We start from the raw sequence: 56,415 nt of genomic DNA on the forward strand, positions 1-56,415 counted from the left end.
AGGCCACCTCGCACCCGCTGACAAGGGCGCGGCCGCCCAGTTCGTGGATGGCGGTGGCGTAGAGCGTGGCGAGATCGCCATCGGCGACGAGGTGGACGTCGCGCCCATCCCCGATCCGCGCGGCGACGTCGCTGCCGATCAGCACGCCGCTGGCATAGGACGCAGCATCCGTATCGTCGCGCAGGCCCAGTACATGGGCCGCGCGGATGCCGAACAGACTGGCGGCGAGGTCGCGTTTCGCCCCTTCGCGCACACCCTCTCGGAACGCATCGCCGGCGGCGACCGGCGCGGCGAGTTGCGGGGCGAGGACACCGTTCGCGCGCAGCAGCGCGAACAACTCCCCGGTCATCGCGGTGGTGAAGCCGGTGATGCGGTGGCCGGTCAGCTCGACCCATTTGCAATGGGTGCCCGGCTGGCACAGCAGCGCGTCCGCCGGCACCTGTCCGGCGAGCGCGGCGCCGAGCAACTGCACCTCCTCGCCGCGCATCACGTCGCCGTGGCTGCCTTGCGTGAACGACAGGCCGGGCACGATCGCGGTGCGGTCGTCGATCCACGTCAGCGCGGCGGCGATGTCGTGGATCCCCGCCGGCACCGCGATATAGGGGGCGACGCGCCAGCCGATGGTCGATCCGACCATGCCCGCCATCAGGACGGGCAGGTCGCCCAGCTCCGCCCGGATCGCCGCCAGTTCGGTCGGATAGGCATCGGCCGGCGTCGTCGAAACCCCCTGCGGGCTGCGCAGCGTCGCCGCGATCCGCCCGTCCTCGATCCGGTATGCGCGCCGATTGGTCGTGCCCCAGTCGAGGGCGATGAACGGGCTTACCACCATGTCGCGTACAGTGCGATCAGGATCAGGATGACGCCGACGCCGGCGATGTTGAAGCCGGTCGAGGTGCCGAAGCGCACGCCGTCCATGGTGATGCGATTGGCGTCACCGCGCCCCTTCATCGCCAGCGACAGCACGACCGCCAGCGCGAGGCTGAGCAGGAACACGATCCCCATCCGGTCCATGAACGGGATGCCGGGCGCGACGGTGCGAAGCAGCCACGACAGCAATACCGACGAAATCGCCGCGCCGATTGCCCCGGCTTCGGTCGCGCGCTTCCAGAACAGGCCCAACAGGAAGATGACGGTGATGCCCGGCGTGAAGAAGCCCGAGAATTCCTGGATGAACTGGAACGCCTGATCCGCGCCGCCCAGCAGCGGCCGGGCAGCGAGAATCGCGATAAGGATCGCGACGCTGGCGGCGATGCGACCGATGCGGACCAGCTTGCGTTCCTGCACGGCGTCCATCGCCCCGCTCTCGCTGGTGCGCTTGGCGTACAGGTCGAGGGTGAAGATGGTGGCGATCGAATTGATCTTCGACGCGGTCGACGCGATGATCGCGGCGATCAGCGCGGCGAAGACGAGGCCGAGCAGCCCCGAGGGCAGCAGCCGCATCATCGTGGGGTATGCTTCATCGGGCTTGGCGAGGTCGGGGGCCAGCACGACGGCGGCGATGCCCGGCACGACGATCACCAGCGGCATCAGCAGCTTGAGGAACGCGGCGAAGACGATGCCCTTCTGCGCCTCGGGCAGCGACTTGGCGGCCAGCGCGCGCTGGATGATATATTGGTTGAAGCCCCAATAGCTCAGATTCGCGATCCACATGCCGCCGATCAACACCGACAGGCCGGGCAGATCCTTGTAGAAGGGATTGTCGGCCGACAGGATCATGTCGAACTTTTCGGGCGCGCGCCGGGTCAGTTCGTGGAAGCCGCCAAGGACACCCGCGTCGCCGCCGATCTGCGACAAAGTGAGGTACGAGATAGTGAGGCCGCCGAACACCAGCAGCGTGACCTGCACGATGTCGGTCAGCGCCACCGCCTTCAGCCCGCCGCGGATCTGGTAGAGGAGCGCGAACAGGCCAAGGCCGACCAGCGCCACCGTCTGGTCCACGCCCGCGACCTGCGTCACCGCGATCGAGCCGAGCCAGATGATGCTGGTCAGGTTCACGAACACGTACAGCGCCAGCCAGAATACCGCCATCAGCGTGCGGATCGACGGGCCGTACCGCTGCTCGAGGAACTGCGGCATCGTGTAGATTTCGTTGCGCAGGAAGATCGGCAGGAAGAACTTGCCGACGATCAGCAGCGTCAGCGCCGCCATCCATTCATAAGACGCGATGGCGAGGCCGATGGCATAGCCCGATCCCGCCATGCCGACGATCTGTTCGGCCGAGATGTTGGCGGCGATCAGCGACGCGCCGATCGCCCACCATGGCAGCGACTTGGATGCCAGGAAATAATCGGAGCTGTCCTTTTCACGGCCCCCCTTGTCCCGGCTGACCCATTGGGCAAGGCCGAAGATGCCGATCGCATAGATTACGACCACGACCAGATCGATCGTCGACAACCGCATGGTAATTCCTCCCCGCCCACTGGCGCTTTGGCGAGGACAATTATACGACGAATAGCGACTGTCCAGCACGAAGCTGGTTGGGCGAGGGGAGAGAGGCGGATCATGGCGGCGCGGATGACCGGGATGCCCGGCGGCAATCTGACGCGGACGATGCTCGATACGCTCGGGCGTGCGATCGTCACCGGCGAATATGACGACCGTCCATTCCCGACCGAGGCGGAGATCGGCAAGGCGCACGGCATCAGCCGCTCGGTCACGCGCGAGGCAGTGAAGATGCTGACCGCCAAGGGCCTGGTCAGCGCGCGGCCGCGGCAGGGCACGGTGGTCCGTCCGGCATCGGCATGGAACCTGTTCGACCCCGACGTGCTGCACTGGCTGCTCGACCGGAAGTTCTCGGTCGAACTCCTGCGCCAGTTCAACCAGCTGCGTGTCGCGATCGAGCCGGAGGCGGCGGCGCTGGCGGCGGTCGCGGCCGACGACGACGACCTGGCGCGCATCGCCCAAGGGCTGGCGCGGATGGCGGCGGCGGACCGGGGCGAAGACGACACGCTCGACGCCGACATCGATTTCCACGTTGCGATCCTGCTGGCGGCGAAGAACCCGTTCTACGCCCAGTTCCGCGAAATGGTGACGACCGCGCTCAACACCTCGATCCGCTTCACCAACACCATCGTCGGCCGCTCGGCCAGCGTCGAACAGCATGGCGCGGTGGCAAAGGCCATCGCCGCGCGCGACCCGCACGCCGCCCGCGCCGCGATGCGCGCGCTAATCGGCGACGTGCTGGATTTGATCGAGGATCGCGGGGAGGGGTAACCCCTCCGATGATCGTCATTCCCGCGCAGGCGGGAATGACGAAGGGTTACTGATCCGCCTTCAACCGCGCGCCATGCCAGCGCACATGGTCGGCCATGAAGGTCGAGATGAAATGATAGCTGTGGTCGTACCCCGGCTGCATCCTGAGGGTACAGTCGATCCCGGCATCGGCACAGGCCTTGGCCAGCAGCTCCGGCCGCAATTGTTCGGCCAGGAAATTGTCCGCATCGCCCTGATCGATCAGCAATTCCGGCACCCGCGCGCCATCCTCGATCATCGCCACCGCATCTGCCCCGCGCCACGTCGACCGGTCGCTGCCCAGATAGCCGCCCAGCGCCTTCTCGCCCCACGCCACCTGCGATGGGGCGACGATCGGCGCGAAGGCGGAGACCGAGCGGAAACGGTCGGAATTGCGCAGCGCAATGGTCAACGCACCATGCCCGCCCATCGAATGGCCGCTGATCGACTGGCGGCCACAGTCGAGCATCGGAAACTCGGCGGTAATCAGCGCGGGCAGTTCATCCTCGATATAGGAGCGCATCCGATAGTGTTTCGCCCACGGCTCCTCGGTCGCATCGACATAGAAGCCCGCGCCCAGCCCGAAATCCCACGCACCCTCCGGGTCGTCCGGCACGCCCTCGCCCCGTGGCGAGGTGTCGGGCGCGATGAAGGCGATGCCCTGTTCGGCGCAGGCCGCGCGGAACTCGCCCTTGTCGGTCACATTGGCATGGGTGCAGGTCAGCCCGGAGAGATACCACAATACCGGCGCGCGCTGGCCCGGTTCCAGCGGCGGGACGAACACGGAAAAGGTCATGGTCGTGCCGGTGGCGGTCGATTCGTGGGCATAGACGCCCTGCGTGCCGCCATGGGCGCGGGCGGTCGAAACGGTCTTCATGGACGCTCTCCATTGATGGGCTGACCGGGCTATAGGCGAGGGACGGTTTGGCGGGATAGTCGGTTCCCTCCCCCTCGACAGCGCGAGGCGGATCGCCGACAGGACGGGCATGGCGCGGCTGATCCTCCTCAACAAACCGTACGGCGTGCTGTCGCAATTCACCGATCGCGGGACGGAGGGCGCACGCGCCACGCTGTCGGACCATGTCGCGGTCCCTGGCGTCTATCCCGCCGGGCGGCTGGACCGCGACAGCGAGGGGCTGTTGCTGCTGACCGACGATGGCCGCTTGCAGGCACGGATCGCCGATCCCCGGTTCAAACTGCCCAAGACCTACCTGGTGCAGGTGGAGGGCGCACCCGACGCCGACGCGCTCGACCGGTTGCGGCGGGGCGTCGTGCTGAACGACGGCCCGACCCGCCCGGCGGAGGTGTCGGCGATCGACCCGCCCGAATTATGGGAGCGGGTGCCGCCGGTGCGGTTTCGCAAGTCGGTCCCCGATCACTGGCTGTCGATCACTCTCCGCGAAGGCCGCAACCGGCAGGTGCGGCGGATGACGGCGGCGGTCGGCCTGCCGACGCTGCGGCTGGTGCGCTGGCGCATCGGGGGGTGGGACGTCGAGGGGCTGGCGCCTGGCGAGTGGCGCGAGGTGGTCGGGTAAGTCTCCCAATCCCACGACACGATCGTCATCCCAGCGAAGGCTGGGATCTCCCGGTTATGGCGCGCAGCAGGAGCCGCGAGAGGCCCCAGCCTTCGCTGGGGCGACGTTTTGGTGGGAAGGGATCAGAGGCCGAATCCCCGCCTGCGCGAGGATATGTCCTTTCGTGAATCGAAACCGCTCCCATCCGTCACCCCGGATCAAGTCCGGGGTGACGATGCCGAAGGGGCTACTTCCCCCTCACGCCGCGTTCTGGTCGATCCCCAGTTCGCCCAGCTTGCGGTACAGCGTCGATCGCCCGATCCCCAGCCGCCGGGCGACCTCGGTCATGCGCCCGCGATAATGACCGATGGCGAGGCGGATGACGTCGGCCTCGATCTCCTCCAGCGCGCGCAGGTTGCCGTCGGGGCGGAACAGGGTGACGCCGCCCGCGACATCGTGGCGACGGATCGGCAGCATGGGTTGCGGCGCGCCGCCCTCGGCGATCTGCGCGATTTCGGGGAAATCGGCACGGGTCAGCGCGTCGCCGTCGCACAGCACCGCCGCGCGGAACAGCGCGTTCTGCAACTGGCGGACATTGCCCGGCCAAGCAAAGGTGCCGAGCAGCGCGATCGCATCGTCGGTGATGCCCAGCGGGCGCAGCCCCGGCTGCTGCGCGATCCGCGCCATCAGGTGCCGCGCCAGTGCCGGAATGTCGCCGATCCGGTCGCGCAAGGGGGGGATGGTCACCTGCACGACGTTCAGGCGGTAATACAGGTCTTCGCGGAACCGCCCGGCCTCCACCTCCTGCGTCAGCGTCTTGTTGGTCGCGGCGACGACGCGGACGTCGACCTCGCGCGGATGACGCGCACCGACCGCGTGGACCTCGCCCGATTGCAGCACGCGCAGCAGCTTCACCTGCGTTTCGAACGGCATCTCGCCGATCTCATCGAGGAAGATGGTGCCGCCGTCCGCTTCCTGAAACCGGCCGATCTTGCGTTCGAACGCGCCGGTGAACGCACCCTTTTCATGGCCGAACAGCTCGCTTTCGACCAGATTGGCGGGAATCGCGCCGCAATTGACGCGCACCATCGGCTTGCGGGCGCGAGGGGACGCGGCGTGGATCGCCTCGGCCACCACTTCCTTGCCGACGCCGCTTTCGCCTTCGATCAGGACGGCCACGCGCGCGCGCGCCGCCTTGGCCGCGATGGCCAGCGCGGCGCGGAATTGCGGGGCGGAACCCACGATCTCGTCGAACGCCAGCGTCATCGACAGCTTTTCGGTCAGCGGGCGCAACTCGCCGCGCGTCGCGCCGCCGGCGGCGGCCTCCAGCGCGGTCAGCAGCCGTTCGGCGGCGATCGGCTTGACCAGGAAATCGCTCGCCCCCGCGCGCATCGCCGCCACCGCGCCCGCGACCGATTCATTGGCGGTCAGCAGCAGGATCGGCAGCGCCGGGCGGTTGCGGCGCAGCTCCGCGATCAGCGCGGTCGCATCGGCATCCGGCGACCAATGGTCGAGCAGTACCGCGTCCAGCGCCATCCCGTCGGGCGTACCGAGCATCGCCAGCGCAGCGTCCCCGTCGCGCGCGAACAGCGTGCGCCACCCGCGCCGCCCCGCGATCGCAGCGACCAGCCGCCGCTGTGCCGGTTCGTCGTCGATCACCATCAACAGCCTTTGCCCGTCGCGCGTCATATGCTGTCGTGTGTCCCTATCGTCCCGTAACGGTGCAACCATGCGCCATCGTTCGTAAAATTCGGCTTAAGCGGATCGCCGACTGCCGTTTTCGCGTCCGCATTGGCGACAAACCGCGCGGGGGTTGGCGCGCCGGTGCAGCCGCGCTACGCTTGCGTCCAAGAATAACGGATCGAGAGGACATCCGATGGCAGCCGAAGGCCACACGCCCGCCCATGCCGGGACGTACACCAGCTTCCTGCGCTGGTTCACCTGGGGCGCGGTGGTCTGTGCCGCGCTGGCCGCACTGGTCATCTATCTGATCGCAGGCTGACGTGAAGGTCGCGCTGCTCGCCGAACAGGCCGCCGGCGAACGCCGGGTCGCCGCGACACCCGAAACGGTGAAGAAGCTGATCGGCCTGGGGGCCGAGGTGGCGGTGGAAGCGGGGGCGGGGACCGGCGCGTCGATCGACGATGCCGCCTATGCTGCGGCTGGCGCGACGGTGGGTGATCGTGCGCAGGCGCTGGCCGATGCCGACATCCTGCTGGGCGTCGCCGCGCCCGCACCCGACAGCCTGGCCGGTGCGAAGCAGGGCGCGTGGCTGGTGGGGGCGCTCAACCCGTTCGGCGACCGGGCGCGGATCGGCGGCTATGCCGCGCTGGGGCTGGAGGCGCTGGCGATGGAATGGATGCCACGCATCACCCGTGCCCAGTCGATGGACATATTGTCGTCGCAGGCGAATCTGGCGGGGTATAAGGCGGTGCTGGACGCAGCGGCCGAATATGGCCGCGCCTTCCCGATGATGATGACGGCGGCCGGCACGATCAGCGCCGCGCGGGTGTTCGTAATGGGCGTCGGCGTCGCGGGGTTGCAGGCGATCGCGACCGCCCGGCGGTTGGGCGCGCAGGTCAGCGCGACCGATGTGCGTTCGGCGACGAAGGAACAGATTCAGTCGTTGGGCGCCAAGCCGATCTTCGTCGAGAAGGTCGCGGGGATCGAAGGTGAGGGCGCGGGCGGCTATGCCGGCGAGATGAGCGCGGAATATCAGGCGGCACAGGCCGAGCTGGTGTCCGCCCATATCGCTAAACAGGACATCGTGATCACGACGGCGCTGATTCCCGGTCGTCCCGCCCCGCGCCTCGTCACCGATGCGCAGGTCGCCTCGATGCGGCCGGGCAGCGTCATCGTCGACCTGGCCGTCGAACAGGGCGGCAATGTCGAAGGCGCGGTCGCGGGGGAAGTGGTCGAGCGGCACGGGGTGAAAATCGTCGGCCATCGCAACGTACCCGGTCGCCTCGCCGCCGACGCATCGGCACTGTTCGCGCGCAACCTCTACAATTTCCTGTCGGCCTATTGGGACAAGGATGCCGGGCGACCGGTGCTACCCGCCGACGACGAAGTGACGCAGGCGATCCGCCTGACGCAGCACGGGCAGGTCGTGAATCCGCGCCTGACCGCCTGACAAGAGGAGCATCCATGGGCCTGTTCAGCAGCCACGAGGTCGATCCGGCCGAAATTCACGAGAAATACGGCCATGCCCTGATCGCGGGGGAACAGGTGCTGGCGGCGTTCCGTTCGCTGCGCGACACCGCGTTCCTGACAAACCTGCGCTTCGTGCTGGTCGACGTACAGGGCATCACCGGCTCCAAGATCGCGTTCCGCAGTGTGCCCTATCGTTCGATCACCAGCTTTTCGGTGGAAAGCGCGGGCACGTTCGACCTCGACAGCGACCTGCACCTGTGGGTCACCGGACAGGCGACGCCGATGGTGCTGAAGGTCAGCCGCAACGCCGACCCCGCCGCGATCCAGCGGTTGCTGGCGGAACTGGTGCTGGCGAAACGGTGAGGGGGGCGCTGCACCCTGTCCTCCCCGGCACGGGGAGGGGGACCGGCGTAGCCGGTGGAGGGGGGCTTCCGCGCGAGGTGCGGCCAGAGGTGGCGATAGCCCGCCGCCTGCGCCGCGACCTGTCCCCGCCAGAAGCAATGCTGTGGCAGAAGCTGCGTGCCGGAAAAACGGGAGCGAAGTTTCGCCGTCAACATCCGGTCGGACCATATGTCGTCGACTTCTACTGCCGCGAAGCACGCCTGATCGTCGAGATCGATGGTGAGGCGCATGATCGGGCCGATCGTCCGGGGCGTGATGAAACCCGCCTGCGCTTCCTGCGCGAACAGGGCTACCGCATCGTTCGTGTTGCTGCCCGAAAGGTGATGGCGGACGTCGATGGTGTGGCCGACGCGATCGGTTCGCTCGCGGCACGCCCCCTCCACCAGCCTGCGGCTGGTCCCCCTCCCCGTACCGGGGAGGATATCGAGCCGCTCCGCCGGCGGTTCCCCTCCGCAGGCAGGCCTGCGGAGGACCTTGAAGGATAACCCGATGGACTTCCTCTCGATCCTGTCGATCTTCGTCCTCGCCTGCTTCGTCGGCTATTATGTCGTCTGGTCAGTGACGCCCGCGCTGCACACGCCGTTGATGGCGGTGACCAACGCCATCTCCTCCGTCATCATCGTCGGTGCGCTGATCGCCGCTGCCGCCGCCGGCGTGCCGGGAGCCAGGTGGCTGGGGCTGCTCGGCGTGGTGCTGGCCAGCATCAACATCTTCGGCGGGTTCGCCGTGACCGAGCGGATGCTCGCCATGTACAAGAAGAAGGGGTGAGGGGGATGCACGAGGCCGCACCGGTCAATCCATGGGTCGCGCTGGCCTATCTGATCGCGGGGGTGTGCTTCATCCTCGCGCTGCGCGGGCTGTCGTCGCCCGCCACCAGCCGGCGGGGCAATCGGCTGGGCATGGTGGGGATGGGGATCGCGGTGCTGACCACGATCCTGACGCATCTGCCGATGGTATCGACCCTTAACGGGAAAGACTTTGCGTTCGACGAAGCTCCGTTCGATACGGTCACGTTCGTCCAAATCCTCGCCGCCATCGCGATCGGTGCCATCATCGGCCTGACCACCGCGAGACGCATCGCGATGACCGCGATGCCGCAGCTGGTCGCCGCCTTCCACTCGCTGGTCGGGCTGGCAGCCGTACTGGTCGGGATCGCCGCCTATCTGAACCCGCAGGCGTTCGGCATCGCATCGCTGGTCGTCCCGATGATCGGCGAGCCGTTCGCGGTCATCAACCCCGTCAGCAAGGTCGAGATGGGCTTGGGCGTTGCGATCGGCGCTATCACCTTTTCGGGATCGGTCATCGCCTTCCTGAAACTGAACGGCTCGATGTCGGGCAAGCCGATCCTGCTGCCCGGCCGCCACGTCATCAACCTCGCCACGCTTGCGGCGATCCTGTTGCTGGTCGCACAATTCGCGCATGGGCAGGAGGGGTGGCCGTTCTGGGCAGTCGTCGTGCTGTCGTTCGCGATCGGGTTCCTGCTCATCATTCCGATCGGCGGGGCGGACATGCCGGTCGTCGTGTCGATGCTCAACAGCTATTCGGGCTGGGCGGCGGCGGCGATGGGTTTCACGCTCGGCAACACCGCCATGATTATCACCGGCGCGCTGGTCGGGTCGTCGGGCGCGATCCTCAGCTACATCATGTGCCGCGCGATGAACCGCAGCTTCATCAGTGTGATCGCCGGCGGCTTCGGCGCGACCGATAGCGGCGGGGGCGGGGCGGCGGCGATCGACCGGCCGTGGAAGCGCGGCTCGGCCGAGGACGCCGCCTTCCTGATGAGCCAAGCCGAACAGGTCATCATCGTCCCCGGATACGGCATGGCGGTGGCGCAGGCGCAGCACGCGCTCAGGGAAATGGGCGACAAGCTGAAGGAACACGGCGTCCGCGTGAAATATGCGATCCATCCGGTCGCGGGGCGGATGCCGGGGCATATGAACGTGCTGCTCGCCGAAGCGAACGTGCCCTATGACGACGTGTTCGAGCTGGAGGACATCAACAGCGAATTCGCGCAGACCGACGTCGCCTTCGTCATCGGCGCCAACGACGTGACCAACCCGGCGGCCAAGACCGACAAGACCTCGCCGATCTACGGAATGCCGGTGCTCGACGTCGAAAAGGCGAAGACGGTGCTGTTCATCAAGCGGTCGATGGGCGGCGTCGGCTATGCCGGTGTCGATAACGAAGTCTTCTACCGCGACAACACCATGATGCTGCTCGCCGACGCCAAGAAGATGGTCGAGGAGATCGTCAAGTCGATGGACTGACGCACCGGTCCGCGTCCGCTGAAGAATATAGTCCGATCCATCCCGTTTGAACCCTATGTCATCCCAAAAGGCTGGAATCTATCGGATCTAGCGCGGGACAGGGGCCGGTCGAGGCGCCAGCCTGCGCCGGGGCGACGGTTTCGGGCAGATCGATCAAGCGCTGATTACCGTCCTCCTCTCGCCAAGGCCGCCTGTCCGTCCTACGGGATGCCGTATACGGTCGTGACAGGGGGATGGCTTGACGGGCTTCGACGGATTTGGCGGACAGACGGCGCGGCGCGCGATCCTCGTCGCGGACGATGCGATCGCGGCGGATGATGCCGCGATCGCGGCACGCGCGGCGGGCGTGGTGATCGGTGACACGATCGGCTTTGCCGGCATCGCCGACGCGCTCGATGCCATTCCCCATGCCGACCTGCTGCTGGTCGAGGCGGCGGGCGTCGAACCGGCGACGCTCGACGAAGCGCTGCCGCTGCTCGCCCGGCGGGCACGGAGCGACCGCGCGCATATCGTGGCCAGCTTCCCGCTCGACGCGCTCGACATCGTGTCGCTGCATCTGCTCGGCGGCCCGGCGACGCTGCTGTGCGATGCGGGGCCTGAGGAACGGGTCGCCGCCATCGCATTGTGCGGTGGTACGGGCGACGGGGTCCACGCCGCCGAGCGTGATGCCGAGCGGCTGCGGCGGCTGAATGCCGAAATCGCGCGGGTCGCTGAAGCGCTGCTGAAGCTCAGCCGCAACGGTGCGGGTGGCGACGGCGTGCGCGACCGGGGATCGGACTTCGTGGCACCCCCGACCGAGGACGCCGCACCGGTCGAGATCACCGCCGCCACCGTGCGCGGCGTGATCCGCGCCCGCCGGCTGCGCGACCAGTATTTCGCGGACGGGCTGTTCGCCGATCCTGCGTGGGACATGCTGCTCGACCTGTTCGCCGCGCGGCTGGAGGGGATCGCCGTGTCGGTATCGAGCCTGTGCATCGCCTCCGCCGTCCCGCCGACCACCGGGCTGCGCTGGATCACGACGATGACCGATGCCGGACTGCTGATGCGCCGCGAAGACCCGAGCGACCGCCGCCGCGCCTTCGTCACCCTCACCGCGCGCGCCGTGTCGGGGATGGAGGGCTATGCCCAGGCGGTGGCGAAGGCCGGGCTGGGCTGGGCGTAGGGGTTCCCACGTGCGTTGCCCCGGCGAAGGCTAGGGCATCCCGGTGATGCGTCGTCATGCACTCGGCAGGGGGAAAGTACGACACTGCGGACGTTGCGCCCGCCAGGCCGTCAGTCGTGGCGAAGCCACGCCTTATGGCCTGGCTTCGGCCCGCTGGCCGCGCTTGTGCGTGGGTGGGCTGCTTTGGGCAGCCCGTCCCGCACTGCGCGGTGGTGGGCGCTGACGGGCTCGAACCGCCGACCCTCTCGGTGTAAACGAGATGCTCTACCAACTGAGCTAAGCGCCCCCGTCCGGGGAGAGGTGCGGCATACCGCGCTTTACGCAGGTTGCAACACCGGATTTGCAGGTTGCGCGGGCGGATCGCCGGTCCGCCCGCCGTCACGACCCTATTTTTCTTCCTTCCACACGTCGACGCCCGCCGCCTTCGGCTCGCCGATCTGGGCTTCGCCCGCCAGGCTGTGCCCGGCGTCGTCGGCCAGCGTATCGAGGTGCATCCACCGCTTCACGATCGGCGACAGCAGCAGCACGACGACGCCGATGCCGATCGTCCACCACCCGATGCTGTTATAGACCGACAGCGTGCCTTCCTTGGTCATTTCGCCGTCATGGCCGCCGGTCGCCTCGCCGATCTTGCCCGCGACGAAATTGCCGACCGCCGTCATGTAGAACCACGCCCCCATGATGAGCGAGGCGAGGTGCTTGGGCGCCAGCCGGTTCATCGCCGACAGCCCGACCGGCGACAGACACAGTTCGCCGGTCGTCTGGAAGAAATAGAACAGGAAGACGAAGGCTACGGGCGTTGCGATTTCCGGGCCGACGCTGTTGGCCCCCCACACGAAGACGAGGAAGGCCAACCCGACCTGCATCAGCGCCAGCGCGAACTTCGCCGGGGCCGACGGTTCCAGCCGCCGCTTGGCGAGGAACGCCCAGATGCCGGCAAAGATGGCGCCGAGCAGGATGATGTAGATCGAGTTGATCGACTGGAACAGCGCCGCCGGCACCCCGCCGCGATCGACGAAGCGGTCGGTGTAGAGGTTGAAGCTGCCACCGGCCTGTTCGAATAGGCCCCAGAAGATCGGGTTGAGCGCGATCAGGAAGATGATGGCGAACATCCGGTCGCGCGGCGCATGGGCGATGGTGAACTTTTCGCGGATCGCGGCGGCGAGCACCAGCGCGAAGCCAAGCGCCGACACGACCTGTAGCGTTCCGGTAAAGGCGGTGAGGATGGCGACGATCCCGGCGCCGGCCATGACGACCAGCCCCAAGGTCATCAGCGTGACGTTGGATCGCGGCGCGGCGGCGATCCGGCCATAGGGCAGGACGAACGTCGCGGTGAAGAACACATAGCCCAGCAGGCCCAGGCCGGACACGATCAGCAGCGACTGGATCGCGTCCTGATACTGGATCAGCCCCCACATCACCGCGGTCGCCAACAGGCCGGCGGCATAGAGCAGCCATTCGAACGGCACGCCGAACGTCGGCCGGCGCAGCGCCGCCGGATCCGGTGCCTCGCCGCCACCTTTCAACAGGCCCTTGCCGATCACGAATACCAGCAGGCCGGCGACCATGCCGATGCCGGCAAGGCCGAACCCGAACGCCCAGCCGATGGTCTGTCCCAGATAGCCGACCAGGATCGAACCGGCCGCGCCGCCCAGATTGATGCCGATATAGAAGATGGTGTAGGCGGAATCGCGGCGAATGTCGGTCAGTTTGTAGAGTTGGCCGACCATGACCGAGATGTTGGCCTTCAGAAAGCCCGAGCCGACGATAATGAGTGCCAGCGCCAGCCAGAAGATGTTGATGGCCGGATCCGCCTGCTTGACCGCTGCGTCGGTGACGCCTTCCATACCTTCGAACGCCATGAACAGATGGCCGAAGGCAAGCAGCACGCCGCCGAACAGGACCGCCTTGCGCTGTCCGAGATAACGGTCGGCAAGATAACCGCCAAGCACCGGCGTGATATAAACCAGCGCGGTATAGCCGCCATAGATCAGATTGGCCTTGCCGTCGCCGAACAGCCAATGCTGCGTCAGATAGAAGATCAGGATCGCGCGCATCCCGTAATAGGAAAATCTTTCCCACATCTCCGCGAAGAACAGCATGTAGAGACCGCGCGGATGGCCCGCGAATTCGGGCTTGCGGCTCAGGCCGACCGCCAACCCGCCCGCCAGGAACGCGCCCAGGACCATCGTCGCGATCGCGGCGATCCAGTCGGCCTCGTTCCAGAGTGCGAAAGCCTTGAATTCCGGCACATCCATGTCCCTTGTAAACATCGGGAGGCTTCTGCCCCCGCTCGGTGTCGCCAATTCGTAACGCAAGAAACGGTAATGCCAAGCGCATTGTGCGATGCGTCGACGCGTCCTACGTGCCGCCCATGACCTTCAACGACCGCTCCTCGCTGCTCGGCTATCTCCAGACGCGTCGGTCGGGCAAGCCGCGCGACATGGTCGCGCCCGGCCCGGGCGATGCCGAGATCGACGCGATGATCGCCATTGCCGCGCGCACCCCCGACCATGGCAAGCTGGCCCCATGGCGCTTCGTGGTGGTGCCGCGGGACGGGCGCGCGGCGTTCGCGGCGCTGCTGCGGCGCGCGCAGGCGGTGGAAAACCCCCAGGCGACCGAGGCGCAGCTGGAAGCATCCGATCGCTTCGCGCACGAGGGCGAAGCGCTGATCGTCGTGCTGTCCGCGCCGGTCGACAGCCATATCCCGCGCTGGGAACAGGAGTTGTCAGCGGGCGCGGCCACGATGAACCTGCTCCATGCCGCGCACGCCATGGGCTATGTCGCGAGCTGGCTGACCGGGTGGGCGGCGTTCAGCGATACGGTGCGCGATGCGTTCGGTACGCCCAGCGACCGCATCGCCGGCTTCGTCTTCATCGGTACGCCCGGCCGCCCGCTCGACGAGCGGCCGCGCCCCGATCCGGCCCGGATCGGTACGCGGTGGAACGGGTGAGGGTTGGACATTTTCGCCGCTTGCTGTATTAAGTCAGCATGACAGCGATCGATCACGAGGACACGCCCGTATATCTTCGCCTGCGCGCGTTGATCGCCGCGGCGATCCTGCGCGGGGACTATCGCGCCGGGGATCAGTTGCCGTCGGTCCGGGCCTTTGCCGCCGAACATGGCGCGAACCCGCTGACCGTCGCCAAGGCGTACCAGACATTTCAGGACGATGGCTATGTCGAGGTACGGCGCGGAGTGGGCATGTTCGTGCTGCCCGGCGCCGTCGAACGGTTGCGACTGGCGGAGCGGGAACGCTTCCTGACCGGGCATTGGCCGCGGATTCGTGCCCATATCGACCTGCTGGGACTTGACGTGCACACGCTGTTGGACGAACGCGCGCCAGCCTGAACCGGAACTGCGGCGGACCGGTGGCGGGCATCGCCCGATGCCGCTTGCAGTCTGGAACCTTTCGTGTCCTCGTCGGTGTTTGGTACCTTTCGTGACGGAACCGTGATGCGGTGGTGGCGTTCCCTTTTCAACAGGGAGACTGCCGTGGAACGAACCGTATCGATGCCGACCCGCGTGCCCCTCTACGCGCTGCACGGGCGCAACCATTGTCCGACCTGCGGGGCATCGCAATGGTTCGTCGGACGGATCATCGCCGAATGCGCGTGCTGCGGCGATACGCTGCCGATCAACCACGCCGTCCGCCCGACGCAGATGACCGCGCTTCGCGACATCGCGGCGTAAATCCAGCCGAGTTCTTACGTCACCCCGGATCAAGTCCGGGGTGACGTGGAGATTGCGGAACGGCCAGCTCTATTCCTCCTTCATCGCCATCGCCCGCGCATACAGTTCGCGCCGGTCCAGCCCCAGCGCCTTCGCCACTTCACCCGCCGCCTTCGACGCCGGCAGCCGGGTCAGCGCCTCGCGCAATGCCGTATCGGCATCGTCCTGCGTCGCCGGCGGCGGGGCACCGGGCGGTGCAACGACGATCACGATCTCCCCCTTTGGCGGCGCATCGGCATAGCGGTCCGCCAGCGTGGACAGGGTGCCGGTCACGCATTCCTCGAACCGCTTGGTGATCTCGCGCGCGACACCGCATTCGCGGTCCCCCAGCCCCTCGGCCAGCGCGGAAAGCGTCGCCGACAAACGCTGTCCGCTTTCGTAGAGGACCAGAGTCGCGCGAACGGCTGCGATTTCGGCGATAGCCTCGGCCCGGGCATGGGCCTTGGACGGCAGGAATCCGGCGAACAGGAACCGGTCGGTCGGCAGCCCCGCCAGCGTCAGCGCCGCGATCGCCGCGCAGGGACCGGGGATGGTGACGACGACATGGCCCGCCGCCCGCGCATCGCGTACCAGCTTGTAGCCCGGATCGGAAATCAGCGGCGTGCCGGCGTCGGACACCAGCGCCACCGCCTCGGTCGCCATCCGCGCGATCAGCCCCGGCCGCATCCCTTCGGCATTGTGGTCGTGGTACGGGATCATCGGTCGCTTGACGCCGATATGGCGCAGCAACCCGGCGGTGACGCGGCTATCCTCCACCGCGATCACGTCGGCGCGCGATAAAATATCGGCGGCACGTATAGTTAGGTCAGCGAGATTGCCGATCGGGGTCGCGACGATGTAGAGGCCGGGGACAAGTTTTTCGGTCATCAGGGGTAGGTCCATGGCAGACACGATAGCGCCACGGCAATGGCGGCACCACATCGCGCGCGCCACGGCGCTGATCGGCGCGGCATTGCTGGCCGGGTGCGCGACGATCGTGCCCAAGGGGCCGGTCGAACAAGCGCCGCCCGCGACCACCCGCCCGCAGCCGACCCGGCCCGGCCCGGTGACCGGCGGCATCCCCGAGGATACGCAGCGCCACCGCGTTGCGCTGCTCGTGCCGCTGACCGGTCCGAACGGCGGCGTCGGCCGGTCGATCGCCAATGCGACGCAGCTGGCGCTGCTCGACACGCGCAGCGAACGGGTGCGAATCACGACCTACGACACCGCGCTCGGTGCCGCCGCCGCCGCGCAGCGCGCGATCGCGGAGGGTAACCGGCTGATCCTGGGACCGCTGCTTGCCGACGATGTTCGCGCGGTCGCGCCGATCGCGCGGGGGGCGAAGGTTCCAGTCATCAGCTATTCGAACGACGTATCGGTCGCCGGTAACGGCGCTTATGTGCTGGGCTATACCCCGGCCCAATCGATCGACCGCGTCGTCGGTTACGCCCGCACCAACGGCATGACCCAGTTCGCGGGCCTCGTCCCCGCCGGTGTCTATGGCCAGCGCGCCTCGACCAGCTTTTTGCGCGCGGTCGAACAGGCCGGAGGGCAGGTCGTCTCGATCCAGACCTATGCGCGGGGCGGCATCGCCGCCGCAGTCGCCAGGCTGTCGCGGACCTCGCCCTATGAGGCGGTGCTGATCGCCGATCAGGCGGGGCAGGCCGCGCTGGCGGTGCCCGCGATCCGCAAGACGACCAGCCGGTCGGCCAAGGTGCTCGGCACCGAATTGTGGAACACCGAAACGGGCCTCGGCACGATGCCGGCGTTGAACGGCGCCTGGTATGCCAGCGTGTCGAACAGCCTGTATCGCCAGTTCGCGACCAAATATCGCGCCCGCTTCAACGCCGCGCCGTACCGCCTGTCGAGTCTGGGCTATGATTCCGTCCTGCTGACGGTCCGCATCGCCCGCGACTGGTCGCTCGGCCGCGACTTCCCCGAAAGCCGGTTGCGTGCCGAGGACGGGTTCGCCGGGCTGGACGGCGCCTTCCGCTTCGGCCGCGACGGCGTGGCGGAGCGCGCGCTTGAGGTGCAGGAGGTGCGTGCGGGGGGGGCGGTGACGGTCAGTCCGGCGGCGCGGACTTTCGGAGAGTAGGTCATCTTGCATTTTGCGATGTAATGGGTATACCTATTACGCAACTCCCCCGATTGGCTTCGGCCATCGGGCGCACGGCGGGCCAAAAGCCCGCCGTTGCTCTTTGTGGGGCCGGCGCATTGAATACCCATGTCTATATCGACGGGTTCAATCTCTATTATGGCCTGCTGAAAGGTACGCCCTACAAGTGGCTCGATCTCGAGCGTTGGTGCGATCAGCTGCTGCCCCGCAACACCGTCACCAAAATCCATTATTTCACGGCACAGGTCGATGCCCGCCCGCAGGACCCCGATCAACCGACGCGCCAGTTCGCCTATCTTCAGGCGCTACGCTCACTGGCTCGAGTAGAGGTTCATCTGGGCACGTTCATGAGTTCGGTTGTCAGTCAGGTGATGGTGGAAACCGATCCCGTGACCGGTCGCTATCGGCGCGCGGGCGGAAAGCCGGTCCTCCAGTTCGATCCGGCAGGTAATCCGGTTAAGGCCTGGACCTACAAGAGCGAGGAAAAGGGTTCCGACGTGAACCTCGCCGCGCATTTGCTGCGCGACGCATATCGCGGTCACTGCCAATGCGCGGTGATCGTTTCGAACGATTCCGATCTGTTGACACCGATCCGCATGGCAAAGACCGATTGCGGCACGGTGATCGGGTTGGTGCCGCCCCGGCCGAAGGGCAGCGTCGAGTTGAAGGCGCTGGCGGATTTCAAGATCGACCCGCGCGTACATCTGCTCGCTAACTCGCAGTTGAGCGATCCGGTGGCGACGCCGACCGATACACTCCACAAGCCGGCAAACTGGTAATCCCTCACGCCACCCCGAACGGCACTACCATGTTATCGGCATAATGCCCGACATGCGCCCGCCCGAGATACGGCACGCCCATCGCTGTCGCCCAGCGCGTCACGATCTGTTCCTCGGTCTCGCCGAACCCCGTATCGTCGGGGTGCCGGTCGGTCACCGCGCCCAGGCGGATGCCGGCGATGCCCTTCAGCTGCGTCGCCTCGCGCAACTGCCAGAACAGCCGGTCGATGCGGTACAGGTCCTCGCCCACTTCCTCGACGATCACGACATGGTCGGTCAGGTCGGGCAGCCACGGCGTCCCGATCAGCGCGCACAGGATGACCAGGTTGAACGCGACGGTCGGCCGCCCGTCCAGTTCGGGGGCCAGCATCGTGCGGTCGCGGTTGACCAGCCAGGCGAGCGCGCGCGCCGCGCTGTTGGTGCCGCCCGCCTTGCCGACCTGCGCGGCCATCGGCCCGTGGACCGGCCGCCCTATCCGCCGGGCATAGAGCGCACCGAGCAGGAACCCCATGTCGGAAAAGCCGAGATAGCTTTTCGCCGCCGCCGCGCGGTTGAGCTGTGGCATCACCGCCTCGAGGATGCGGTTCGACCCATATCCGCCGCGCGCGAACCAGATCGCGTCGAAGCCGGGATCGTTGGCGAACTCCAGAAACGCCGCCGCGCGCTGTTCGTCGGTCCCGGCGAAATGCCCGACGTCGAGGAAGCATTGCGGATGCACGACCAGGTCGAGCGTCGGATAGGTGAGCGCGGCATAGCCCTGCGTCCGGGCCATCTGGTCCTCATCCACCCGCCGCGCCGGTGCCACGACTCCGATCCGCATCTCGCAACCCCGCTTGCCACTTCAGGCCAAGCTCGATAGCGCCACGCGATGCTGAACGGCAAATCCTTCTTCCTCGTCGGGATCGGCGGGTCGGGCATGATGCCCCTCGCGATGATCCTCGCCGGGCGCGGCGCGACCGTCGCCGGCTCCGACCGCTCGCTCGATCAGGCGAGCCTGCCCGCCAAGTTCGATGCGCTCCGGGCGCTCGGCATCGCGCTCTACCCGCAGGACGGAAGCGGCGTCGTGTCGGCGGAGCAGATCGTCGTCGCCTCCGCCGCGATCGAGCCGACCGTCGCCGACATCGTCGCGGCGGAACGGTTGGGTGCGAAGCGGATGGGCCGCGCCGAACTGCTCGCCGAACTGTTCAACGCCGCACCGCTGTCGATCGGTGTCGCGGGCACCAGCGGCAAGTCGACCGTGACCGGCATGATCGGCTTCATCCTCCACACGCTGGACCGCGATCCGACGGTGATGAACGGCGCGGTGATGAAGGATTTCGCCGCTCCCGGCCGTCCCTTCGCCAGCGCCTTGGTGGGGCAGGGGGACGCCTTCGTCAGCGAGGTGGATGAGAGCGACGGGTCGATCGCCTTCTACCGCCCCGGCGTCGCGGTGCTCAACAATGTCAGCCTCGACCACAAGTCGCTGGACGAACTGCGCACGCTGTTTGGCGGCTTTGCCGATCGGGCGGGGCGGGTGGTCGTCAATGTCGGCGATGCCGAGGCGGCGGCGCTGGCGACGACGATTCCCGCGGAGAAGCGGACGACCTTTGCCGTGGAGGGCGATGCGGACCTCACCGCCCGCGCGTTGGTGCTCGAACCATTTGCCAGCCGGTTCGAGCTGAGCGCGGACGGCGCGATGCATCCGGTCAGCCTCGCCGTGCCCGGCCGGCACAATGTCGCCAACGCGCTGGCGGCGATCGGCGCGGTGGCCGCCGCCGGCGTGGCCATTGCGGACGCGGTGCAGGCGATCGCCGGTTTCTCCGGTTTGAAGCGCCGGTTCGAGCTGGTGGGGCAGGCGGGCGGCGTTGCGGTCATCGACGATTTCGGCCACAACCCGGACAAGATCGCCGCTACGATCGCCACGCTGCGCAGCGCGCCCGGCCGCTTATTGCTGCTGTTCCAGCCGCACGGCTATGGGCCGCTGAAGGTGATGCGCCGCGAACTGGTGGTGATGTTCGCCGACCGGCTGCGTGCGGACGACCTGCTGGTGCTGCCCGACCCGGTCTATCGCGGCGGCACGGTCACGCGCGAGGTCACCAGCGCCGACATCGTCGCCGACCTGACCGCGCTGGGCGCGCCCGCGCGGCACATCGCCGACCGGGACGCGGCGGCAGCGTTCCTGGTCGAGCAGGCGCGCCCCGGCGACCGCATCGTCGTGATGGGCGCGCGGGACGACACGCTGTCCGAACTAGCGGCCGGCATGGTGGCGCGGCTCGGCCGAGACCATATCGTCGCCCCGGACTTGATCCGGGGTCCCGCTTCTTCTTCTTCTGCGGGCGCAAGAAAGCGGGACCCCGGGTCAAGCCCGGGGTGACGGGTGGAGTAAGCGGCTGGCACACCCAAACCTTACCAATTCCTTGACAACGCTGCCCCGCTCGGCGACCGGACCAATAGCGCAAGCAAATTGTCGAATTAGTCCGACAAGGTTTGAGGTAGGGGAGGCCGCTTTGGCACAGACACGGGCGGGTTCCGCCACCACCGGGCTGGCATTCGCCGCCGTCACGACCCTGTTCTTCGCATGGGGGTTCATTACCTCGCTGATCGACCCGCTGGTCGCGGCGGTGAAGGGCATCTTCACCCTGTCCGATTTCGAGGCGCAGTTCGCCGCGTCGGCGTTCTTCCTCGCCTATGGCCTGATCTCGATGCCCGCCGCGATCCTGCTCGGCCGGCTGAAGGCGGTGCCCTCGATCCTGTTCGCGCTCATCACGATGGTCGTCGGCTGCCTGACGATGCTGGTCGCGGCGAACCTCGCCGTGTTCCCGATCGTGCTGCTGGGCCTGTTCATCCTCGCCTCGGGCATCACCATCCTGCAGGTCGCGGCCAACCCGCTGGCGGCGGCGCTGGGCGATCCGAAGCTCAGCCATTTCCGCCTGACGCTCAGCCAGACGTTCAACTCGTTCGGCACCTTCCTCGGCCCGCTGCTCGGCGCCAGCCTGTTCCTCGAAGGGGTCGAGGTCAAGGACGGCACGGTGCTGACCGAGGCGGTGCGCGCCGGCGCGCTGGCCGGGATCGACCGCGCCTATTTCTGGATCGCCGGTCTGATCGCGGCACTCGCCGTCTTCTTCTTCCTCAGCCGCAAGGTCGTGTCGGCGGCGGTGCCGGATGCGTCGGCCGATGTGCCGTCGCCCGGCGCGCTGCTCCGCGACGCCTTCTCGTCACGCTGGGCAATTCTCGGCGCCGCCGCGATCTTCATCTATGTCGGTGCGGAAGTCGCGATCGGAACGCAGATGGCGCTGTTCCTGAACGGTGACACCGTGTGGGGCGCATCGGACGCAGCGTTCGGCGTGCCGCTGCTGGGCTTCGCGATGGGCAGCGACGGTGTTGCCGGCGTGTCGCTGCAGGAAGCGGGCAAGGCGGTCGCCTTCTACTGGCTGGGCGCGATGGTCGGTCGCGCCATCGGGTCGGTGCTGCTGTCGAAGGTGAAGGCGCACAAGCTGCTGGCGCTGTTCACCGGTATCGCCGTCGCCCTGTGCCTGTATGTCGCGCTGGTCGGCGGGGTCGGCGCGGGCTTCGTGGCGCTGGGCATCGGTCTGTTCAACTCGATCATGTTCCCGGTCATCTTCACCCTGACGCTCGAACGCTCGACCGCCAGCGAGGCGGCGACCTCGGGCCTGCTGTGCACCGCGATCTTCGGCGGGGCGGTCATTCCGCTGATCGTCGGACTGGTGTCGGGCGCGGTCGGGCATGGTGCGGCGTTCATCGTGCCGGCGCTCTGCTATGCCGCGCTGTGCGCCTTCGCCATCGCGGCGGGTCGCACGCCCCCACGCAACGCCGCCTCGGCCAAGAGCCTGCACTGATCGTCCGGGCGACCATGGTCTTGCACCCGTGACTGGGGTAGACGTCCCGCCTGAGTGCTACGGGAGAGAGATCATGGTCGTTCGTTTTGCCCTGCTGGTGTCCGCCCTCGTCCTGCCCGCCACGCTGCCGGCGCAGGTCCATCAGGAAGGAGCCGGCGCGACGCAGGAACTGGACTGCGACGGCGGGCCTGCCACGGTGCGGGGGGCGGGTAACACCATGCGCATCATCGGGCGTTGCAGCGCGCTGGTGATCGAAGGGGCCGGCAACCGCGTGGAGATCGACCTCGCGCCGCGCGGATCGGTCAGGATTGCGGGCGCCAGCAACACCGTCCTCTATCGCACGCCCGACGGCAGCAAGGCACGCGTCAGCGTCGCGGGGGCGGGCAACCGGGTGTCGTTCCGGCGGTAGGCGTTCCCGAGGAAGCGAGCGTCATCCCGGCGAAGGCCGGGGCCTCCCGGCCATAGTGCGCAGCAGGCGTGGAGAGTCGCCCCGGCCTTTGCCGGGGCGACGTACCGAAGGACGCGCGCCTTACGCCGCGACCCGCTCCGCCAGCGCCACCTGCGCCAGCGCGATCGACCCCATCGGCCCGGCCTGATCGCCTAGCGCCGGTGCGACGACATAGTCGCGCGCCGGCAGCGGCAGATAGCCGTTGATGCTGGCACGCAGCGCCGGTTCGATCCGCGCCAGCAGATGCGGCTGCTTGTTCATCACCCCGCCGCCGATCGCGATCCGCTTCGGCCCCGTCGTGCAGACCATCGCATGGCACATGGCGGTGATCGCCGATGCGACGCGGTCCCACACCGGATGGTCGCTCGACAGCGTGGAGACATGGACATCGCCCAGCGCCGCCTTGATCCCCGTGCCGGATGCCAGCCCCTCGACGCAATCGTCATGGAACGGGCAGCCGCTGGGCAGCGTGTCGGTCGGCAGCCGGGGTACGCGCAGATGGCCGATCTCGGCATGACCGATCCCGCGCGTCGGCTTGCCATTGACCAGCAGCCCGACGCCGACCCCGGTGCCGATGGTGACATAAGCGAAATCGTCCAGGCCCTGCGCACAACCCCACAGCACCTCCGCAAAGGCCGCGCCGTTCACATCGGTATCGAACGCGGACGGCACGTCGAACGCCCGCGACAGCGTGCCCGCGACGTCGGTCATCGGCCAGTCCGGCTTGGTGGTGGCAAGGATATGCCCCCAGGTGGCGGAGGCGGGGTCGAGGTCGACGGGACCGAAGCTGGCGATCCCCAGCGCCGCGAAGCCGCCCGCATCCCACCATTTCCGCAGGACCGCCGCGATGGCGGGGAGGGTGACGGAGGGATGTTCGGTCGGGACGGTTTCCTGCGCGAGGATATGGTCCGGGCCATGGGCCAGCGTACAGACGCATTTGGTCCCGCCCAATTCGATTCCCGCCAGCGGCAATGCGCCCTGTTCGCCCCGCGGTGCCGGGTCGAAAGCCATATTCATCCCCCAAAACCTCTTTTACTTGTAAATACTGCCACAGCGTCGCAGGATTCGCTTAAAAGAGCAAATTGAAATCCGAATTGGCGTTGATCGTGCTGCCGGAATCAGCGTGGCGGCGGGATCGGGGTGTATTGAGCCGATACCAGTCGCCATCCGCCACCACCGCGCCGCGCGACATAGCCGATGCGTATCGTCCGGGTCGTGCCGCCGGGCAGGGTAATCGCCTTCCGCTCGGTCACGAACGCCGTGGTGCCGACGATCCGCACGACCCTTTCGTCATGGGTCATCGGCGGGACAGGGCGTCGCTGGTCGACGGCGTAGAATCCCAGCACCGCCGTTCGCGAATCGACGGTCCCGACCGGCGAGATTTCGACGTAATCGTCCGCCAGCGTGGCGGCGAGCGCGGTCGGGTCGAACGCCGCGCGCGCGGCGTCGAACCGGTCGACCAGCGCCTCGACCGCCGCTGCGGGTTCCGGTGCGGCGCTGACGGGGGCCGCGATCGTCATCGCTGCGGCCAGGATCGCGCCGCCGACGGTTCCGGTTCGTCCGATCATGTCCACCTCGCTGGTACGGCTAATCCCGCCTTAACCATCCCGGCCTATGCTTGTCGGGTCAAGAGCGGAAGGCTGTCCCGATGCGCAACGATGCTCCGTCCCCCGATCCAGGCGCACCCGTACCGGTCCGCGCGACGGGGTGCGGCGCGCGGTTCGAACTGGCGCTGGCCGCGGCGTTCAGGGGCAGGGCGACGCCGGTTCCGCCGCCGCCGCTTGCCCGTCGCTGAACGATCAGCCGGCGTCCTCGGCCTTCCACAGCGCGGTGGCGCTGGGCAGCAGGAAATGGCTGAACGGCAGGATCGCCGCGCCGACCGCCGGCGCATCCTCCGCCAGCATCGCGCGCCGCACCGGCGCCAGCGCCGGCACGTTGGTGGCCGTCCGCATCCGCGCGTTCAGCCGCTGCGCCAGCGTCTCGACATGGTTGCCCGGCAGGCGCCCGCCGACGAACACCGCCGCCGGGTTGATGAGGCAGTTGATCGCCACCAGCGGTTCGACCAGCCGCTCGACCGACGCATCGATCCACGCATCGACCACCGCCAGCAATGCCGGCTCGTCGCTCCGCCCGCCCAGCATGTCAGCCAGCGTGAAGCCGGCGTCGCGCAAGGGGTGCGACAGCCCCGACAGCGACACGGTATGCTGGATCTGGGTCTGCCCGCCCCTGCCGTCGCTGCCCAGCAGAAAGCCCAGCTCGCCCGATCGCCCTTTCGCGCCGCGATAATAGCTGCCGTCGAGGACCAGTCCCCCGCCCAGCGCCGAGGAGATCAGGACGTAGAAGAAGCTGGCATGGTGCTGACCGTGCCCCAGCTGCAATTCGCCCATCGCGGCGGCGGCGGCATCGTTCTCGACGAAGACCGGCAAGTCGATCGGCGCGGCGAACAGCGCGGGCAGGTCGACCTCTTCCCACACGGTATAGCTGGCCGGGCGGCCGGGCAGGTCGACCGTGCCCAGATCGTCGGGGCGGGCGACGCCGATGCCGACGATGCGCTGGCGATCGATCCCGGCCTCGGCGATCAGGCCGTCGATCGCCGATCGATAGAAGGCGGCGACATCGTCGGGCATCGCGAAATCGACCTCGCGGGTCGCGCGCGCCAGCGTCTGTCCGGCGAAATCGACCAGCACGATCGTCACATGGTCGCGGTCGATGTTGATGCCGATCGCGAAGCAGGCGGCGGGGTTGACCACCAGCTTGGTCGGCGGCTGCCCGCGCCCGCCGCGCCGCTGCCCGGCCTCCAGCACCAGCCCTTCGCCCAGCAGCCGGCGGGTGATGTTGGCGATCGCCGGCGGGGTCAGCCCGGTGATGTTGGCCAGTTCGATCCGCGTCAACGATCCCGACACCCGGATCGCGTGCAGCGTCACCCGCTGATTATGGTCCGCCGCGCGTTCGAGGTTGGTTCCCGACAGGCGAATGGGCGCGCGCTCGGTCATCACCGGCGACCGGCCGCAAGGATGGGGGGCAACACGCAATCTCCCTGTACGACGGTCGTGCCGTCGGTTTGTCGGACAACAGCGTGGACCAGCCGCTCGGGCGGTTCAATCCGAAATTCGCTATCGAAAAGACCTGTTTGGGCGTTGACAACGCTGTCGGAATTGCGGATCGGAGCACAAAGAGTGGCGCGCAGCACGTGCGCGCGTCGGGGAGAGCGATGTGATGAAACCGGTTACGATGTTATTGCTGGGATCGGCCCTGGCCATGGGCGTGCTGCCCGCCGCCGCGCAGACCGTGCCCGCGCCGCCCCCCGCCGCGACGGTCCATCCCGACCTCTGGCCGCGGGCGAGCTGGCCGTACAAGGCCGATCCGGCGATCGAGGCGCGTATCGCCGACCTGCTCAAGCGGATGACGCTGGAGGAAAAGGTCGGGCAGGTCGTGCAGGGCGACATCGCCAGCCTGACGCCCGAGGATGTGAAGCGCTATCATCTCGGCTCGGTGTTGAACGGCGGCAACTCCGCGCCGAACAACGACGAATTCGCCCCCGCGTCCGAATGGCTGAAGCTCGCCGACCGCTTCTATGCGGCGTCGGTGGACAAGTCGGACGGTGGTGTCGGCATCCCCGTCATCTGGGGCACCGATGCGGTGCACGGCCACAGCAACATCGTCGGCGCGACGCTGTTCCCGCACAATGTCGGGCTGGGCGCGATGCACGACCCGGCGCTGATGCGCAAAATCGCGCAGGCGACGGCGGCCGAAATCCGCGCGACCGGCATCGAATGGACCTTCGCGCCCACGATCACCGTGCCGCAGGACCTGCGCTGGGGCCGCGCGTATGAAGGCTATTCGTCCGATCCGAAGCTGGTGGCGGGCTATGTCACCCAGTTCATCGAAGGGCTGCAGGGCGCCCCCGGTTCGACCAACCAGTTGAAGGGACCGTACGTCCTCGCCTCGACCAAGCATTTCCTGGCCGATGGCGGCACGTTCGGCGGACAGGATCAGGGCGACGCGAAGATTTCCGAAACCCAGCTGCGCGACATCCACGGCACGCCCTATGTCTCGGCGATCAATGCCGGCGTGCAGACGGTCATGGCCAGCTTCAGCAGCTGGAACGGCGAAAAGATCACCGGGCACAAGGGCCTGATGACCGATGTGCTCAAGAAGCGCATGGGCTTTGGCGGGTTCATCGTCAGCGACTGGAACGCCCACGGCCAGGTCGCGGGCTGCACCAACGCATCGTGCCCGCGCGCGATCAACGCCGGCCTCGACATGTATATGGCGCCCGACAGCTGGAAGCCGATCTGGGAAAACCTCGTCAAGCAGGTCAAGTCGGGCGAAGTCCCGATGAGCCGCCTCGACGATGCCGTGTCCAACGTCCTGCGCGTCAAGCTGCGCGCCGGCCTGTTCGAAGCGGGCAAGCCCTCGTCGCGGCCGCTGTCGGGCAAGTTCGACCTGCTCGGCAGCCCCGAACACCGCGCGATCGCGCGCGAAGCGGTGGCGAAGTCGCTGGTGCTGCTCAAGAACAACGGCTCGCTGCTGCCGATCAAGGCCGGCGCGCGCGTGCTGGTTGCGGGTGACGGCGCCGACGACGTCGCGCGTCAGTCGGGCGGCTGGACGCTGACGTGGCAGGGGACGGGCATCGACCCGAAATATTTCCCCGGCGCGACCTCTATCTATCAGGGGATCGACGCGGCGGCGAAGGCGGCGGGCGGTTCGGCCACGCTGTCGGCGGACGGCAGCTTTACCGGCGCGAAGCCCGATGCCGCGATCGTCGTGTTCGGCGAAACGCCCTATGCCGAGTTCCAGGGCGACATCAAGACGCTGCAACTGCGCCCCGAACTGCGCCAACCCATCGAAACGATGAAAAAGCTGAAGGCGCAGGGCATTCCCGTCGTCGCCGTCATGCTGACCGGTCGTCCGCTGTTCGTGAACGCCGCGATCAACGCCGCCGACGCCTTCGTCGTCGCGTGGCTGCCCGGTTCGGAAGGGGCGGGTATCGCCGACGTGCTGCTCAAGGACCGCAGCGGCAAGGCGAAGCGCGACTTCACCGGCACGCTGTCCTTTGCCTGGCCGGCGACCGCCGACGCCACCGGTCCGACCCAGTTCCCGCTCGGTTACGGCCTGACCGGGGCTGCCCGCACGACCGTGCCCGCGCTGTCGGAAGACCCGAAGGTCGCGGAGGTCGATGCCGGCGACGTATTCATGGACAAGGGCCTGCCCGCGACCGCATGGTCGCTGGAGGTCGGCGGCGCCGGCACCGGCGGCAACACCCGCATCACCACCGTGCCTGCGCAATCGGGCGGCGGCCGGGTCAAGGTCACCGCGACCGACCACGGCGTTCAGGAAGGCGCGCGCCGCTTCGTCGTCGACGGCACCGGCCCGGCACAGATCGTGCTGAGTACCCAGTCGCCGGTCGATCTGACCCGCCAGACCAATGGCGATGTCATGCTGGTGTCGACGATGCGCGTCGACGCCGCCCCGACCAGGCCGGTCACGCTGTCGCTGCGCAGCGGACCCGGCAATGGCCAGGTGGCGCTCGGCCGGATGGAGCCGCTGGGCGTCGGCCAGTGGAAGACACTGGGCGTGCCGCTCAAATGCTTCGGCGGCAATGTGAACATGGGCAAGGTCGACACGCCGTTCGTGCTGGCGACCGACGGCGCGCTGAGCGTCAGCGTGGCACGGGTGGCGCTGGGCACCACGGCCGACGTCAAGCTGAGCTGCCCGAAATAACAGATCCTCCCCGGCACGGGGAGGGGGACCGCCGCGAAGCGGTGGTGGAGGGGGGGCGCCCGCATACGGTAAGGTTGCGTTGCGCCGACGACCCCCTCCACCAGCTTCGCTAGTCCCCCTCCCCGTGCCGGGGAGGATTTGCTACTCGCACACCCGCGACAACACATAGGGGCATGGCGATGAAGGCAATCTGGGCATCTCTCCTACTGGCCACGGCCACCCCCGCCACCGCACAGGAAGCCACCCCGACCGCCGCCCCGGCCCCGCCCCGCGTCTCCGTGTCCGGTGGCATCGTCGAGGGCAGGGCGGAAGCCGATCGCGTCCTGTTTCGCGGCATCCCCTTCGCCGCGCCGCCGCTGGGGGCCAATCGCTGGCGCGAACCGCAGCCGGTGGTCGAATGGACCGGCATCCGCGCGACGACCGCCCGCGCGCCTGCCTGCCTCCAGAACGATTATGGCTGGAACCGCGGCGACCATGTATTCGCCAGCGAAGACTGCCTGACGCTCGACATCGGAACGCCTGCGCTTGCGGGCAAGCGTCCGGTGATCGTGTGGATTCACGGCGGTAGCAACCGCGCCGGGTCGGCGGGCGACATGGCGTTCTCCTCGATCGGCAAGCGCGGTGTGGTGGTCGTCGCGGTCCAGTATCGACTAGGCATCTTCGGCTTCCTGCCCCACCGCGCGCTCGCCGCCGAGGCCGGCGGGACCAGCGGCAATTACGGCCTGATGGATCAGATCGCGGCGCTGCGCTGGGTCCGCGACAATATCGCCAAGTTCGGCGGTGATCCCGATAACGTCACCATCGCCGGGGAAAGCGCGGGGTCGCAGGACGTGTCGCTGCTCCTCGCCTCGCCGCTCGCGCGCGGGCTGTTCGCCAAGGCGGCGATGGAATCGGGCACGCCCGGCTTCGGCCTGCCGTGGCGGCCGCTGAAAGAGGCATTCCGCATCGGCGATCAGCTCGATGTGCTGCTTGGGGTCCGGGGCAGCGCGGCGCTCCGCACCGCATCGCCCGCCGCATTGCTGGCGGCCGACCTCAAGCTGCACGATGCGAAGCTGACCGCCGACGATTATCTCTATCTGCGCACGACGATCGACGGCGCGGTGCTGCCCGACACGCCCGACCGGCTGTTCGTCACCGCGCCCAAGCGCCCGGTCATCATCGGCAGCAACATGCTCGAACTCGACATGCCCGGCGGGCGTCCGGCGCGCGACGGGTTCGTCGACCTGTCGTTCGGCGACAAGGCGGAGGAGGCGCGGACCTTCTACCGGCTCGACGATGCCGATCCGCTGCCCCATCCGCGTCTGGGCACCCGCGACCAGCAGATCGCAACCGACGCGACCTTCCGCTGCCCGGCGAACACGCTCGCCAATCTCCTCGCCACCCGCAACTGGCCGGTATGGCGCTATGAGTTCGATCTCGCCCGCGACGGGGGCACGGGGCCGACGACCCATGCGGCGGAGATCGACTATATCTTCAACGACCGCCGCGCCGGGCCGGTGTGGATGCAGGATTACTGGGTCGCCTTCGCCACGACCGGCGACCCCAATGGTGACGGCCGCCCGGCCTGGACCCGCAGCGCCCGGGGCAAGCCCGCCAACCTCCTGTTCGACGCCCGTGGCGCTACCCCGCGCGACGGCGACATCCGCCCCGAAATCTGCCGCCTGCAAGGATCGCTATGACCCCCGATCGTCGCCATTTCCTCGGCCTTGCCGCCGGGGCCGCCCTGCTCCCCGCCACGTCTCACGCCGCGCAGGAGGAAAGCTGGGAGGTGAAGCACCAGCGGCAGCTCGCCACCGACTGGCCGTGGCTCGGCCGCTATGCCGCCGACAATGCCGCGCTCGCCGCGTCGGGGGTGAAAACCGACATCGTGTTCATGGGCGATTCGATCACCGAAGGATGGCGCGGCAACCGCCCCGCCTTCTTCCGCCCCGGTCGGGTGGGGCGCGGGATCAGCGGCCAGACGACGCCGCAGATGGTGCTGCGGATGATGGCCGACGTCGTCGCCCATCGCCCGCGCTACGTCCACATCATGGCCGGCACCAACGACATCGCCGGCAATACCGGGCCAATGACGCCGGCGCAGACGCACGACAACCTGGCGATGATGGTGATGATCGCGCGAGACGCCGGCATCGGCGTGCTGCTCGCCAGCGTACCGCCGGCGGACGGCTTTCCGTGGCGACCGGGCCTCGCCACCGTCGAACCGATCCGCGCGATCAATGCGTGGGCGAAGGACTATGCCGCCAGGCATCGCGTGACCTTCGTCGACTATACCCCGGCGCTCGCGACCCCTGCCGGTGCGATGCGGCCGGGCTTCGCCGACGACGGCGTCCACCCGACCCCGGCCGGCTATGCCGCGATGGAAAAGCTGCTGACTCCGATCCTGCGCGCGAAGGGGTTGCCGACCTGACGGGCGCGATACTGGATTGCGTCGCCCAAGCTGAACGAACCCGCCCAACCCGCGACAATCCGACACAACTTTCGCCATTTCGCGACAAACCCCTGCGACAAGCGTTCGCCATTTTCACGGTCGACCAATGTGGTTCGATACAGGAGAAGAGGGATGAAGAAGTTCGCACTGATGCTCGCCGGCCTCGGCGTCGCGATGACCGCTCTGCCCGCCGCCGCCCAGCCGTGGCAGTCGGTCAACCAGCGCCAGGCGCAGATCGAACGTCGCATCGACCAGGGTATCCGCAGCGGCGCGCTTAGTCGGCGTGAAGCGGTGAACCTGCGCGGCGAATTCCGCCAGATCGCCCGGCTCGAACAGCGCTATCGCCGCTCGAACGGCCTGTCGATGCAGGAACGCCGCGACCTCGACCGCCGCTTCGACGCGCTATCGTACAAGGTCCGCGTCGACAGGAACGACCGCAACGGTCGTCCGGGCTATCGGCGCTGATGTAGAACATCGAACCCAGCCGTTCGTACTGAGTAGGGGCTGAGTCCTTCGACTGCTTGCCTGCGGCAGGCGCTCAGGACAGGCTTCGGTGCTGTGCACCGAAGTCGAAGACCCGTATCGAAGTACCTGCCACCAGCGGTCCTTCGATACGCCATTCCGACAAGCTCAATGGCTACTCAGGACGAACGGTGTGGGACTATCCTCCGGCCGCTATCCCCCCGCGACGAACGCGCCGATCAGCCCCGCTTCGTCGCCCAGCCGGCCGGCCATGACCACCGGCGTCGTGACAGGGATCAGCAGGTTCGCGCGCACCCTTGCATCGAGCGCCGCGATCAGCCCGGTGGCGTTGGCCAGCCCCCCGCCGACCGGCACGATTGTCGCCGACACCGCATGGAGCAGCATCGCGATCGGCCCGCCGATCAGGTCACAGAACCAGCCGACCGTCGCCGCCGCCCGCACATTCCCCGCATCCGCGCCTTGCGTGATGGCGATGCTGTCGGCGTCGACGCCGTGCAGGAAATGGTGCAGCCGCTCCAGCCCGCGCGCGCTGCCGATCGTGTCGAGACACCCCCGCCGCCCGCAGCCGCACGCGAAGACCGGCATCGCGTGCCGCGCGAGCGGGCTGGCATGGATCACCTGCCCATGGCCCCATTCGCCGCCGATCCCGCCCGTGCCGCTGACGATCCGTCCGCGCTCGACCAGCCCGCCGCCGACCCCGGTGCCGAGGATAATGCCGAACACCCGGTCATGCCCCTGGCCCACGCCCAGCGTCGCTTCGGCCAGCACGAACGCATCGGCATCGTTCACCACCCGCACCGGCAGGCCGATCGCGCTGCCAAGGTCGTGCGCCAGCCGCCGCCCGTCGATGCACGGGATGTTCGCGCTGGTGACGATCTCCGTCAGCGGATCGACCAGCCCGGCGGTCGCGACGCCCACCCGGTCGCACGACACCGCCTGCACCGCATCGGCGAACACCGCGACGAACGCCGCCCAGTCGGTCACCGGCGTGGGCGTCTTGCGCCGCCAGACGATCCGCGCGTCGTCGTCGAACGCGGCGATGTCGATGAACGAACCGCCGACATCGGCGCACAACCGCATCCCGCTTATTCCGCGCCCAGCCAGCCCAGGCGGAACGCCCGCTGCTGTGGCGTAGGCGTCCGCCCGACCGTCTCGCCGCGCACGATCTCCAGTGTCGGATCGGCCACCGGGGTCAGCATGGCCGTGCGCTCGATCCCGCGCTGGCGATAGCGCAACGGGGTCAGCGTACCGGGCTTGAGCGCCGCGACCCCCGCAGTCCATGCCGCCAGATCGGCGACCGGCTGTCCGCCGAGCGACAGGATCACGTCGCCGCGATCCGCGCCGGCGGCGAACAGCGGTGTGTTCTGCGCCGGCGACACGGCCAGCGTCACCCCGTCCGCCTCCTGCGTCGCATTCGTCCGCCCGATCCAGCCCTTGCCTGGGCCAGCGGCGCGCAGCACCAGCCCGGCCTGGTCCAGCAGCGGCGTGAAGTCGGGCAGGAAGCTGCCCTCGATCGTCCGGTCGAAAAACTGGTCGGCAAAGGCGCGGTCGCCGGTCAGCGTCGCCAGCGCCGTGCGCAGGTCGGCAGGGGTATAGGGCTGCTCGGTCGCGCCATGCGTCTTCCACAACAGCCGCATATAATCGTCGAGGCTCTTGCCCGGAAACCGCTGGCGCAGCTGCAGGTCGAGCGACAGGCCGATCACCGCGCCGTACGGGTAATAGGACACGAAGATGTTCGGCTCGACCGGATCGATCGCGGTGGCGGCATCTACGAACGGCGCGCGCAGGCTCATCTCCTGCGGCGATGCGTTGATCCGTGCCGCGATGCGCGCGGGGCTGTTCACCACCCCGTTCACCATCGCCCCCATCTCGCCCAGATACTCGTCGACCGATGCCAGCCCTGCGCGGCGGATCGACAGCGGCCCGTAATAGCTGGTGAACCCTTCGGCCAGCCACAGCGACGGCGTCGGATTGGCGCGGGTGAAGTCGAACGGCTCCAGTTCGCGCGGACGCAGCCGCTCGACGTTCCAGCTATGGAAGAACTCGTGCGCCAGCGTGCCGAGTTGGTCGTCCTTCGCCTCGGCCAGCGACCGCCGATCGGTGATGATCGTCGAGTTGCGATGCTCCATCCCGTCGCCATTCACTGACGGCCGATAATCGGCGATGAAGGTATAGGTGCCGAAATCATAGGGGGCGGGCGCGCCGAAGATCTTGATCTCCTCGGCCACCACCTTCTTCGCCTTCTCGGTGAAGCGGTCCATGTCGGCGGCAGTGCCACCATGGTGCAGCGTCAGGCGGAACGTCTTGCCCGCCTCCTGCCATTCGCGGACCATATGGTCCGACAGCTCGGTCGGGCTGTCCATGAAATATTGCAGGTTCGGCGCCCAATAGCTGCCGGGCGCGGTCCCGGCCGGCAACTGCGTCGCGACCTTCCATGCGGGGTCGGGACTGGTGAAGCGCACGCTGATCGGCTGCGCATCGTATCCGGTCGCCCAAAGGAACGTCGCAGGCATGTTCAGATGGGCGTGGGTCGCGTCGATCTGCGCATAGGTGCCGTCGCCCCGGTCGCCGTACAGCGTGTAGCTGACCACGACCGTGCCGTCGTGACCGGCCACGCTCCAGCCATAGGGATCGGTCCGCGTGAGCTTCAGCGGTCGCCCCGCGCCATCGGTCGCGCTGACGTCATAGACGTTCTTCGCGAATTCATGGATCGCATAGCGCCCCGGCGATGAGCGCGACATCTGCACGCGTAAGGGGCCGGCCGGCACCCCGCGCCATGTCGCCACGATCTTCGCCCGGTGATGCTGCGTCTGCGGGAACGACACATCGTAGCGCACCGGCGCACTGGCCCCCGGATCGCGCGTTGCGGCCTGTGTCGGCGCGGCCGGCGCGGTCTGCGCCACGACAGGCAGGGCGAGGCATGAGGCCAGCAACGCGGCGACCAGCGAACGAACCATGGCAATTCCCCTTCGAGTTGGGCGTGCTTGTAGCGGGCGGCGGGGGCGTTGTGGAAGGGTGGCGTGCCACTAGAATCCGTAAAACGCCCGCGCCGCGCCCCCCATCAATCGCGCCCGTGCGTCGTCCGGCAACCCCGCCGTCAACGCCCGCGTCGTCGCCAGCCAGTCGCCATAATCATCGCCCGCCGCCGACAGCACCGGCCAGTCGCTGCCCCACAGCACCCGCTCCCCGAACCAGCCGAGCAGCCGTTCGACCATCCCGCCCAGTGCCAGCGGATCGGCCTCCGCCGCCTGCTCCGTCCGCAGTCCCGACAGCTTGCACCACACCGAAGGCCGCCCGGCCAGCGCCGCCATCCCCGCGTCCCAGTCCGTATCGCCCGGCGGCACCGGCTTGGCGGCATGATCGATCACGATCGGCAGGTCGGGCCAGTGATCCGCGAACGTCGCCAGCATCCGCAGATGCCGCGGCTGCACCAGCGCATCCAGCCGCAGCCCGTTCGCGACCATCGCCGCCACCCCCCGCGCCACATCGCCCCGCAACAGCCAGTCGGTGTCGGCGATCGCCTGCACCATCGGCCTGAGGCCCAACAGCTTGGGCCGCTTGGCCAGCGCCGCGATCCGCGTCGATGCGTCCGAAGAATCCAGCGCGACCCAGCCGACCACGCCCGCAACCCACGGATCGCCCTCGGCCAGGTCCAGCAGCCAGTCGGTCTCGCGGTCGTCGGTCTGCGCCTGTACCAGCACGACCCGTTCGACCGGCGCATCGCCCATCGCCGCGCGTGCATCGGCCAGACCGTGGCTGCGATACAGAACGCCATCCGACGCCGCCGGCCAGCCATGGAACGGCGCGTCGATCCGCCACACATGCACATGCGCATCGACGATGCCCGTCATCCCGTCCCCCCTCTGGTCGCCGTCAGAGTGGCGCGGGGCGGGTGGGGCGGTCAATGCCACATCGGCAGCACGCTCCCTTCGTCACCCCGGACTTGTTCCGGGGTCCACGGTGCGGCGGTCGGTGCGGCCGGAGGCTCTATCGGCAGTGTCCGCGGTCAGGTGGACCCCGGAACAAGTCCGGGGTGACGATACGGATGCGAGGCGTAGGGCGCCCTAAATATCCTCCACCACCACCCGCTCGAACAGCACATCCCCCGCGCGCACCCGGTCGCCGGTCTGCACCCCGGCCGCCGGCACGAACGGCGCCGGCAGCAGCAGCACGATGGTCGACCCGTGTTCGAACCACCCCATCTCCTCCCCTTGGCGAACCGCCACATCGATGTCGGCGACCGGCTCCGCCCGCTCGCGCAGCAGCTTCACCGTATCGAGAAAGGTCAGCCGGATCGCCGCGACCAGGATCGCGGCCACCGGCACCAGCAGGATCGGCGTCCCGTCGGTGAGCCGCATCCGCACCGTCGCCCGCTCGTTGCGGCAATAGAGCCGGTCGACCCGCTTGAGCGTCGGCGGGTTCACGTTGAAACAGTCGCCCGGAAAATAGCGCACCCGCTCGACCCGCCCGTCCTGCGGCGCATGGAACCGGTGGTACATCCCGGCGGTCAGCCGCAGCGTGACGAAGCTCCCGCCCACATACGCCTCGCCCTCGCCCCCGGTCAGTTCGGCGATCGAGTAGCGTTTCCCCTTGGCCTGCACGATCGAATCGCCGGTGATCGGTCCGCTGGCGACGATGATCCCGTCGGACGGCGACGCCACCTGATGCGCCTGCGCGGCAAAGCTGCGCGCACCGGGCCGCAACCGCCGGATGAAGCAGGCGTGCATTGAGCGCCAGCGCGTCTCCGCCGCATCGGACAGGTCGACGTCGCAAAAGGTCCGCCACACCGCGATCGATGCCTTCGCCACCAGCGGTTGCTCGACCTTGCTGAACCACCCCATCGCGCGGGTCAGCGTCCGGCGCGGCAGCCAGTTGGTCGCGGCATAGTTCAGCGATTCGATGTCGGTCAGCCGCGCGATGGCGCGGCTGAGGCGGGACGGGGCGGGCGAGGAGGCGAGGCGATCCATGGCCGTCATCAATATTTCCTTATCGGGTCATATTCGCGTCAGTCATGATGCCTCTCGCCCTCGCTCTCGCCGCCGGTGCTGCCGGCCTGATCGCCACCAAGGGCCGCGCCCGCCTCCGATTGAGCCGCGCCAAGCACGGCTCGCTGACCGGCCATGTCCGCTGGGGCCAGCGGATCGCGCGCCAGATCGCCTTCTACGATTATGACGACGCCCGCTTCTTCGCCGCCGACGATGCGCCCGCCGACATCGCCACGCGGCGCCGCGCCGGGTTCGAACGCCTGTCCGCCCTCTACGCCACCCGCTTTGCACGGACGGTCGCGGCGACGAAGGACCTGCGTGAAGGGCTGTCCGACCTGCAATTCACCGGCCGCTACCGCGTGCCGTTCCAGTTCAGCGCGAAGGTCCGCGAACAACTGGCGACCGGCGCCTTCTACCAGTCGTCGTCGGGCGTGACCGTCACCGACCTCGACGGCAATGTCTTCTATGACCTTGCCGGCTCCTACGGCGTCAACCTGTTCGGCCATGATTTCTACAAGGACTGCATCGCGCAAGGGAGCGCCCGCGTCGCCGATCTCGGCCCGGTGCTCGGCACCTACCACCCGGTCATCGCCGCCAATGTCGACCGGTTGCGGGCGATCAGCGGCATGGACGAGGTGTCGTTCCACATGTCCGGCACCGAAGCGGTGATGCAGGCGGTGCGCCTCGCCCGCTATCACACCGGCCGCCGCCGCGTGGTGCGCTTCGCCGGGGCCTATCATGGCTGGTGGGGCGATGTGCAGCCCGGCATCGGCAACCCGACCCCGGCCGACAACACGCTGACCCTGTCCGAACTGTCCGACCGCACGCTGCACGTACTGGCGACGCGCAAGGACATTGCCTGCGTGTTGGTGAACCCGTTGCAGGCGATGCATCCGAACAAGGGCGCGCCGTCCGACGGCACGATGATCGACAGCAGCCGCTCGGCCCATCTCGACCGCGCCGCCTATCGCGACTGGCTGGTGCGCCTGCGCGATGTCTGCACGCGGGCGGGTGTCGTCCTGATCTTCGACGAAGTGTTCATGGGCTTCCGCTTGGCGAAGGGCGGGATGGCGGAGGCGTTCGGCGTGGCACCCGACATGGTGACCTATGGCAAGACGCTGGGCGGCGGCCTGCCGGTCGGCGTCGTGTGCGGCCGCGCCGACCTGATGAAGCGCTTCCGCCCCGAAGCACCCGCCGACATCTGCTTCGCCCGCGGCACCTTCAACGCGCACCCCTATGTCATGGGCACGATGGACGTGTTTCTCGAACGGCTCGATTCGCCGGAGGTGCGTGCGATGTACGACGGCGTAGACGCCCGCTGGGACGCGCGGCTGGCGCAGTTCAATGCTGCGATGGAGGCCGCCGAGCTTCCAGTCCGCGCGGCCGGGATGCAGACGGTGTGGACGATCACCTACACCGTGCCGTCGCGCTACAACTGGATGCTGCAATATTATCTACGTGCCGAGGGGCTGGCCTTGAGCTGGGTCGGCACCGGCCGCCTGATCTTCAGCCTGAACTATGACGACGCGGCCTTTGCCGAGGTCGTCGCGCGGTTCGTGCAGGCGGCGCAGGCGTGCAAGGCCGACGGCTGGTGGTGGAGTGCGCCCGGCACCACCAACAAGATACTGCGGCGGCAGGTGTTGAAGGAAACGCTGTCACGGCGGCTGGGTCGGGGATAGGCGGGGCGCTATCCAGCGGGGCACCGGACATGATCGAGACGCCCGTACGACCCGTCCAGCCAACCCCTGACTACGGCGGGGGCTGCGCATTCCCGGATCATCCAACAACCGTACCCCCGCGCAGGCGGGGGTCCAGGAGCGGCCGGCGCAACCGTTGTTGACCAGCCGTCGGCTCCCGCCCGTATGGCGGGTCAAGGTGGCTCCGCTCGAAACGGGTGCCTCTGCGTCACCCCGGACTTGATCCGGGGTCCCGCTTCTTCCCGACGCCAGTAAGGAAACGAAGCCCCCGATCAAATCCGATGCGACGCTGCGGCCAGCCGGATCGCCGAAGGCCGGTCTACCCTCGACGTCCCGCCTCATTCCCGCCGTTCGTTGGCCACCGCGTGCAACTGCTCGATGATCGCGCGGTTCGCCTGATGCCCCGACAGCTCCAGCGCCAGCGAGGTATAGCCCTCGCGGCGCAGCGCCTGCCGGATATGGTTCACCGAAATGAACTCGCCTGTTGCGGCCAGTTCGAGCGCGCGGGCCAGTGCCGGGGTGTCGCGGGTCATGGGGGTGTCGCCTGTCCGCTCAGCCGTTCCGCACCCATGGCGTGCGCACGACCTTGCCGGCGATCACCTTCTTGCCGAACGCCTTGCGCATCGTCTCGGCGGCATCGCCGTTCTTCAGGACCACGTGCGTGCCGCCCGAATGCAGCGTCTCGATCGCGCTGATCGACGCGCCATGCTTGCGGCACAGCGCCTCGACATCGGCCTGCGCGATGCTCACATTCATCGCCCGCGAAGTCGTCACCGCGGTCGTGCCGCCCCGTCGCCAATCGTCCTGCATGTCGGTCCAGTCATCATTCGAGCAAACGGACCGCCGGGCCACGCGGGAGGGGTCGACCAGCCGGCGCCGGTAGCAGGACCAGCCGGGTGCGACGGGACCATATCGTATATGGGGTGGCGGCGGCAGGTTAACAGTGGTGCGGTCGGTAAATGTTGCACGGGCGGAACGAGCATGGCGTCGAGCAACCATGGCTGTGTCAGAGGCGCTTTCCTACAGCGCCGTGCGTGGTCATGCTCGCATCCGCTCTTTCTCCCCGTCGATCGCTTCGTCCCAACAAGCTGCGACCGGTTCGCAAATGCGCAAACCGGTCGCGAGTGTGAACTTTGTGAACTTTGGCGGAAAAATGCTGTGTTTTCAAAACCGCCACCGGCAAAGCCGGCGTCGTCGGACGGCGCCATACGCGCCGCCGGCCGGGCGCGCCTTATTTGCGGAGATAGCTGATGCTAGCTCCTTACCGGCGCGCTGCTTCCTGCAAATCCGTGTCGATCCGCGCGCCCTTCAGCAACTGCACCGGCGCCTTGCGGTACAGGATGAAGTCGTTGAACGGATCGGTCACGATCTTGGTTGCCCACACGATCCCGGTCATCACGTCGCGCTGGATGAACAACTGGATCACCCGGAACAGCAGGCCCCCGACCGCGAACGCCAGCCACAGCAGCGCGAGGTGGCGCAGGAAGCCGACAAAGCCGACATGCGGTTCGAAGATGCCGAAGAAGGTCGGGTCGAGCAGCAGCGGGATCGGCGTCGCCGCCCATAGGCCCATGAAGACGACCTTGCGGAACAGGTTGTAGCCGACCTTGATCTCTTCCTTGTGCTCGTGCGTCGCCTGGTTCTGATGGTCGTAGGTCTTGGGCTCGAAGAAGAAATGCCCCGATTGCCGCGAGGTCATCGCCACCAGCCAGCCGAGCAGGCTCGCCACCGCCGGATCGATCCACACCACGACATAGGCGATCAGGAACGTCGTCGCGCTGACGAAATGCAGCGCTTGGTTGATGATGCTGTGGTGGTAATAGCGATGATCGTCCCACCGCTGTTCCTTCAGCGCTTCCTTGAATCCGGGCATCGAATAAACCTTTGATAAAAAGGGTTTGGTTCAGGCGGTCGCCCCGAGCGCGGGCGTCGGGTGGTTGTCCTGGGCCGCAACGCCGGCACGACGGAAACACACCAGCGAGAAATGGCCGAGCGGGGGCAGCGGCCGGCGCTCGACCAGTTCCGCCTGCGGGTTGCGCGCCGCCCAGTCGCCATAGATCGACCAGGGGAAATCGGTGCGCCAGCCAAGGCGGCTGGTGATCGGCATCAGCGCGCGCTCGATCTTCGCGCGCACGCCCGCTTCCGCGCCCAGTCGGGTCGCGATCACGATCATGCCGCCGGGCCGCACCACGCGCAGGAACTCACTGAGCGCCCGGTCGGGATGCGGTACCGCCGACACGACATATTGCGCGACCACCACGTCGAACGACGCATCGTCGAAATCCAGTGCCTCGGCATCGCCGATCGCGATCCGCTCCACATGGGTGAGCCGCAGCCGCTTCACCCGGTTGCGCGCCTTGTCGAGCATCTGGTCGGCAATATCGATGCCGGTGATCCGGCTTTCGGCCCGGTAATGCGGCAGCGAGATGCCGGTGCCGACGCCGACCTCGAGGATGCGTCCGCCGACCGTCTCGGCGGCATCGATCGCCGCGCGACGCCCCCGGCGGAACACCGGGCCGAACACCAGGTCGTAGATGGGCGCCCAGCGATCATAGGCGCTCGCCACGCCGACGCGGTTCAGTTCCTGAGCCAATCCGTGTGTTTCCTTGTCCAGCGCCGTGCGGCTTGTCTGGCCCGCCACAATGACGCCAGTCGATGACAGGTCAATGGCGCAGCCATGTCAGCAAGGTTTCAGTTTGATGAGAGCGGCCGTCACACACACGAAATACTATTGTCGCGTGGGGGCGTTACTGCACCGGCATCGCAAGGACGCAAGTCCGGTCCACTGGCGTGGAGAAGTACGATGACGACGGCATTTGTATCCCGCACCGATCGACAAAAAGTATCGGAATCGACGGTAAAGTCGCTGGCGCGCAAGATTCCGGACTGGATCAACGACCCGCAAAGCTATCAGGCGGATGGTCCGAAGAAGTCCTATCGCACCGTCTTCATCTCCGACGTCCATCTGGGAACGCCCGGATGCAGCGCGACCCAGCTGGTCGACTTCCTCCATTCGTTCGAATGCGAGACGCTGTACCTGGTCGGCGACATCGTCGATGGCTGGCAGATCCGGCGCGGCTGGTACTGGCCGTCGAGCCATAACGACGTCATCCGTTCGATCCTGAAGTTCGCGCGTCGCGGCACCCGCGTCATCTATATCCCCGGCAACCATGACGAGGCGTTTCGCGACTATACCGGTCTCGAATTCGGCGGCGTCGAAATGGTCGAGGAGGATATCCACGAAACCGCCGATGGTCGTCGCCTGCTGGTCCTGCACGGTGACAAGTTCGACGGCGTGGTGCTCTATGCCAAGTGGCTCGCCTTCCTCGGCGACTATGCCTACACCGCGCTGCTGAAGGCCAACAGTGTCTGGAATTTCACCCGGCGCAAGCTGGGCCTGCCCTATTGGTCGCTGTCGGCCTATGCCAAGCATCGGGTGAAGAACGCGGTCAATTTCATCGGCCGGTTCGAGGAGACCGTGGCCCATGCCGCCGCCGAACATGGCGTCGACGGCGTGGTGTGCGGCCATATCCACACCGCCGAAATCCGCCAGATCGGCGACATCATGTATTATAACGACGGCGACTGGGTGGAGAGCTGCACCGCGCTGGTCGAGGATCACAGCGGCGCCATGTCGCTGATCGACTGGCGCGCCGAAACGTGGGAAAAGGAACTGGCGAAAGCGGCGGGCAAGGCCGACGCCCCCGGCCGGGCGGTCGCCACCGCGTGAGGATCGCGATCGTCAGCGACGCATGGAGCCCGCAGGTCAACGGCGTCGTCCGCACGTTGCAGACGACGATCGGCCGGCTGCAGCAACGCGGCCACATCGTCGAAACCTATACGCCGGACGGCTTCGCCACCCGGCCATGCCCCGGCTATCCCGAAATCCGGTTGGCGCTGGGCTGCGGGCCGGAACTGGGCCGCCGGATCGCGGCGTTCCGGCCGGATGCGATCCATATCGCCACCGAGGGACCGCTCGGCTGGGCGGCGCGGCGCTGGTGCCGGCGGCAGGGTGCGCGCTTCACCACGTCGTTCCACACCAATTTCGCCGAATATCTGGCACTGCGCACCCACCTGCCCGCCGGGCTGTTCTGGCCGTTCCTGCGCCGCTTCCATGCGGCGGCCAGCGGGGTGATGACCGCCACCACCCGCGTCGCCGCGTCGCTCCGCGACCATGGTATCGCCCACACGAAACGCTGGTCGCGCGGCGTCGACCTGTCGCTGTTCAAGCCCGACGGTTCGCGCCTCGACGTCGCCACCCTGCCGCGCCCGATCCTGCTGCATGTCGGGCGGATCGCGGTCGAAAAGAATATCGAGGCGTTTCTGGCGCTCGACGTGCCGGGCACCAAGCTGCTGGTCGGCGACGGCCCGGCGCGCGCCGAACTGGAGCGCCGCTATCCGCTGGCGCAGTTCGTTGGCGTGAAGCAGGGCGCTGGCCTCGCCGCCGCCTACCGCGCCGCCGACGTGCTGGTCTTCCCCAGCCGCACCGACACGTTCGGGCTGGTGATGATCGAGGCGCTGGCCTGCGGCACGCCGGTCGCCGGCTATCCGGTGCCGGGGCCGCTCGACATCATCGGGACGGACGGCACGGGCGGCGGCCCGCAGCGGATCGGCGCGGTCGACGACGATCTGGCGGTCGCGGTCGCGAAGGCACTGACCGCTGACCGCGACGCCTGCGCCCGCGCCGGCACCGCCTATTGCTGGTCGCACTGCACCGACCAGTTCGTCGGTAATCTGGTCGATGCCGGGCTGGGGGCGCAGCCGGTGCTGGCGGTGGCCTGACGCGCTTGCCCCGGCGGGCGGGCGGCGCGATACCGGGCCATGCTTCCCCGGCTTCTGCTCCCGACCACGCTCCTGCTCGCATCCTGCACGCAGGTCGAACGACTGCTCCCGGCCTGCTGGGAGAATATGGATTTCGCCCCCGGACAACCGGTGACCGGCCGGGTCACGATCATGGTCGGCTACGACTTTCCCGGCGACACGACCGGCATCAGTGGTCTGATGACGGTATCGCCGATCACCTGTGAGAATGGATCGTTCGGGGTCCTGAACCCACCCGCACGGCTACTCGCTTACGTCCGACCCGTGGAGGATGGCGATCCCCTGTTTGGAACGGCATTCGAGGCGGATATCGACGCGACCGTCCGGATTATCGCGACCGACGGTCATAACGGGCGGATATCGCCCTTCTTCCTAGAACTGCGTTCCATCCGCGATCTTCGGCGGATCGACCGCCCGCGCTGGTGGCATTGGAACTGAGCTACAGCGTCTTCCACGCCACGATCGCGCGCAGCCCCAGGATCACCGCATCCTCCGCATCGCGCAGGCCGCCAGGACGGCGAACATATTGCACGTCGGGCTGGAGCGTCAGGAATGGCAGCACCCGGTCGCTATAGGTCAGCTCGATCATTCCCTCCGATCCGGTCAGCGCGGGTTCGTCCGCCGGATTGGCGCGGCGATAGGGGGTGCTGAGGTCGGCGCTCGCCACGCCGATCGACAACTGGCTGTCGGGCCGGGCGGGGACGATGCCATGGCCGGTCACGCCGAACTGGAATCCACCGGCAAAGGGCGTGGTCCGCCCGTCCGACCAGCCGACACGGGCAAAGGCGCGCCAATGGCCCGGCTGGTCTGCCTGTCCGGCAAGGTCGATTTCGACGGAAGCATAGACGCCGTGCGATGCCGCCTCGCCCGGACCGGCGGTGACTCCCGGCGGGATGATGCGGGGCTGCCGCCGGCTATAGGCCCAGCCGCCCAGCGTGAAGGACAGGACGCCCTGCCGCCCCGCCTCGGCGACGAACAGCGTCGAGCGATGTCCGGGCGCGTCGGCCGTCCCGCGCGGCGCGCGGATCGCCACGGCCTGCACATAATGCCGCTCGTCCCCGGCGCGAAGGCGAATGGCAAGGTCGGTGCGCGGAAAGATCGACGGCCCGTTGGGTCCGGTCGCCGACAGTTCCGATCCGATGCCGAACGCCGGCGCGATCAGGTGCGACGCGGCCTCGTTGGCATAGAATTCGCTGTTCAGGTCATATTTGCCGACCAGCACCGACAGCCGGTCGTCGGCAAAGTTCTGCTGGACCCATGCCTGGTAGAGCAGCAGGTCGGCACCGGCGACCTCAATATTGTTCACGCCCTGCAACGTCCCCGCAAGGTCGTTGGGACGCCCGCCCAAATTGTTGAGCAGGCTGGCAAAGGCGGTGCCCCCGTGCCACCCGATCGCCCGGTCGAGGTCGAGCGAGGCCAGCAGGTCGATATTGTCGAGATAGCGCACGCCGCGCGCATCCCCCGCCACGACCCCGACGACATCGCCCTTGTACACCACATCGACGCTCAGTGGCCCCGATGCCTCGTCCTGTGCCTGCGCCGGTATCGACAACATCGTCAGCCCGACCGCAACGCATCCGATCCAATTGCGCATCCTGCAACACCCCCCTGTTGATGCCGGCTGACGGTGCGGCCGCCCCCTGGTTGGGGGCGGTCGATTGCTCCCCGTCAGGCCGCGCGGCCGAACACTGCATCGTCGCTGTCCGGCCCGCCCTGCGACAGGTCGAGCGCGAAGCCGCGTGCGCGGTTCTGCTGGTCGACGACCGAGTTCGCCGTCGCGCGCGCGGCAGAGGCCGATGCCTTGGCGCGCACCGCCGGCTTGCGGGCGGCGGGGCGCTGCGCGCTGCGGCCGGCATCGACGCGGAAGAAGGCGATGCTTCGTTGCAGTTCGTTCGCCTGGCTGGCCAGTTCCTCGGACGTCGAGGTGATCTGTTCCGATGCCGACGCGTTCTGCTGCGTCACCTGGTCGAGCTGTTGCAGCGCCTGGCGGATGTCGGGCACCAGCTTGGTCAGCATCTCGCCGGCCTGCGCCGCCGCCTGCACCGTGTCGCTCGACACCGCGCTGATCTCGGCCGCCGCGGTCTGACTGCGTTCGGCCAGCTTGCGCACTTCGGAGGCGACGACGGCAAAGCCGCGGCCATGCTCACCGGCCCGCGCCGCTTCCACCGCGGCATTCAGCGCCAGCAGGTCGGTCTGCCGCGCGATTTCCTGCACGATGCCGATCTTCTCGGCGATCGTCCGCATCGCCCGGGCAGCGCGGTCGACCGCGACGCCGCTGGCTTCGGCATCCTTCGACGACTGGCGCGCGATCTTCTCGGTCTGCGCCGCATTGTCCGCGTTCTGCTTGATGTTGGCGGCCATCTGTTCCATCGATGCCGACGCTTCCTCGGCCGATGCCGCCTGTTCGGTGGCCCCCTGGCTCACCTGTTCCGACGACGCGGACAATTCCTCGCTGCCGGCGGCGACATTATTTGCCGCACCCGACGCATCGCCCACCACGCTGCGCAGCCGTTCGATCATCGACACGAGGGCGTGGCCCAGCTTGTCCTTGTCCGACAGCGGCGTGTGATCCACGGTCAGGTCGCCCTGCGCGATCGTGTCGGCCAGCGCCGCCGATTTGCGCAGCGCAACGGTCATGCCGTTGACGGTGTCGACCAAATCCTTGATCTCGTCGTTGGTCGTGACGGTCACTTCCTGATCGAGGTCGCCGACGGCCACCGCGTCCAGCGCGACGCCGACCCGCTTCAGCCCCTTCGACACGATCATGCTGATCCACAGCGCGCCGACGATAGCCATCAGCAACGCGGCAAGAGCGGTCGCGAGCAGCATCGTACGCGATTCGGCATAGAGCACGTCGCCTGCGGCATCGGCCTTCTTCATCTCTTCGCGCTGGCGCTGCACGACGTCCAGAACCTGTGCCCGCATCTTTTCGGCGATCGGACGGGCATCACCCAATGAAAGCGCACCTGCTTCGAGATTCTTGTCCGCCAGTGCGAGCGGTATGATCCGGTCGGCAACGACCTTGTACTCGTTCCATTGCGTGCGGATGCTGGCATATTGCGCGCGGTCGATGTCGTCGGCCATCGGCGGCGCCTGCGCGATCAGTTCGTCGGCGCGCGCGCGCTGCTGCCGGAAATTGGACAGCTGCTTTTCCACGACCTGCGGATCGTTGGACAGCGCCAAATTCTTTTCCGCGATGATGGTCAAGGTCGACGCCATGTTGAACTGCTGAATACGGTCGAGCGATGTGGCAGGATCATCCACCAGATCGCTCATCGCTTCGTTCAGCATACTCAGACGGTTGATGCCGAAGCCGACCACTCCGGCCAGCAGCAGCAGGACGACGGCAAAGGTCGCACCCAATTTCATTCTGATCGTCGCTCGCATTCCGTAATCCCCAAAAAACTCGGTACCGGTGCGCATTCTCAATGGTGCGCGATGCGATGGCGGTAATGATGGGGCATTAAAATCATCTTTGCCGGCAATTAACCGGGCAAGAATGAATATTAACGGCATGGGTAAAACCGGCTGCAGCGGCTGCGGTATGGAGCGTTGCCAAGATCATAGGTGGTTGGGTCGGCGTCCGAAATACCGCTCGCATCGGTCGCCCCTGTCCAGAAAAACCTTACCGGCTACGATCGGTGATGTTGGACGCTTTTCATGGAATTATGCCGATCCGGTCGCTACCGCTTGCCGCGAACGGCTTTGGGGAACACGCGATGGCTGGTGGTTTGGTTGCGCTGCTCGACGATATTGCCGCGATTGCGAAGCTGGCGGCGGCGTCGCTCGACGACGTGAGCGCAGCGGCGGGGCGCGCCGGGGCCAAGGCGGCGGGCGTCGTCATCGACGATGCGGCGGTCACCCCGCGCTATGTCGTCGGGCTGTCGCCGGCGCGCGAGCTGCCGATCATCGGCAAGATCGCGCTGGGGTCGCTCCGCAACAAACTGCTGATCCTGCTCCCGGCCGCGCTGATCCTGAAGTTCTTTGCTCCGTGGGCGATCACCCCGATCCTGATGGCCGGCGGCGCATTCCTGTGCTTCGAGGGTGCGGAAAAGATCCTCGCGCCGCTGTTCGACGGCCATCATGCCGAGGAAGCGGTCGCCACCACCGATCCGGCCGAAATGGAGCGTACCCAGGTCAGCGGCGCGATCCGCACCGACATGATCCTGTCGGCCGAAATCATGATAATCGCCCTGAACGAACTGCCCGCGCTGTCGATCTGGATGCAGGGTTTCGCGCTGGCGGTGGTCGGCATCGCGATCACCGTCGGTGTGTACGGCGTGGTCGCGCTGATCGTGAAGATGGATGACATCGGCCTGGCGCTTGCCCGCCGATCGAGCGCGCTGGCGCAGACGGTCGGGCGCGGACTGGTGAAGGCGATGCCGGTCGTGCTCAAGGCGCTGGCGCTGATCGGCACCGCCGCGATGCTGTGGGTCGGCGGGCAGATCATCCTGCACGGGATGGAGGAGTTCGGCTTCGCTTGGCTCCCGCACCTCGTCCACGATGCCGCGCACCATGTCGCAACGGCCGTGCCGTCGCTGGGCGGCGTCCTCGAATGGATCGTCAATGCGGCCGGCGCGGCGGTGTTCGGCGTCCTGATCGGCGGGGTCATCGCCGGCGTGCTGCACGTCCTGCCGAAGAAGCATTGAGGGGCGGGGGATTACCGCCCCCGCGCCAGCCGTTCCTCGGTCGGGGTGAATGCCGACTGCGCCGACGCCTCCACCGCCACGTCGGTCGCGAAATAGGCGACGCCGGTCCCGCGCTTCAGGTCGACCCACAGCCCGGATCGCAGGCCGTACGCATCGCCCGCATGGCCCAGCCGCCGCCGCCCGTCACCGAACGGGTCGTCGCGGCACCCCGTGGTCGGCGTCGCGAGGAACGTCACCGCCAGCCCATAGCGGCACAGGAAGCCGCCCTGCTTCGCCCCGGTCGTCGCGTCGCTGCCGGTATCGCCATTGGTTCCGTCCCACGTCCACAGCGGCGTGGTGAGCGTTGCGAAGGCTCGCGGCGACAGCAGTCGCCCGCGATCGGTCCGCCCCCGTCGCAGCAGCATCCGCCCGATCGTCGCAAGTCCGCGCGCCGAAATGCGCAGGCCCCCCTGCGGCGAAAACATCGCCCCGTTCCTGCCCGCACGCCACCGCGACAGGTCGCACGTCCCGTCGCGCGCCGGCTCGACCGGACAAGCGGGTGCGCGGCCGTGATGGTCGTCCTTGGTCGGCTTTCCGCCGCGATATTGCACGACCGCGCGCACCGCGACGTCCGGCGAACAACTCGCCCAGTTATAGCAGGCTTCGATCCCCAGCGGCGCGAACACGAGCCGCTGCATCGCCCGGTCGAACCGTTCACCGGTCGCGCGTTCGACCACGCTTGCCACGACGGGCAAGTTCAGATTGGCATAGGCGAACCACGTCCCCGGCGCGTGGACGGCATCCCATGCCTTCGCATCGGCCAGCACCGGCGCCAGTTCGGCGTCCAGCGGCAGGACGTATTCCACCCCGTCGACGATCCCCGTCCGGTGCGACAGCAACATTCGCAGCGTGATCGGCACGTCGGGAAAGCGCGGATGCCGCAGCCGCCAGTCCAGCAGCTGCGACACATCGGCATCGAGGTCGAGCGTGCCCGCATCGACCAGCCGCAGCACCGTGATGGCGGTCACCAGCTTGGAGATGGAGGCGACCCGCACCGGATCGTCCGGGGTGACGGGGCGGTCGGCGGCGATGTCGGCAAGGCCCCGCACCGCGACCGATGTCTCGCCGCGCCGGTCGAAAGCGACCCGTACCTCGGCCACCGGTTGCGCTGCTGCGGCGGGAAGGAGGGCGGCGGCGATCACGGACATTGGCTGACTCTACTCCTTCATCCTTCCCCCGTTTGCTTCGAGCGCAGGTTCGAGCTTGTCGAGAACCGAAGTCGAGAAGGCGGTGCCGCAAACTCCGGTGTTCTCGACGGACGCTTCTCGACAAGCTCGAACCGAGCGGGGAAGGGCAGGCAAGCAAGGCGTCCCCCTAGAACTTCACGTCCGCCTGCACCGTGAACGCCCGCCCGCGCGGATCGGCGACGCGCGGTTCCCATGCCCCGCCCGACCCGGTGTTCGAATCATAGGTGATGGCGAACGGCGGATCGACGTCGAACAGGTTCTTGACGCCCAGCGTCAGGCGGGTCGCCTTGTTGCCGAGGTTCGGGAAACTGACCGCAAGGTTATAGGTGACATAAGGCTTCACATAGGTGTTGAAGTCCGGCCGCGTCACCGTACCGGCCAGAATGCCGGGCAGTGCCTGGTTCTTGTACCCGTCGCGATAGAGCTGCGTCAGCGCGATCGTCACCGCTTCGTTGGTGTAGCTGACGAACGCATTGTGCTTCCATTTGAGGCCCAGATCACCGGCGAAGCTGAACACGCCGATCAGGCTGGGGCCATAGGGCGAATTCTCCGTCAACTTCTCGCGCTTCTTTAGCAGATAGGTGCCGTCGATCCCGGCGAGGAAGCTGCCGCCGAACCCGTCCACGCCGCCGCGTGCGGTCAGTTCGAGGCCCTGCGTGCGCCGCGCGCCGGCATTGATCCAGGTGCGGTCGATCGCGACCAGTTGGTCACCCGCGTTGATGTCGCGAATGAACCGGTCCGAAAACAGCGCGGCATTGTCGATCAGCTCGCGCTCGGTCAGCAACTGGATCGTGTCGTCGACATTGATCGCCCAGAAATCGACCGACGCGCTGAACTTCGGCGCGGGCTGGATCACGATGCCTGCGCTGAACATCCTGGCGCTTTCGGGGCCGAGGTTCGGGTTGCCGCCGGTCAGGATATTGGGCTGCACCGCCTGGCACGCCGGGTTGGTCGTGTTGGGAATGCCGCCGGGGCAGCGCACCGGATCGGCCAGGTCGCGACCCGAATAGGGCGATTCGGTGGTGCCGTTGAAAATCTGGTTGAAGGTCGGCACGCGGAACCCGGTGCTGAACGATCCCCGGAACATCAGCGGTTCCCACGGGCGGTACTTCACCGACACCTTGGGGTTCGTGCTGGTGCCGAAATCGCCATAATCGTCGACGCGCAGCGCACCGGTCAGTTCGAATCCGCGGAACAGCGGCAGCAGCACTTCGGTATAGGCCGCCTTCACCTGCCGGTTCTTGGCCCGGAGCGCGTTCACATTGTCGAACGCCGCGAGGAAGATGACCGGCGCCGATGCTGCGGCCGCCGCCGACCCATTGAAGCTGTAGGATTCGCTGCGGAAATCGATACCCGCCGCCATCTGCGCCTTGCCACCGGGCAGGCGGAACAGAGGGCCGGCGATCGAGTAGTCGATCTGCTTCACCTCATAGCGCCCGCCATACAGCGTTGCTCCTTCGGCCGATACCGCCGCAAGGCCAGCGAGCGCCGCGTCGGTCTGGTTGATCGAGAAGGGGTTCAGGATGCCGCTGTTCAACAACCCCGCAAGGCCCGGACCGCTGGCGCCCGGTGCGGTCGGCGCGGTCGGGTCATAGGCACCGCTGGCGAGTGTCCCGCGATAATAATAGCCGCTGCCCAGCACCGAGCTGGACTCGCTCTTGGCATAGGAACCGCCAGCGCGATAATCCCAGCCTTCCCACAGCGGCCCTTCGGCGGCCAGCGTGACGCGGATCGTCTTCGTATCGGTTTCATATTCGCGCGGGCCGCACGCGATGCAGCGCCAGCGGAACGCGATCGGCTTGCCGTAATTGGCGGCAACCGCCGGAAAGGTGCCCCGGATCGCGTTATAGACCGCGTTATAGGTCGGCGCGGTCAGGCTGTTGAGCGGATAGGCGACCTGTAGGTTGGTCGTGTTGCCCGACACCTGCGCATTGGAGAACAGCTTGGCCGAATTGGCGTTCGATCCGGTGACCTCCAGCGAGATCTGGTGATCCTCCGCCACGCGCGCGACCGCGCGGGCGAGATAGGTCAGCGTTTTGATCGGCTGCTGGATCACCGCCGCGCGACCGGTGTCCCATGCACAGGCATAGCGCGCCGACACGTTGTTCCACAGCGCGTCGTCATAGGCCATGCCGCCGTCCATCGATTCGCAGCCGGCGCCGCCGGGCAGGTCGAGGATATTGATCCCGCCGCTCGCCGCCGTGGTCGTGCCGGGGATGAGGAGGCCAGGCAACACCTGCGCCGTCGCGGTGCCGCCCAGCAGCGTGCCGCCCGGAAAGAAATTGGTCGAGCGATTGAGCGGGAAGGCGGTGGCGATCGGCGTCCCGCGCGTGTCGACCGACAGGCCGCGGTTCGGCTGGTTGCCGTTCACGAAGTCGCGGTTCGAGCCGAACAGGATGTTGTTCCAGCGATAGGCGACCGCGCCCATCACGTTGAACCCCTGATCGTCCAGATCGCCGAAGCCGGCGATGGCCGACACGCGGTAGATGTTGCCGTCACCCTGTTCGGTAACGTCGGTCGCGCCCATCACGCCGACACCCTTGTAATCGGTGCGGGTGATGAAGTTGATGACGCCGCCGATCGCGTCGGTGCCGTAGATCGCCGACGCGCCGTCCTTCAGCACCTCGACCCGTTCGATCGCGGCGAACGGAATCTGGTTCACGTCGACCGCCGCGCCCGACAGGCCGTGCGCCGCGACGCGGCGGCTGTTGAGCAATACCAGCGTCGCCGCAGCACCCTGACCGCGCAGATTGGCCGCCGACAGCCCGTTGGTCCCGCGCTGCGCGCCGGTCGTCACGTCGGCGTTCGATGCCAGATTGTCCGCGCCCGATCCGTTGCTGGTCAGCAGGCTGATGAGCTGTTCCGGGCTGGCGATCGCGTTGCGTTCGAGTTCGGCATTGCTGATGATCTGCAGCGGCAGCGAACTGTTGTTGGGATCGCGCTTGATCCGCGAACCGGTGACCAGGATTTCGCCGTCGTCCGCCTTCGACGCCGGGGTGGTCTGTACCGCGACGCCGGTCGGCGTGGCGGCCTCCGATGTCGTCACCCCTTCGCTGACCGTCTGCGCACCCGCGCTGCCCGCCGCCATCGTCGCGGCGAGCAGCGATCCGCCCACCAGCATCATTGCCTTGCCAGCCCGCATATTCTTGCCCCCAAGCCTGCGCCGCCATTCCCCCGACGGCTGTCAGCAACAATAAGCAACGAAAGCGGCGCGCTGCGGAAGGGGTCGTTCAGCGAGTTTTCATGGAACCGTAGCGTTCCGGTAACACTCGCCCAATTTTGATAGGAGCACCATAACGTGCGGCTATAGCGCGGCGGCGGCGGCCAGCAGTGCGGCATCCATCGCCGGGGTCGCCGACATGCCGTCCGGATTGTCGTTGGCATAGAGCGCGAAGGTCAGCGTCTGCCCGCTCGCCGCGGTCATCGTCCCGGCCAGCGCGGATACGCCGCTCAGCGTGCCCGTCTTGGCGTGCACCTTTCCGGCCAGCGGCGTGTCGCGGAACCGGCGGGTCAGCGTGCCGTCGACCCCGCCGACCGGCAGCGTCGCGATCCAGCGCGCCCCCCAGGGCTGCGCCTGTGCCCAGCCGAGCAACGTCACCATCGCGCGCGGGGTCACCCGGTTATAGGTTGACATGCCCGACCCGTCGGACAGGTCCCATGCGGTGCGCGGTACGCCGGCGGTGGCCATCATCGCCGCGATCCGCTTCAGCCCGTCGCCGATCGACCCGCCGCCGCCGACCCGTCCGATGCGGCGCAGCAGCAGTTCGGCGTGCAGGTTCTGGCTGGCCTTGTTGGTGATCGCGACATCCTCGATCAGCGGTCCGGGCTGCACCCGCGCCAACATCGGTGGTGGCGCGTCGTCCGCCACGACCGCGCCGTCTTCCTCCGCCCGGTGCGGCCGGTGCCGGACCCCGACCGTCCCGGTCACCCGCACCCCCCGATCGCGGAGCAGTTGCGCCAGCGTCCACGCCGCATGGTGCGCCGCGTCCTCGACGCCGGTGCGCACCGTCACCCCCGGCCCCGGCCCCGGCGCGACCGTGCCCGACAGGCGCAGCAGGTCGCTGCCCGGCATCCGGTCGAACGACACTGCGTTGGTCTTGCCGACCCGTATCCGGTTGTCGATGCGGTAATAGTCCGATCCGCCGACCACCGCCTTGTCGCCCTGCGCCACGACCGTGATCGCCAGTTCGTTGTCGTCCAGCGTCAGCGCGGAGGCGGCGGTGCCATAGCGTCCGGCCATGTTGTTCCAGCCCATGCCCGGCGACCAGCGCTGGTCGGGAAAGCGGCTGTCGTCACCGATCACGTCGCCCACCACCCGCGTCGTCGCGGCCACCGCGTCGGCCAGCGTCGACAGGCAATCGACCCGGCAGTCGGCGGCACTCGACAGGCGCGCATCGCCGGCCCCGACCAGGATGACGTCGCGCCCCTCCATCCGCACGCCCGCCCCGCCATCGTCGGCGGCGTCGAGGGGCAGGGTGGCAAAGCTCGCCAGCGTCGTGAAGATCTTGGTGTTCGAGGCGGGTACGAAGCGCCGGTCCGGTTCGATCGCGACCTGCTCGACCCCCGCCGCATCGCGCACCACCATGCCGAAGCGGGTTCCCGCCGGCGCCTTGGCCAGCGCCGCGCGCACCGCCGCATCCACTGCCGGATCGGGTGCCGCCGCCACCAGCATGGCGCCCGCCGCGCCGAGGATGATCGCTCTTATCGCCTGCATGGGCGCGCATCCTACGCGGTGCCCGCGCCCGCGCAACCGTTGGACGCGCCTGGTATAGCCGGTACACATGGACCCATGCTCCATCGCCTCCTGCTCGCGCTGATGCCCCTGCTGCTGATCGCCGCCGACCGGCCGGTGGAGCGCGTGGAGTCGGTGCTGATCCGGGGCGCGCGGGTGTTCGACGGCACGGGCGCGGCGGCGGTGCCGGGGGACGTGCTGGTCGTCGGCGACCGGATCGTGGCGGTCGGACCCCGGCTGAAGCGTCCGCGCGGCGCGCGGGTGATCGACGCGCATGGGCTGACGCTGCTGCCCGGCCTGCACGACCTGCATACCCATTTGCGGGCCTCGGGCTATGGCAGTCCCGACGATCTGGGGAAGGCTTGGGCTTCGCATCTTGCCAATGGGATCACCAGCGCCAATGATTTTTCGCTGTCGGGCGAGATGCTCGGCCCCATCCGCGCCATCGCGGCCGATGGTACCATCCCGACGCCGCGGCTGAACCTCGCCATCCGGCTGGGCGTGCCGGGCGGGCATGGCACCGAATATGGCTGGGGCAGCTTCTTCACGCTGACCGCGACGACGCCGCGCGCGGCGCATGTCGCGATGAAGACCGCGCTGTCGTATAAGCCGGACGTCATCAAGGTGTTCGCCGATGGCTGGCGCTATGGTCGCTCGCCCGATCTGGCCAGCATGAACGTGCCGACCCTTACCGCCATCGTCGAGGATGCCCATGCCGCCGGCCTGCCGGTCATCACCCACACGGTGACGCTGGCCGGTGCGAAAATCGCCGCCGCCGCCGGGGTCGATGCGCTGGGGCACGGTATCGGCGACGCCCCGGTCGATGCCGAACTGATCGCGCTGATGCAGGCGGAGCATGTCGCCTATGTGCCCACGCTGGTGGTGTATGAACCGCAGCAGGCGAGGGCGTTCACGCCGCTGGAATGGCGGCATCTGGCCGCGCCGGAACGGGCGGCGGAGGCCGCGCGGATGGCCCGCCCGGCCGAGGTGATCCCCGAACTCGAATCGAAGCGCTGGGCCATCCTGCAGGCCAATGTCCAGGCGCTGCACGCGGCGGGTATCCGCATCGGCGTCGGCACCGATGCCGGGATCGGCGGCGTGTATCATGGGTCGAGCGCGGTGCGCGAGACGCGGCTGCTGGCGGGATTGGGACTGACGCCGGCGGAGGCGCTGGTCGCCGCGACCGGTGGTGCGGCGGACATCCTGCGGCAGCGCGACCATGGCCGGATCGCGGTCGGCCAGCGCGCCGACCTGCTGCTGGTCGGCGGGCGACCCGATGTGGCGATCGACGACCTGCATGATGTGCGGCGGGTATTCGTCGCGGGGCGGGAGATGCCGCTGGAGGCGCTGCGCCAGCGGATCGATGCGACCGAAGCTACGCCGATGCCGGTCCATGCGATGCCCGGCCCGATCGATACCGGCGCGCGGCGCGACGGGCGGACCGATCTCGACACGCTGCCGGTGGAGAGCGTCGAGCCGGGGACCGACCACAGCCGGCTGGACATCGTGCGTCCCGATGGCCCGCACGACCCGCATCTGTTCGCCGTCGCGCGGCTGGGCGCGGCCAACCGGCCGTTCGCGGCGCTGGTGCTGCCGCTGACCCAGGGAGCGATCGACGTCGCCGATGCGCAGGGCTTTACCGGCATCGCGTTCGAGGCGCGCGGGGCGGGAGTCTATAGCGCCACCTTCGACGTCTATGGCGCGCGGGGCACGGGGCGGGCGTCGTTCGCGGCGACGGGGGAACGCCGCGAGATTCGCCTGCCGTTCAGCGCCTTTGCCAGCGGCGGCACCCCGCTGGACCTGACACGGCTGCGCAGCGTCGCCTTCTGCCTGACCGGCGAACCGGGCGGGCGGGCATGGCTCGAACTGGCAAAGGTCCGCTTCTATCGCTGAGCGGTGCGCCGGACCGTCAGCGCAAAGGCCAGCACGACCGCGAACGACAGGCACGGCACCAGCATCGCGGTCTGGATCGATACCATGCCGTGGCTCATCCATCCCATCAGCGGCGGAAACACCGCCCCGCCGATGACCGCCATCACGATCAGCGGCGCGCCCAGCGGCGCGCGGGGGCCGAGATCACGGACGCCGAGCGAGAAGATCGTCGGGAACATGATCGACATGAAGAAGCTGCTGAGCAGCAACGCATAGATCGCAGTCGTCCCATGCCCCAGCGCAGCGACCAGCATCAGCACGATATTGGCGATGGCAAACCCGGCCAGCAGCCGCGTGGCGACGATGCGGTGCATCAGGATCGTGCCGATCAACCGGCCGGCCAGGAACAGGCCGAGGCTGATCGACAGCAGATAGGCGGCCTGCCGCTCCGGCGTCGCGGGGCTGATCGTCTTCACCACGTCGATGAAGAAGCTCCACACGCCGACCTGTGCGCCGACATAGAAGAATTGGGCGACCACGGCCCAGCGCAGCGCGGACACGCCCAGCACCGATCGCAGGCCCTGCAGCGTGTTGCCGCCGGTTTCGCGCGGCACTTCGGGCAGGCGGACGACGGCGACGGCGAGCGCGATCAGCACGACCACCCCGGCCAGCACCAGATAGGGCAGCTGCACCATCTGCGCCTCTGCCGCGCGATAGGCGGCGCGGGCGGCGGGGGCCATCGCATCCAGTGCGGCGCGGTCATGCTCGACACCGGAAAAGATGAAGCGCGCGCCGATCACCGGGGCGATCGCGCCGCCCAGACCATTGAACGCCTGCGCCAGGTTCAGCCGCTGTTCGGCGCGCGCCGGATCGCCGAAGGCGACGATATAGGGATTGGCGGCGGTCTCGAGGAACGCCGCGCCCGAGGCGATGACGAACAGCGCGCCGAGGAACGCGGCATATTCGCGCACCTCCGCCGCCGGATAGAAGAGCAGCGCCCCGACCGCGTAGAAGCCCAGGCCCGCAAGGATGCCCGCGCGATAGCCGAAGCGTCGCAGCACCAGCCCGGCGGGCAGCGCCATGACGAAATAGCCGATGTAGAAGGCGAACTGGACGAGGCCCGCCTGCGCCCGGTTCAGGTCGAGCGCCTTTTGAAACTGGCGGATCAGCAGGTCGTT

At 67.9% G+C, this 56,415-nt stretch carries 52 protein-coding genes and 1 tRNA gene (2 of these 53 running past the window's edge); 28 read left to right on the forward strand and 25 right to left on the reverse strand.

The annotated features are described in order from the left end of the window. Positions 1–829 carry the 5' portion of a 2-dehydro-3-deoxygalactonokinase gene (locus ASE83_RS08300; RefSeq protein WP_055788114.1) on the reverse strand. It extends 41 nt beyond the left edge of the window, so only the first 829 of its 870 coding nucleotides appear in the window; its start codon is at positions 827–829; the stop codon falls past the left edge of the window. Further along, entirely contained in the window at positions 820–2,400 is a 1,581-nt protein-coding gene (locus ASE83_RS08305) for a sodium/sugar symporter (RefSeq protein ID WP_055788117.1), read from the reverse strand. The genes ASE83_RS08300 and ASE83_RS08305 overlap by 10 nt, the downstream gene beginning before the upstream one ends. 102 nt (positions 2,401–2,502) lie before the next feature. Here ASE83_RS08305 and ASE83_RS08310 point away from each other — a divergent pair, with 102 nt between their 5' ends. Further along, positions 2,503–3,213, forward strand: coding sequence for a FadR/GntR family transcriptional regulator (locus ASE83_RS08310; RefSeq protein ID WP_055788122.1), 711 nt, complete (start codon positions 2,503–2,505; stop codon positions 3,211–3,213). Between the two features lie 46 nt (positions 3,214–3,259). Here the strand turns inward: ASE83_RS08310 and fghA are convergent, their stop codons facing one another. After that, positions 3,260–4,108, reverse strand: coding sequence for an S-formylglutathione hydrolase (gene fghA / locus ASE83_RS08315; protein WP_055788125.1), 849 nt, complete (start codon positions 4,106–4,108; stop codon positions 3,260–3,262). Positions 4,109–4,217: 109 nt separating this feature from the next. On the opposite strand from fghA, the gene ASE83_RS08320 reads away from it, so the two are divergent. Continuing rightward, positions 4,218–4,766 carry a pseudouridine synthase gene (locus tag ASE83_RS08320; protein ID WP_055788128.1) on the forward strand — a complete coding sequence of 183 codons (549 nt, stop codon included), beginning with the start codon at positions 4,218–4,220 and terminating at the stop codon, positions 4,764–4,766. 237 nt (positions 4,767–5,003) lie between these two features. On the opposite strand, the gene ASE83_RS08325 is transcribed toward ASE83_RS08320, so the two are convergent. Then, entirely contained in the window at positions 5,004–6,434 is a 1,431-nt protein-coding gene (locus tag ASE83_RS08325) for a sigma-54-dependent transcriptional regulator (protein WP_055788131.1), read from the reverse strand. A gap of 187 nt (positions 6,435–6,621) precedes the next feature. Here ASE83_RS08325 and ASE83_RS18140 point away from each other — a divergent pair, with 187 nt between their 5' ends. From ASE83_RS18140 to ASE83_RS08355, 7 genes are all read left to right on the forward strand, one after another. Next, the gene (locus tag ASE83_RS18140) at positions 6,622–6,747 is read left to right on the forward strand and encodes an aa3-type cytochrome c oxidase subunit IV (RefSeq protein ID WP_082443386.1); all 126 of its coding nucleotides are present in this window, start codon (positions 6,622–6,624) and stop codon (positions 6,745–6,747) included. A 1-nt stretch (position 6,748) separates the two neighbouring features. Next, the gene (locus ASE83_RS08330; RefSeq protein WP_055788134.1) at positions 6,749–7,876 is read left to right on the forward strand and encodes a Re/Si-specific NAD(P)(+) transhydrogenase subunit alpha; all 1,128 of its coding nucleotides are present in this window, start codon (positions 6,749–6,751) and stop codon (positions 7,874–7,876) included. Positions 7,877–7,890: 14 nt separating this feature from the next. Next, positions 7,891–8,259: a PH domain-containing protein gene (locus ASE83_RS08335; protein ID WP_055788137.1), complete on the forward strand. Its 369-nt coding sequence runs from the start codon at positions 7,891–7,893 to the stop codon at positions 8,257–8,259. An 89-nt stretch (positions 8,260–8,348) separates the two neighbouring features. After that, positions 8,349–8,783: an endonuclease domain-containing protein gene (locus tag ASE83_RS08340; protein WP_327196415.1), complete on the forward strand. Its 435-nt coding sequence runs from the start codon at positions 8,349–8,351 to the stop codon at positions 8,781–8,783. A gap of 4 nt (positions 8,784–8,787) precedes the next feature. Continuing rightward, positions 8,788–9,066 (forward strand): NAD(P) transhydrogenase subunit alpha, encoded by a 279-nt coding sequence (locus tag ASE83_RS08345; RefSeq protein WP_055788140.1) that lies wholly within the window; start codon positions 8,788–8,790, stop codon positions 9,064–9,066. A 5-nt stretch (positions 9,067–9,071) separates the two neighbouring features. Then, positions 9,072–10,565 (forward strand): NAD(P)(+) transhydrogenase (Re/Si-specific) subunit beta, encoded by a 1,494-nt coding sequence (locus tag ASE83_RS08350; protein ID WP_055788142.1) that lies wholly within the window; start codon positions 9,072–9,074, stop codon positions 10,563–10,565. Between the two features lie 238 nt (positions 10,566–10,803). Continuing rightward, a complete protein-coding gene (locus ASE83_RS08355) occupies positions 10,804–11,727 on the forward strand; it encodes a winged helix DNA-binding protein (RefSeq protein WP_055788145.1) in 924 nt (307 codons plus the stop codon). A 210-nt stretch (positions 11,728–11,937) separates the two neighbouring features. Here the strand turns inward: ASE83_RS08355 and ASE83_RS08360 are convergent. Together ASE83_RS08360 and ASE83_RS08365 are read right to left on the reverse strand one after the other, a co-directional pair. Further along, positions 11,938–12,013 (reverse strand) — tRNA-Val (locus ASE83_RS08360). A gap of 100 nt (positions 12,014–12,113) precedes the next feature. Then, a complete protein-coding gene (locus tag ASE83_RS08365) occupies positions 12,114–13,916 on the reverse strand; it encodes a peptide MFS transporter (RefSeq protein WP_082443400.1) in 1,803 nt (600 codons plus the stop codon). A 185-nt stretch (positions 13,917–14,101) separates the two neighbouring features. Here ASE83_RS08365 and ASE83_RS08370 point away from each other — a divergent pair, with 185 nt between their 5' ends. The 3 genes from ASE83_RS08370 (at position 14,102) to ASE83_RS08380 (ending at position 15,420) form a co-directional block, all read left to right on the forward strand. Then, positions 14,102–14,680: a nitroreductase family protein gene (locus tag ASE83_RS08370; protein WP_055788150.1), complete on the forward strand. Its 579-nt coding sequence runs from the start codon at positions 14,102–14,104 to the stop codon at positions 14,678–14,680. A 38-nt stretch (positions 14,681–14,718) separates the two neighbouring features. Next, complete coding sequence (locus ASE83_RS08375) at positions 14,719–15,078, forward strand: GntR family transcriptional regulator (RefSeq protein WP_055788152.1); 360 nt, start codon at positions 14,719–14,721, stop codon at positions 15,076–15,078. Positions 15,079–15,222: 144 nt separating this feature from the next. Beyond that, entirely contained in the window at positions 15,223–15,420 is a 198-nt protein-coding gene (locus tag ASE83_RS08380) for a hypothetical protein (protein ID WP_055934311.1), read from the forward strand. A 69-nt stretch (positions 15,421–15,489) separates the two neighbouring features. On the opposite strand, the gene rsmI is transcribed toward ASE83_RS08380, so the two are convergent. Continuing rightward, positions 15,490–16,326 carry a 16S rRNA (cytidine(1402)-2'-O)-methyltransferase gene (gene rsmI / locus ASE83_RS08385; protein WP_055789171.1) on the reverse strand — a complete coding sequence of 279 codons (837 nt, stop codon included), beginning with the start codon at positions 16,324–16,326 and terminating at the stop codon, positions 15,490–15,492. Positions 16,327–16,339: 13 nt separating this feature from the next. On the opposite strand from rsmI, the gene ASE83_RS08390 reads away from it, so the two are divergent. Both ASE83_RS08390 and ASE83_RS08395 read left to right on the forward strand, forming a co-directional pair. Beyond that, on the forward strand, positions 16,340–17,533 hold the full coding sequence (locus ASE83_RS08390; protein WP_055788157.1) for a penicillin-binding protein activator: 1,194 nt from the start codon (positions 16,340–16,342) through the stop codon (positions 17,531–17,533). Positions 17,534–17,586: 53 nt separating this feature from the next. Then, complete coding sequence (locus tag ASE83_RS08395; protein WP_200921869.1) at positions 17,587–18,333, forward strand: NYN domain-containing protein; 747 nt, start codon at positions 17,587–17,589, stop codon at positions 18,331–18,333. Between the two features lie 4 nt (positions 18,334–18,337). Here ASE83_RS08395 and ASE83_RS08400 read toward each other — a convergent pair whose 3' ends face one another. Next, complete coding sequence (locus tag ASE83_RS08400) at positions 18,338–19,153, reverse strand: LD-carboxypeptidase (protein WP_055788164.1); 816 nt, start codon at positions 19,151–19,153, stop codon at positions 18,338–18,340. 48 nt (positions 19,154–19,201) lie between these two features. On the opposite strand from ASE83_RS08400, the gene ASE83_RS08405 reads away from it, so the two are divergent. From ASE83_RS08405 to ASE83_RS18705, 3 genes are all read left to right on the forward strand, one after another. Then, entirely contained in the window at positions 19,202–20,686 is a 1,485-nt protein-coding gene (locus ASE83_RS08405) for a glutamate ligase domain-containing protein (RefSeq protein ID WP_082443384.1), read from the forward strand. 133 nt (positions 20,687–20,819) lie between these two features. Continuing rightward, a complete protein-coding gene (locus tag ASE83_RS08410; protein WP_055788167.1) occupies positions 20,820–22,169 on the forward strand; it encodes an MFS transporter in 1,350 nt (449 codons plus the stop codon). A 73-nt stretch (positions 22,170–22,242) separates the two neighbouring features. Continuing rightward, positions 22,243–22,578 carry a DUF3060 domain-containing protein gene (locus tag ASE83_RS18705; RefSeq protein WP_055788170.1) on the forward strand — a complete coding sequence of 112 codons (336 nt, stop codon included), beginning with the start codon at positions 22,243–22,245 and terminating at the stop codon, positions 22,576–22,578. Between the two features lie 120 nt (positions 22,579–22,698). On the opposite strand, the gene ASE83_RS08420 is transcribed toward ASE83_RS18705, so the two are convergent. Together ASE83_RS08420 and ASE83_RS08425 are read right to left on the reverse strand one after the other, a co-directional pair. Further along, a complete protein-coding gene (locus ASE83_RS08420; protein WP_055789174.1) occupies positions 22,699–23,628 on the reverse strand; it encodes an ROK family protein in 930 nt (309 codons plus the stop codon). 107 nt (positions 23,629–23,735) lie between these two features. Beyond that, the gene (locus tag ASE83_RS08425) at positions 23,736–24,185 is read right to left on the reverse strand and encodes a nuclear transport factor 2 family protein (protein ID WP_055788172.1); all 450 of its coding nucleotides are present in this window, start codon (positions 24,183–24,185) and stop codon (positions 23,736–23,738) included. A gap of 80 nt (positions 24,186–24,265) precedes the next feature. Here ASE83_RS08425 and ASE83_RS18475 point away from each other — a divergent pair, with 80 nt between their 5' ends. Then, on the forward strand, positions 24,266–24,412 hold the full coding sequence (locus ASE83_RS18475) for a hypothetical protein (RefSeq protein ID WP_156352925.1): 147 nt from the start codon (positions 24,266–24,268) through the stop codon (positions 24,410–24,412). 4 nt (positions 24,413–24,416) lie between these two features. On the opposite strand, the gene ASE83_RS08430 is transcribed toward ASE83_RS18475, so the two are convergent. Beyond that, complete coding sequence (locus tag ASE83_RS08430) at positions 24,417–25,610, reverse strand: ROK family transcriptional regulator (protein ID WP_055789176.1); 1,194 nt, start codon at positions 25,608–25,610, stop codon at positions 24,417–24,419. A gap of 223 nt (positions 25,611–25,833) precedes the next feature. On the opposite strand from ASE83_RS08430, the gene ASE83_RS08435 reads away from it, so the two are divergent. The 4 genes from ASE83_RS08435 to ASE83_RS08450 all read left to right on the forward strand — a co-directional run bounded on the left by ASE83_RS08435 (position 25,834) and on the right by ASE83_RS08450 (position 31,237). Then, positions 25,834–28,341, forward strand: a complete 2,508-nt coding sequence (locus ASE83_RS08435) for a glycoside hydrolase family 3 protein (protein WP_055788175.1) — start codon at positions 25,834–25,836, stop codon at positions 28,339–28,341. A gap of 173 nt (positions 28,342–28,514) precedes the next feature. Next, positions 28,515–30,020 (forward strand): carboxylesterase/lipase family protein, encoded by a 1,506-nt coding sequence (locus ASE83_RS08440; RefSeq protein WP_055788179.1) that lies wholly within the window; start codon positions 28,515–28,517, stop codon positions 30,018–30,020. After that, positions 30,017–30,751: a GDSL-type esterase/lipase family protein gene (locus ASE83_RS08445; RefSeq protein ID WP_055788182.1), complete on the forward strand. Its 735-nt coding sequence runs from the start codon at positions 30,017–30,019 to the stop codon at positions 30,749–30,751. Before ASE83_RS08440 ends, ASE83_RS08445 begins: the two co-directional genes overlap by 4 nt. 153 nt (positions 30,752–30,904) lie before the next feature. Further along, positions 30,905–31,237, forward strand: coding sequence for a hypothetical protein (locus tag ASE83_RS08450; protein ID WP_055788185.1), 333 nt, complete (start codon positions 30,905–30,907; stop codon positions 31,235–31,237). 210 nt (positions 31,238–31,447) lie between these two features. Here the strand turns inward: ASE83_RS08450 and ASE83_RS08455 are convergent, their stop codons facing one another. The 4 genes from ASE83_RS08455 to asd form a co-directional block, all read right to left on the reverse strand. Further along, the gene (locus ASE83_RS08455) at positions 31,448–32,335 is read right to left on the reverse strand and encodes an ROK family protein (RefSeq protein WP_055788188.1); all 888 of its coding nucleotides are present in this window, start codon (positions 32,333–32,335) and stop codon (positions 31,448–31,450) included. Between the two features lie 5 nt (positions 32,336–32,340). Continuing rightward, positions 32,341–34,212, reverse strand: a complete 1,872-nt coding sequence (locus ASE83_RS08460; protein WP_082443381.1) for a M61 family metallopeptidase — start codon at positions 34,210–34,212, stop codon at positions 32,341–32,343. A gap of 69 nt (positions 34,213–34,281) precedes the next feature. Further along, positions 34,282–35,106, reverse strand: coding sequence for an amidohydrolase family protein (locus tag ASE83_RS08465; RefSeq protein WP_055788190.1), 825 nt, complete (start codon positions 35,104–35,106; stop codon positions 34,282–34,284). A gap of 213 nt (positions 35,107–35,319) precedes the next feature. Further along, the gene (asd, locus tag ASE83_RS08470) at positions 35,320–36,231 is read right to left on the reverse strand and encodes an archaetidylserine decarboxylase (RefSeq protein WP_235513268.1); all 912 of its coding nucleotides are present in this window, start codon (positions 36,229–36,231) and stop codon (positions 35,320–35,322) included. 35 nt (positions 36,232–36,266) lie between these two features. On the opposite strand from asd, the gene ASE83_RS08475 reads away from it, so the two are divergent. Continuing rightward, positions 36,267–37,919, forward strand: coding sequence for an aminotransferase class III-fold pyridoxal phosphate-dependent enzyme (locus ASE83_RS08475; RefSeq protein WP_055788196.1), 1,653 nt, complete (start codon positions 36,267–36,269; stop codon positions 37,917–37,919). A 356-nt stretch (positions 37,920–38,275) separates the two neighbouring features. Here the strand turns inward: ASE83_RS08475 and ASE83_RS08480 are convergent, their stop codons facing one another. From ASE83_RS08480 to ASE83_RS08495, 4 genes are all read right to left on the reverse strand, one after another. Beyond that, positions 38,276–38,470 carry a hypothetical protein gene (locus ASE83_RS08480; protein WP_055788198.1) on the reverse strand — a complete coding sequence of 65 codons (195 nt, stop codon included), beginning with the start codon at positions 38,468–38,470 and terminating at the stop codon, positions 38,276–38,278. Positions 38,471–38,489: 19 nt separating this feature from the next. Continuing rightward, on the reverse strand, positions 38,490–38,747 hold the full coding sequence (locus ASE83_RS08485; protein WP_055788201.1) for a hypothetical protein: 258 nt from the start codon (positions 38,745–38,747) through the stop codon (positions 38,490–38,492). Between the two features lie 451 nt (positions 38,748–39,198). Further along, positions 39,199–39,810 (reverse strand): hypothetical protein, encoded by a 612-nt coding sequence (locus ASE83_RS08490; RefSeq protein ID WP_055788203.1) that lies wholly within the window; start codon positions 39,808–39,810, stop codon positions 39,199–39,201. Between the two features lie 30 nt (positions 39,811–39,840). Further along, positions 39,841–40,530 (reverse strand): class I SAM-dependent methyltransferase, encoded by a 690-nt coding sequence (locus ASE83_RS08495; protein ID WP_082443398.1) that lies wholly within the window; start codon positions 40,528–40,530, stop codon positions 39,841–39,843. A gap of 210 nt (positions 40,531–40,740) precedes the next feature. Between ASE83_RS08495 and ASE83_RS08500 the strand changes: the two genes are divergently transcribed. From ASE83_RS08500 to ASE83_RS08510, 3 genes are read left to right on the forward strand one after another with little or no spacing between them, the layout of a single operon-like run. After that, the gene (locus tag ASE83_RS08500) at positions 40,741–41,667 is read left to right on the forward strand and encodes a UDP-2,3-diacylglucosamine diphosphatase (RefSeq protein ID WP_082443380.1); all 927 of its coding nucleotides are present in this window, start codon (positions 40,741–40,743) and stop codon (positions 41,665–41,667) included. Beyond that, the gene (locus ASE83_RS08505; RefSeq protein WP_055788206.1) at positions 41,664–42,719 is read left to right on the forward strand and encodes a glycosyltransferase family 4 protein; all 1,056 of its coding nucleotides are present in this window, start codon (positions 41,664–41,666) and stop codon (positions 42,717–42,719) included. Before ASE83_RS08500 ends, ASE83_RS08505 begins: the two co-directional genes overlap by 4 nt. A gap of 39 nt (positions 42,720–42,758) precedes the next feature. Then, positions 42,759–43,196, forward strand: coding sequence for a hypothetical protein (locus tag ASE83_RS08510; protein ID WP_055788209.1), 438 nt, complete (start codon positions 42,759–42,761; stop codon positions 43,194–43,196). 1 nt (position 43,197) lies between these two features. Here ASE83_RS08510 and ASE83_RS08515 read toward each other — a convergent pair whose 3' ends face one another. Together ASE83_RS08515 and ASE83_RS08520 are read right to left on the reverse strand one after the other, a co-directional pair. After that, positions 43,198–44,352 carry a carbohydrate porin gene (locus ASE83_RS08515; protein WP_055788211.1) on the reverse strand — a complete coding sequence of 385 codons (1,155 nt, stop codon included), beginning with the start codon at positions 44,350–44,352 and terminating at the stop codon, positions 43,198–43,200. Between the two features lie 74 nt (positions 44,353–44,426). Beyond that, complete coding sequence (locus ASE83_RS08520) at positions 44,427–46,127, reverse strand: methyl-accepting chemotaxis protein (RefSeq protein ID WP_235515979.1); 1,701 nt, start codon at positions 46,125–46,127, stop codon at positions 44,427–44,429. A gap of 350 nt (positions 46,128–46,477) precedes the next feature. Here ASE83_RS08520 and ASE83_RS08525 point away from each other — a divergent pair, with 350 nt between their 5' ends. Further along, the gene (locus tag ASE83_RS08525; RefSeq protein WP_055789188.1) at positions 46,478–47,407 is read left to right on the forward strand and encodes a DUF808 domain-containing protein; all 930 of its coding nucleotides are present in this window, start codon (positions 46,478–46,480) and stop codon (positions 47,405–47,407) included. An 11-nt stretch (positions 47,408–47,418) separates the two neighbouring features. Here the strand turns inward: ASE83_RS08525 and ASE83_RS08530 are convergent, their stop codons facing one another. The 3 genes from ASE83_RS08530 to dacB form a co-directional block, all read right to left on the reverse strand. After that, a complete protein-coding gene (locus tag ASE83_RS08530) occupies positions 47,419–48,594 on the reverse strand; it encodes a serine hydrolase domain-containing protein (RefSeq protein WP_055788214.1) in 1,176 nt (391 codons plus the stop codon). A gap of 166 nt (positions 48,595–48,760) precedes the next feature. Next, positions 48,761–51,775, reverse strand: coding sequence for a TonB-dependent receptor domain-containing protein (locus tag ASE83_RS08535; protein ID WP_156352928.1), 3,015 nt, complete (start codon positions 51,773–51,775; stop codon positions 48,761–48,763). Between the two features lie 162 nt (positions 51,776–51,937). Next, entirely contained in the window at positions 51,938–53,347 is a 1,410-nt protein-coding gene (gene dacB, locus ASE83_RS08540; RefSeq protein ID WP_082443379.1) for a D-alanyl-D-alanine carboxypeptidase/D-alanyl-D-alanine endopeptidase, read from the reverse strand. A 75-nt stretch (positions 53,348–53,422) separates the two neighbouring features. Between dacB and ASE83_RS08545 the strand changes: the two genes are divergently transcribed. Next, a complete protein-coding gene (locus ASE83_RS08545) occupies positions 53,423–55,258 on the forward strand; it encodes an amidohydrolase family protein (RefSeq protein WP_055788220.1) in 1,836 nt (611 codons plus the stop codon). Here the strand turns inward: ASE83_RS08545 and fucP are convergent. Further along, a protein-coding gene (gene fucP, locus ASE83_RS08550) for an L-fucose:H+ symporter permease (RefSeq protein ID WP_082443378.1) crosses the window boundary here: on the reverse strand, positions 55,249–56,415 show its 3' portion. 132 nt of this gene lie beyond the right edge of the window; the window shows 1,167 of its 1,299 coding nt (coding positions 133–1,299); its start codon lies off the right edge, out of view; the stop codon is at positions 55,249–55,251. The two genes, ASE83_RS08545 and fucP, sit on opposite strands and share 10 nt — an antisense overlap.

The sequence above is a fragment of the Sphingomonas sp. Leaf32 genome (genome assembly GCF_001421765.1).
Taxonomy (GTDB): domain Bacteria; phylum Pseudomonadota; class Alphaproteobacteria; order Sphingomonadales; family Sphingomonadaceae; genus Sphingomonas.

Excerpts from the sequence above, each read along its gene's own strand:
- ASE83_RS18140 (WP_082443386.1), top strand. The coding sequence starts at position 6,622 with ATGGCAGCCGAAGGCCACACGCCCGCCCATGCCGGGACGTACACCAGC.
- ASE83_RS08485 (WP_055788201.1), bottom strand. The coding sequence starts at position 38,747 with ATGCAGGACGATTGGCGACGGGGCGGCACGACCGCGGTGACGACTTCG.
- ASE83_RS08425 (WP_055788172.1), bottom strand. The coding sequence starts at position 24,185 with ATGATCGGACGAACCGGAACCGTCGGCGGCGCGATCCTGGCCGCAGCG.
- ASE83_RS08465 (WP_055788190.1), bottom strand. The coding sequence starts at position 35,106 with ATGACGGGCATCGTCGATGCGCATGTGCATGTGTGGCGGATCGACGCG.
- ASE83_RS08480 (WP_055788198.1), bottom strand. The coding sequence starts at position 38,470 with ATGACCCGCGACACCCCGGCACTGGCCCGCGCGCTCGAACTGGCCGCA.
- ASE83_RS08320 (WP_055788128.1), top strand. The coding sequence starts at position 4,218 with ATGGCGCGGCTGATCCTCCTCAACAAACCGTACGGCGTGCTGTCGCAA.
- ASE83_RS08515 (WP_055788211.1), bottom strand. The coding sequence starts at position 44,352 with ATGCGCAATTGGATCGGATGCGTTGCGGTCGGGCTGACGATGTTGTCG.
- ASE83_RS08445 (WP_055788182.1), top strand. The coding sequence starts at position 30,017 with ATGACCCCCGATCGTCGCCATTTCCTCGGCCTTGCCGCCGGGGCCGCC.
- ASE83_RS08490 (WP_055788203.1), bottom strand. The coding sequence starts at position 39,810 with ATGCCCGGATTCAAGGAAGCGCTGAAGGAACAGCGGTGGGACGATCAT.
- ASE83_RS08530 (WP_055788214.1), bottom strand. The coding sequence starts at position 48,594 with ATGTCCGTGATCGCCGCCGCCCTCCTTCCCGCCGCAGCAGCGCAACCG.
- ASE83_RS18475 (WP_156352925.1), top strand. The coding sequence starts at position 24,266 with ATGCGCAACGATGCTCCGTCCCCCGATCCAGGCGCACCCGTACCGGTC.
- dacB (WP_082443379.1), bottom strand. The coding sequence starts at position 53,347 with ATGCAGGCGATAAGAGCGATCATCCTCGGCGCGGCGGGCGCCATGCTG.
- ASE83_RS08335 (WP_055788137.1), top strand. The coding sequence starts at position 7,891 with ATGGGCCTGTTCAGCAGCCACGAGGTCGATCCGGCCGAAATTCACGAG.
- ASE83_RS08325 (WP_055788131.1), bottom strand. The coding sequence starts at position 6,434 with ATGACGCGCGACGGGCAAAGGCTGTTGATGGTGATCGACGACGAACCG.
- ASE83_RS08430 (WP_055789176.1), bottom strand. The coding sequence starts at position 25,610 with ATGACCGAGCGCGCGCCCATTCGCCTGTCGGGAACCAACCTCGAACGC.
- ASE83_RS08405 (WP_082443384.1), top strand. The coding sequence starts at position 19,202 with ATGCTGAACGGCAAATCCTTCTTCCTCGTCGGGATCGGCGGGTCGGGC.
- ASE83_RS08345 (WP_055788140.1), top strand. The coding sequence starts at position 8,788 with ATGGACTTCCTCTCGATCCTGTCGATCTTCGTCCTCGCCTGCTTCGTC.
- ASE83_RS08520 (WP_235515979.1), bottom strand. The coding sequence starts at position 46,127 with ATGAAATTGGGTGCGACCTTTGCCGTCGTCCTGCTGCTGCTGGCCGGA.
- ASE83_RS08305 (WP_055788117.1), bottom strand. The coding sequence starts at position 2,400 with ATGCGGTTGTCGACGATCGATCTGGTCGTGGTCGTAATCTATGCGATC.
- ASE83_RS08460 (WP_082443381.1), bottom strand. The coding sequence starts at position 34,212 with ATGGTTCGTTCGCTGGTCGCCGCGTTGCTGGCCTCATGCCTCGCCCTG.
- ASE83_RS08370 (WP_055788150.1), top strand. The coding sequence starts at position 14,102 with ATGACCTTCAACGACCGCTCCTCGCTGCTCGGCTATCTCCAGACGCGT.
- fghA (WP_055788125.1), bottom strand. The coding sequence starts at position 4,108 with ATGAAGACCGTTTCGACCGCCCGCGCCCATGGCGGCACGCAGGGCGTC.
- ASE83_RS08535 (WP_156352928.1), bottom strand. The coding sequence starts at position 51,775 with ATGCGGGCTGGCAAGGCAATGATGCTGGTGGGCGGATCGCTGCTCGCC.
- ASE83_RS08525 (WP_055789188.1), top strand. The coding sequence starts at position 46,478 with ATGGCTGGTGGTTTGGTTGCGCTGCTCGACGATATTGCCGCGATTGCG.
- ASE83_RS08455 (WP_055788188.1), bottom strand. The coding sequence starts at position 32,335 with ATGCGGTTGTGCGCCGATGTCGGCGGTTCGTTCATCGACATCGCCGCG.
- ASE83_RS08440 (WP_055788179.1), top strand. The coding sequence starts at position 28,515 with ATGGCGATGAAGGCAATCTGGGCATCTCTCCTACTGGCCACGGCCACC.
- ASE83_RS18705 (WP_055788170.1), top strand. The coding sequence starts at position 22,243 with ATGGTCGTTCGTTTTGCCCTGCTGGTGTCCGCCCTCGTCCTGCCCGCC.
- ASE83_RS08510 (WP_055788209.1), top strand. The coding sequence starts at position 42,759 with ATGCTTCCCCGGCTTCTGCTCCCGACCACGCTCCTGCTCGCATCCTGC.
- ASE83_RS08350 (WP_055788142.1), top strand. The coding sequence starts at position 9,072 with ATGCACGAGGCCGCACCGGTCAATCCATGGGTCGCGCTGGCCTATCTG.
- ASE83_RS08500 (WP_082443380.1), top strand. The coding sequence starts at position 40,741 with ATGACGACGGCATTTGTATCCCGCACCGATCGACAAAAAGTATCGGAA.
- ASE83_RS08365 (WP_082443400.1), bottom strand. The coding sequence starts at position 13,916 with ATGGTCCTGGGCGCGTTCCTGGCGGGCGGGTTGGCGGTCGGCCTGAGC.
- ASE83_RS08375 (WP_055788152.1), top strand. The coding sequence starts at position 14,719 with ATGACAGCGATCGATCACGAGGACACGCCCGTATATCTTCGCCTGCGC.
- ASE83_RS08475 (WP_055788196.1), top strand. The coding sequence starts at position 36,267 with ATGATGCCTCTCGCCCTCGCTCTCGCCGCCGGTGCTGCCGGCCTGATC.
- rsmI (WP_055789171.1), bottom strand. The coding sequence starts at position 16,326 with ATGACCGAAAAACTTGTCCCCGGCCTCTACATCGTCGCGACCCCGATC.
- ASE83_RS08420 (WP_055789174.1), bottom strand. The coding sequence starts at position 23,628 with ATGGCTTTCGACCCGGCACCGCGGGGCGAACAGGGCGCATTGCCGCTG.
- asd (WP_235513268.1), bottom strand. The coding sequence starts at position 36,231 with ATGACGGCCATGGATCGCCTCGCCTCCTCGCCCGCCCCGTCCCGCCTC.
- ASE83_RS08450 (WP_055788185.1), top strand. The coding sequence starts at position 30,905 with ATGAAGAAGTTCGCACTGATGCTCGCCGGCCTCGGCGTCGCGATGACC.
- ASE83_RS08310 (WP_055788122.1), top strand. The coding sequence starts at position 2,503 with ATGGCGGCGCGGATGACCGGGATGCCCGGCGGCAATCTGACGCGGACG.
- ASE83_RS08390 (WP_055788157.1), top strand. The coding sequence starts at position 16,340 with ATGGCAGACACGATAGCGCCACGGCAATGGCGGCACCACATCGCGCGC.
- ASE83_RS08400 (WP_055788164.1), bottom strand. The coding sequence starts at position 19,153 with ATGCGGATCGGAGTCGTGGCACCGGCGCGGCGGGTGGATGAGGACCAG.
- ASE83_RS08435 (WP_055788175.1), top strand. The coding sequence starts at position 25,834 with ATGAAACCGGTTACGATGTTATTGCTGGGATCGGCCCTGGCCATGGGC.
- ASE83_RS08545 (WP_055788220.1), top strand. The coding sequence starts at position 53,423 with ATGCTCCATCGCCTCCTGCTCGCGCTGATGCCCCTGCTGCTGATCGCC.